Source organism: Paraburkholderia sp. Ac-20336, from assembly GCF_017105025.1.
In the GTDB taxonomy this organism is placed as follows: Bacteria; Pseudomonadota; Gammaproteobacteria; order Burkholderiales; family Burkholderiaceae; genus Paraburkholderia.
Genome location: NZ_JAAGPS010000006.1, coordinates 56555 through 114225, shown reverse-complemented (window position 1 = coordinate 114225; position 57671 = coordinate 56555). Strand labels below are relative to the sequence as shown.

Annotated in this window: 50 protein-coding genes (2 of these 50 running past the window's edge); 30 read left to right on the top strand and 20 right to left on the bottom strand. The window is 62.3% G+C overall.

What is annotated here, in order from left to right:
- On the bottom strand, positions 1-760 hold the 5' portion of the coding sequence (locus GXB81_RS04715) for a LysR family transcriptional regulator (RefSeq protein ID WP_167046928.1). The gene continues 158 nt to the left of window position 1, outside the view; only the first 760 of its 918 coding nucleotides appear in the window; its start codon is at positions 758-760; the stop codon falls past the left edge of the window.
- Between the two features lie 249 nt (positions 761-1009).
- Between GXB81_RS04715 and GXB81_RS04710 the strand changes: the two genes are divergently transcribed.
- Positions 1010-1567 carry an Rrf2 family transcriptional regulator gene (locus GXB81_RS04710; protein WP_167046930.1) on the top strand — a complete coding sequence of 186 codons (558 nt, stop codon included), beginning with the start codon at positions 1010-1012 and terminating at the stop codon, positions 1565-1567.
- A 165-nt stretch (positions 1568-1732) separates the two neighbouring features.
- Here the strand turns inward: GXB81_RS04710 and GXB81_RS04705 are convergent, their stop codons facing one another.
- Positions 1733-2206, bottom strand: a complete 474-nt coding sequence (locus tag GXB81_RS04705; RefSeq protein WP_167046933.1) for an Rrf2 family transcriptional regulator — start codon at positions 2204-2206, stop codon at positions 1733-1735.
- 256 nt (positions 2207-2462) lie between these two features.
- Here GXB81_RS04705 and GXB81_RS04700 point away from each other — a divergent pair, with 256 nt between their 5' ends.
- Together GXB81_RS04700 and GXB81_RS04695 are read left to right on the top strand one after the other, a co-directional pair.
- The gene (locus GXB81_RS04700; protein WP_167046936.1) at positions 2463-3674 is read left to right on the top strand and encodes a globin domain-containing protein; all 1212 of its coding nucleotides are present in this window, start codon (positions 2463-2465) and stop codon (positions 3672-3674) included.
- A gap of 256 nt (positions 3675-3930) precedes the next feature.
- Positions 3931-4491: an Rrf2 family transcriptional regulator gene (locus GXB81_RS04695; RefSeq protein WP_167046939.1), complete on the top strand. Its 561-nt coding sequence runs from the start codon at positions 3931-3933 to the stop codon at positions 4489-4491.
- A 76-nt stretch (positions 4492-4567) separates the two neighbouring features.
- Here the strand turns inward: GXB81_RS04695 and GXB81_RS04690 are convergent, their stop codons facing one another.
- A complete protein-coding gene (locus GXB81_RS04690) occupies positions 4568-5002 on the bottom strand; it encodes a carboxymuconolactone decarboxylase family protein (RefSeq protein WP_205988507.1) in 435 nt (144 codons plus the stop codon).
- Between the two features lie 73 nt (positions 5003-5075).
- The gene (locus GXB81_RS04685; RefSeq protein WP_167046945.1) at positions 5076-5507 is read right to left on the bottom strand and encodes a GNAT family N-acetyltransferase; all 432 of its coding nucleotides are present in this window, start codon (positions 5505-5507) and stop codon (positions 5076-5078) included.
- Positions 5508-5603: 96 nt separating this feature from the next.
- On the opposite strand from GXB81_RS04685, the gene GXB81_RS04680 reads away from it, so the two are divergent.
- From GXB81_RS04680 to GXB81_RS04665, 4 genes are all read left to right on the top strand, one after another.
- Positions 5604-7019 carry a PLP-dependent aminotransferase family protein gene (locus tag GXB81_RS04680; RefSeq protein ID WP_205988506.1) on the top strand — a complete coding sequence of 472 codons (1416 nt, stop codon included), beginning with the start codon at positions 5604-5606 and terminating at the stop codon, positions 7017-7019.
- Between the two features lie 89 nt (positions 7020-7108).
- Positions 7109-8065 carry a helix-turn-helix domain-containing protein gene (locus GXB81_RS04675; protein WP_205988505.1) on the top strand — a complete coding sequence of 319 codons (957 nt, stop codon included), beginning with the start codon at positions 7109-7111 and terminating at the stop codon, positions 8063-8065.
- 108 nt (positions 8066-8173) lie between these two features.
- The gene (locus GXB81_RS04670; RefSeq protein WP_205988504.1) at positions 8174-8902 is read left to right on the top strand and encodes an alpha/beta hydrolase; all 729 of its coding nucleotides are present in this window, start codon (positions 8174-8176) and stop codon (positions 8900-8902) included.
- A 188-nt stretch (positions 8903-9090) separates the two neighbouring features.
- On the top strand, positions 9091-10305 hold the full coding sequence (locus GXB81_RS04665; protein WP_167046954.1) for an NAD(P)/FAD-dependent oxidoreductase: 1215 nt from the start codon (positions 9091-9093) through the stop codon (positions 10303-10305).
- On the opposite strand, the gene GXB81_RS04660 is transcribed toward GXB81_RS04665, so the two are convergent.
- The 4 genes from GXB81_RS04660 to GXB81_RS04645 all read right to left on the bottom strand — a co-directional run bounded on the left by GXB81_RS04660 (position 10306) and on the right by GXB81_RS04645 (position 15175).
- Complete coding sequence (locus GXB81_RS04660) at positions 10306-10863, bottom strand: Rrf2 family transcriptional regulator (protein ID WP_167046957.1); 558 nt, start codon at positions 10861-10863, stop codon at positions 10306-10308.
- A 151-nt stretch (positions 10864-11014) separates the two neighbouring features.
- Positions 11015-12115, bottom strand: a complete 1101-nt coding sequence (locus GXB81_RS04655) for a porin (protein WP_167047209.1) — start codon at positions 12113-12115, stop codon at positions 11015-11017.
- A 148-nt stretch (positions 12116-12263) separates the two neighbouring features.
- On the bottom strand, positions 12264-13523 hold the full coding sequence (locus GXB81_RS04650; RefSeq protein ID WP_205988503.1) for an FAD-dependent oxidoreductase: 1260 nt from the start codon (positions 13521-13523) through the stop codon (positions 12264-12266).
- A gap of 38 nt (positions 13524-13561) precedes the next feature.
- Positions 13562-15175: an MFS transporter gene (locus GXB81_RS04645; protein WP_205988502.1), complete on the bottom strand. Its 1614-nt coding sequence runs from the start codon at positions 15173-15175 to the stop codon at positions 13562-13564.
- A 591-nt stretch (positions 15176-15766) separates the two neighbouring features.
- On the opposite strand from GXB81_RS04645, the gene GXB81_RS04640 reads away from it, so the two are divergent.
- Complete coding sequence (locus GXB81_RS04640; protein ID WP_167046966.1) at positions 15767-16708, top strand: LysR family transcriptional regulator; 942 nt, start codon at positions 15767-15769, stop codon at positions 16706-16708.
- Between the two features lie 150 nt (positions 16709-16858).
- Here GXB81_RS04640 and GXB81_RS04635 read toward each other — a convergent pair whose 3' ends face one another.
- Complete coding sequence (locus tag GXB81_RS04635; RefSeq protein WP_345889850.1) at positions 16859-17524, bottom strand: hypothetical protein; 666 nt, start codon at positions 17522-17524, stop codon at positions 16859-16861.
- 263 nt (positions 17525-17787) lie between these two features.
- Here GXB81_RS04635 and GXB81_RS04630 point away from each other — a divergent pair, with 263 nt between their 5' ends.
- Positions 17788-18771: a helix-turn-helix domain-containing protein gene (locus GXB81_RS04630; RefSeq protein WP_167046968.1), complete on the top strand. Its 984-nt coding sequence runs from the start codon at positions 17788-17790 to the stop codon at positions 18769-18771.
- On the opposite strand, the gene GXB81_RS04625 is transcribed toward GXB81_RS04630, so the two are convergent.
- On the bottom strand, positions 18750-19535 hold the full coding sequence (locus GXB81_RS04625; RefSeq protein WP_205988501.1) for a coniferyl-alcohol dehydrogenase: 786 nt from the start codon (positions 19533-19535) through the stop codon (positions 18750-18752). The genes GXB81_RS04630 and GXB81_RS04625 overlap by 22 nt on opposite strands.
- A gap of 217 nt (positions 19536-19752) precedes the next feature.
- Here GXB81_RS04625 and GXB81_RS04620 point away from each other — a divergent pair, with 217 nt between their 5' ends.
- From GXB81_RS04620 to GXB81_RS04595, 6 genes are all read left to right on the top strand, one after another.
- Positions 19753-21201, top strand: a complete 1449-nt coding sequence (locus tag GXB81_RS04620) for an aldehyde dehydrogenase (RefSeq protein ID WP_205988500.1) — start codon at positions 19753-19755, stop codon at positions 21199-21201.
- A 65-nt stretch (positions 21202-21266) separates the two neighbouring features.
- Entirely contained in the window at positions 21267-22196 is a 930-nt protein-coding gene (locus tag GXB81_RS04615; protein ID WP_205988499.1) for an MBL fold metallo-hydrolase, read from the top strand.
- A 33-nt stretch (positions 22197-22229) separates the two neighbouring features.
- Positions 22230-23219 carry an amidohydrolase family protein gene (locus GXB81_RS04610; RefSeq protein WP_205988498.1) on the top strand — a complete coding sequence of 330 codons (990 nt, stop codon included), beginning with the start codon at positions 22230-22232 and terminating at the stop codon, positions 23217-23219.
- 53 nt (positions 23220-23272) lie between these two features.
- Positions 23273-24616: an MFS transporter gene (locus tag GXB81_RS04605; protein WP_205988497.1), complete on the top strand. Its 1344-nt coding sequence runs from the start codon at positions 23273-23275 to the stop codon at positions 24614-24616.
- 68 nt (positions 24617-24684) lie between these two features.
- A complete protein-coding gene (locus tag GXB81_RS04600; protein WP_167282961.1) occupies positions 24685-25773 on the top strand; it encodes a porin in 1089 nt (362 codons plus the stop codon).
- 187 nt (positions 25774-25960) lie between these two features.
- A complete protein-coding gene (locus GXB81_RS04595; RefSeq protein ID WP_205988496.1) occupies positions 25961-27247 on the top strand; it encodes an Nramp family divalent metal transporter in 1287 nt (428 codons plus the stop codon).
- 79 nt (positions 27248-27326) lie between these two features.
- Here the strand turns inward: GXB81_RS04595 and GXB81_RS04590 are convergent, their stop codons facing one another.
- From GXB81_RS04590 to GXB81_RS04570, 5 genes are all read right to left on the bottom strand, one after another.
- Entirely contained in the window at positions 27327-28088 is a 762-nt protein-coding gene (locus tag GXB81_RS04590; protein WP_205988495.1) for an IclR family transcriptional regulator C-terminal domain-containing protein, read from the bottom strand.
- A 229-nt stretch (positions 28089-28317) separates the two neighbouring features.
- Positions 28318-29160 (bottom strand): VOC family protein, encoded by an 843-nt coding sequence (locus GXB81_RS04585; RefSeq protein ID WP_205988494.1) that lies wholly within the window; start codon positions 29158-29160, stop codon positions 28318-28320.
- Positions 29161-29171: 11 nt separating this feature from the next.
- Entirely contained in the window at positions 29172-30833 is a 1662-nt protein-coding gene (locus GXB81_RS04580; protein WP_205988493.1) for a bifunctional 3-(3-hydroxy-phenyl)propionate/3-hydroxycinnamic acid hydroxylase, read from the bottom strand.
- A gap of 86 nt (positions 30834-30919) precedes the next feature.
- Positions 30920-31777: a fumarylacetoacetate hydrolase family protein gene (locus tag GXB81_RS04575; RefSeq protein WP_167282971.1), complete on the bottom strand. Its 858-nt coding sequence runs from the start codon at positions 31775-31777 to the stop codon at positions 30920-30922.
- Between the two features lie 313 nt (positions 31778-32090).
- Entirely contained in the window at positions 32091-34184 is a 2094-nt protein-coding gene (locus tag GXB81_RS04570) for a TonB-dependent receptor (protein WP_346777776.1), read from the bottom strand.
- Positions 34185-35412: 1228 nt separating this feature from the next.
- Here GXB81_RS04570 and GXB81_RS04565 point away from each other — a divergent pair.
- Positions 35413-37074: a hypothetical protein gene (locus GXB81_RS04565; protein WP_205988491.1), complete on the top strand. Its 1662-nt coding sequence runs from the start codon at positions 35413-35415 to the stop codon at positions 37072-37074.
- Positions 37075-38066: 992 nt separating this feature from the next.
- Here the strand turns inward: GXB81_RS04565 and GXB81_RS04560 are convergent.
- On the bottom strand, positions 38067-38852 hold the full coding sequence (locus GXB81_RS04560) for an IclR family transcriptional regulator (protein WP_205988490.1): 786 nt from the start codon (positions 38850-38852) through the stop codon (positions 38067-38069).
- Positions 38853-39039: 187 nt separating this feature from the next.
- Between GXB81_RS04560 and GXB81_RS04555 the strand changes: the two genes are divergently transcribed.
- Both GXB81_RS04555 and GXB81_RS04550 read left to right on the top strand, forming a co-directional pair.
- Positions 39040-40323 carry an MFS transporter gene (locus tag GXB81_RS04555; protein ID WP_167047215.1) on the top strand — a complete coding sequence of 428 codons (1284 nt, stop codon included), beginning with the start codon at positions 39040-39042 and terminating at the stop codon, positions 40321-40323.
- 4 nt (positions 40324-40327) lie between these two features.
- Positions 40328-40774 carry a type II 3-dehydroquinate dehydratase gene (locus GXB81_RS04550; RefSeq protein WP_167046999.1) on the top strand — a complete coding sequence of 149 codons (447 nt, stop codon included), beginning with the start codon at positions 40328-40330 and terminating at the stop codon, positions 40772-40774.
- Between the two features lie 5 nt (positions 40775-40779).
- On the opposite strand, the gene GXB81_RS04545 is transcribed toward GXB81_RS04550, so the two are convergent.
- Both GXB81_RS04545 and GXB81_RS04540 read right to left on the bottom strand, forming a co-directional pair.
- A complete protein-coding gene (locus tag GXB81_RS04545) occupies positions 40780-41472 on the bottom strand; it encodes an NnrU family protein (RefSeq protein ID WP_205988489.1) in 693 nt (230 codons plus the stop codon).
- Positions 41473-41838: 366 nt separating this feature from the next.
- The gene (locus GXB81_RS04540) at positions 41839-42789 is read right to left on the bottom strand and encodes a ring-cleaving dioxygenase (RefSeq protein ID WP_167047218.1); all 951 of its coding nucleotides are present in this window, start codon (positions 42787-42789) and stop codon (positions 41839-41841) included.
- Positions 42790-43059: 270 nt separating this feature from the next.
- Here GXB81_RS04540 and GXB81_RS04535 point away from each other — a divergent pair, with 270 nt between their 5' ends.
- The 8 genes from GXB81_RS04535 to GXB81_RS04500 all read left to right on the top strand — a co-directional run bounded on the left by GXB81_RS04535 (position 43060) and on the right by GXB81_RS04500 (position 51783).
- On the top strand, positions 43060-43980 hold the full coding sequence (locus GXB81_RS04535) for a LysR substrate-binding domain-containing protein (protein ID WP_167047004.1): 921 nt from the start codon (positions 43060-43062) through the stop codon (positions 43978-43980).
- A gap of 174 nt (positions 43981-44154) precedes the next feature.
- Complete coding sequence (locus tag GXB81_RS04530) at positions 44155-45273, top strand: iron-containing alcohol dehydrogenase (protein ID WP_205988488.1); 1119 nt, start codon at positions 44155-44157, stop codon at positions 45271-45273.
- On the top strand, positions 45267-46643 hold the full coding sequence (locus GXB81_RS04525) for an amidase (RefSeq protein ID WP_241016235.1): 1377 nt from the start codon (positions 45267-45269) through the stop codon (positions 46641-46643). Before GXB81_RS04530 ends, GXB81_RS04525 begins: the two co-directional genes overlap by 7 nt.
- 787 nt (positions 46644-47430) lie before the next feature.
- Positions 47431-48837, top strand: coding sequence for a class I SAM-dependent methyltransferase (locus tag GXB81_RS04520; protein ID WP_205988487.1), 1407 nt, complete (start codon positions 47431-47433; stop codon positions 48835-48837).
- A 1-nt stretch (position 48838) separates the two neighbouring features.
- Positions 48839-50176 (top strand): ATP-binding protein, encoded by a 1338-nt coding sequence (locus GXB81_RS04515; protein ID WP_167047024.1) that lies wholly within the window; start codon positions 48839-48841, stop codon positions 50174-50176.
- Positions 50177-50183: 7 nt separating this feature from the next.
- Positions 50184-50588 (top strand): response regulator, encoded by a 405-nt coding sequence (locus GXB81_RS04510; protein WP_167047026.1) that lies wholly within the window; start codon positions 50184-50186, stop codon positions 50586-50588.
- The gene (locus GXB81_RS04505; RefSeq protein WP_205988486.1) at positions 50588-50776 is read left to right on the top strand and encodes an ATP-binding protein; all 189 of its coding nucleotides are present in this window, start codon (positions 50588-50590) and stop codon (positions 50774-50776) included. Before GXB81_RS04510 ends, GXB81_RS04505 begins: the two co-directional genes overlap by 1 nt.
- Entirely contained in the window at positions 50773-51783 is a 1011-nt protein-coding gene (locus GXB81_RS04500) for a response regulator (protein ID WP_205988485.1), read from the top strand. Before GXB81_RS04505 ends, GXB81_RS04500 begins: the two co-directional genes overlap by 4 nt.
- 180 nt (positions 51784-51963) lie before the next feature.
- Here the strand turns inward: GXB81_RS04500 and GXB81_RS04495 are convergent, their stop codons facing one another.
- Positions 51964-52887 carry a LysR family transcriptional regulator gene (locus GXB81_RS04495; RefSeq protein WP_167047030.1) on the bottom strand — a complete coding sequence of 308 codons (924 nt, stop codon included), beginning with the start codon at positions 52885-52887 and terminating at the stop codon, positions 51964-51966.
- Between the two features lie 81 nt (positions 52888-52968).
- Between GXB81_RS04495 and GXB81_RS04490 the strand changes: the two genes are divergently transcribed.
- Positions 52969-53895 (top strand): carbon-nitrogen hydrolase family protein, encoded by a 927-nt coding sequence (locus GXB81_RS04490; RefSeq protein WP_205988484.1) that lies wholly within the window; start codon positions 52969-52971, stop codon positions 53893-53895.
- A gap of 2 nt (positions 53896-53897) precedes the next feature.
- On the opposite strand, the gene GXB81_RS04485 is transcribed toward GXB81_RS04490, so the two are convergent.
- Positions 53898-54656, bottom strand: coding sequence for an IclR family transcriptional regulator (locus GXB81_RS04485; protein ID WP_167047034.1), 759 nt, complete (start codon positions 54654-54656; stop codon positions 53898-53900).
- A 333-nt stretch (positions 54657-54989) separates the two neighbouring features.
- Between GXB81_RS04485 and GXB81_RS04480 the strand changes: the two genes are divergently transcribed.
- The 3 genes in view from GXB81_RS04480 to GXB81_RS04470 are tightly spaced (at most 21 nt apart) and all read left to right on the top strand, a layout consistent with a single transcriptional unit that may run on beyond the window.
- The gene (locus GXB81_RS04480; protein WP_205299251.1) at positions 54990-56255 is read left to right on the top strand and encodes an MFS transporter; all 1266 of its coding nucleotides are present in this window, start codon (positions 54990-54992) and stop codon (positions 56253-56255) included.
- 21 nt (positions 56256-56276) lie between these two features.
- The gene (locus GXB81_RS04475; RefSeq protein ID WP_205988483.1) at positions 56277-57293 is read left to right on the top strand and encodes a ketopantoate reductase family protein; all 1017 of its coding nucleotides are present in this window, start codon (positions 56277-56279) and stop codon (positions 57291-57293) included.
- On the top strand, positions 57290-57671 hold the 5' portion of the coding sequence (locus tag GXB81_RS04470; RefSeq protein WP_205988482.1) for an SDR family NAD(P)-dependent oxidoreductase. The gene runs 368 nt beyond the window's last position; only the first 382 of its 750 coding nucleotides appear in the window; its start codon is at positions 57290-57292; its stop codon lies off the right edge, out of view. The genes GXB81_RS04475 and GXB81_RS04470 overlap by 4 nt, the downstream gene beginning before the upstream one ends.

The window sequence follows — 57671 nt, the reverse complement described above, 5'->3', positions numbered from 1 at the left end:
TCGTCAGCAACGGCACGGCGGACGGCATCGGCAGCGGTCCGATGCCCGCGCCGTACGCAAGCGCGCTCGCCAGCGCTTCGGGAGAGTTCAGGCGCAATCGCCCCGGCGGCAGATCGATTTCCGTCGCGCCGTCGGGACCGACGAAGTGCCAGCGGCTGACCGGCAAATACGGCGTAACCAGTTGCAGACAGGCATGAGCGGCCAGATCGTCCACCTTCTCGGGCGTACCCTCGCGCTCGACATAGGCCGGCGAAGCACACAGCACGCTCGGCATCGTACAGATGCGCGTGGAGACGAGCGCCGAATCGGGCAATTGCGTGCTGGTGATCCGCAAGGTCACGTCGAAGCCCTCGTCGATCAGATCCGGCGTCTCCTGAGAAAGCGTCAGATCGGCGCGTACATCGGGATAAGCCTCCAGGTAGCGAACCAACGCCGGGACCACATAAGTCTGACCAAAGCTCAACGGCGCATGAATGCGCAGCACGCCCGCCGGCAACGACTGCGTGGAACGTACCTCGTCCTCCGAAAGATCGATCAGCGAGCAGATCTCGTCGCAGCGCTGTAAATACTGGTTGCCGGCCTCCGTCATCGCAACGCGACGCGTCGTGCGGTGTAACAGCCGTGTGCGCAGGTGTACCTCCAGCTCCGAAATGGCGCGCGATGCCTGGGCGGTGGTGATCTCCAGTTGCCGTGCGGCGGCGGTGAAGCTCGAGGCTTCCGCCACCCGCTTGAAAATTTTTATGTTGCGCAGCAGATCCATGACTCTTCCTGGTTATCGCTTTGCGGCGCATACGGCAAGGATTAAGCCGGTCTGCGAAATCGCAAATGCACTTCGTCATCCTGTTTAACTGGACATCGACGAGAGGAGCTACGCGGGAAGTATATCCCATAACTGCGATCATGTAAGTCGTAGTTATAAAATCGTCAGGATACGATGATGATGTAGTGGTTGCGGGCAAAGCCAAAGTTGTGTACCCTCATAACTACGATCAAAATTATCTTAGTTATCATGTCTCACATCAGCACGGGCGTCGAGTACGGTTTGCACTGCCTGCTGTACCTGACCCGCCCTCACGGCGCCGCGGAAGAAGCCAGCGTGCGCGATCTGGCCGAGCTTCAGGGCCTGCCTGGCGAGTTTGTGGCGAAGCTGTTCACCAGGCTCGCCAAGGCCGGGCTGGTCGTGGCCACGGAAGGCGTCAAAGGCGGGTTCAAGCTGGCGCGGTCGGCCAATCGTATCACCGTGCTCGACGTGCTCGATGCCATCGATGGCGGCAAGTCGTTGTTCGAATGCCGCGAAATCCGCAGCCGCTGCGCAATCTTCGACCATGCGGCTCCCGGTTGGGCAACGCGAGGCGTTTGCTCGGTCCACGCGGTCATGCAGGCGGCGGAAAAAGCCATGCGCAGCGAATTGAAGCAGCACACACTGGATGACCTCGCTCGACGCGTCGCCGACAAGTCTCCCCCGGCCTACGGGGTTCAGGTCGTCAAATGGCTGTCGGATCGCACGGCTAATCGGCTTGATGACAAGCCGGCGTCTGCGCGCGCAAGAGCACGCAAGCAGGCTTGAATCAGTGTGGCAGCGTTGCCCGCCGGCGTTGCCAGCGTTAACGCTACCTGGCGCCGCTTAACACCACTTAACATCGCCTCGCTCGAAGTGTCACGCAGGGCTATCGCCTGCGCGACGACCGGTAGACTGCGGCAAAACGACGCTCCAGATGAGCCGCCGCGAGACTTATCGAGGCTTGCGGCTGGCCAGCCGAATGTCCTCGACCGGTATCCCCAAAGACAGCGTGCGATTGATCGCCGTGGGCTTCTCTACGAGGTCCTGCAGCGAATATCCGTCGAGCACGTCCAGATAGGCCTGCAGGGCTCGATGCAGAACACCACGCAGCCCGCAAACTCGCGTGATGACGCAGCGATTGCCGTCGCGGAAGCACTCCACCATGCCGAAATCCGGCTCAGTGGCGCACACCACCTCCTTCAGATTGATGTCCACGGCGGGACGGCCAAGTCGAATGCCGCCGGAGCGCCCCCGCATGGTCAGCAAATATCCCTTCTGCCCCAGGTTCTGGACGATCTTCACCAGGTGGTTCTTGGGAATGCTGAAAGCATCTGAGATCTGCTGGATCGTGACCGGTTCATCGGGATGAACGGCCACGTAGATCAAGACGCGAAGACTGTAGTCGGTATAGTCGGTGAGCTTCATGGGATCCACTCGAAGAACGCGCTTGCACTCGCGCTACAAGGGGAGACGTCTCGCCCCTGTTAGAAAGCCGGCATCTTAACATGTACCAAGAATGCGTCTTTTTTATGGGACAAGATTCCGGATGTACAAACAATAAGTTGCATCTCTGATGCATGTTTTATAGAATTTTACCGGTATCAAGTAGCCAGCAGATCAGGGACGCGGTTCTTCTCTGCCTTATTTGATGCATTTTCAATATGTCTTTCTGGAGATTCGCATGCTGTCCGAGAATTCAAGGCCCTATATCGATGCAAGCGTTCCTGTGCTCAGAGAGCATGGCGTAGCGATTACCCAGCTCTTCTATCGAACCATGTTCGAGGAACATCCGTCGCTCACCAACCTGTTCAACATGGGCAACCAGGCCAATGGCTCCCAGCAGCAGTCCCTGGCATCCGCGGTATTCGCCTATGCCGCAAACTACAACAATAGCGATGCGCTCGCCCCTGTCCTCGGACGAATTGCACATAAGCACGCCTCCGTGGGCTTGACCTCCGCGCACTATCCGATCGTAGGAAAACACCTGCTCGGTGCCATTGCCACGACGCTGGGCGATGCCGCAACGCCCGAGTTGCTGGGAGCCTGGGACGAAGCCTACTGGCTGATCGCTGGAGAACTCATCGCGGCGGAAAGCCGGCTCTACGAGCGCTCCGGCGTTGCTCCCGGCCACCGCAACATCATGCGAGTGACCGGGCGCGTCATGCAGGCCGAAGACATCGTCAGCCTGACGCTCGTGCCGGAATCCGGCGAGCAGCCGGCGAGTTTTCACCCGGGGCAGTATGTAACGGTCGTGGTGGAATTGCGGCCCGGCGTCTACCAGCAGCGTCAATACAGCCTCTCGGATGCGCCCAATGGCATGGCATGGCGAATCTCGGTACGGCGCGAGAGGGGGGTGAACGCCAATCCCGTTGGCGCGGTATCGAACTGGATTCACGACAACATCCAGGCGGGCGACACGCTCGCGGTCAGCCAGCCCTTCGGCGATTTCGCCCCTGCGCTCAACGGCGAAGGCCCCATTGCCCTGCTCTCGGCCGGTGTCGGCATTACGCCGATGGTGTCGGTACTCAACGCGCTGGCGAACCAGGGAACCCATCGCAAGGTAGTATTTGCCCATGCGGCAAGAAGCCGCGCCTACCTGGCACACCTCGATGACATCGAGGCGGCCGGACGCACGCTTGCGCACCTGAAGCTTCATTTTTACGTGGAGTCCGGTGAGGCGACCGGGCTCGCGAACGCGCCGACAAGATCGGGACGCATGGAAGCAGGCGAGCTGGTTGCCGAAGATCCCGATCTCGCCAATGCGACCTTCTACCTGTGTGGACCGTTGCCTTTCATGCAGGCTCAAAGGGCTTCACTATTGGCGCAAGGCGTGCCGGCCGACAAAATCCATCGCGAAGTGTTTGGACCGGATCTTCTGGACCATCTTCTCTAATCGCGATCGAATCCAGGCCGATCGCCGCGTCAGACCGGCAGGCCTGGATATGGGTCGAATCGAGCGAGGCGACGCCAGATGCGTGTCTTTTCCGCGATCGAATCTGGCAGGTTTCGGCCCATTGACGTCCACTTCCGTGCGGGGCGCGAGCGCGTAAAGAGGCCCGCTCCACGCGTGGCCCCGCACCGCGCTCGCTTGCAATCCATAATACGACCCGATATAGTCTGCGTTATAGACTGTTGAGGCACTTCGTGCTATGGCATACATCGGAACCGGCGTCGAATACGCCTTGCACTGCCTTCTCTGGCTCGTCGCTCCTCTCGAACATCGGCCCAGCAGCCGCGACCTGGCGGAAATTCAAGGCGTTCCAACCGCGTTCGTCGCGAAGATATTCCCGAAGCTGGAAAAGGCCGGCATCGTCGAAGCAAGCGGCGGCATTCGCGGCGGATACCGCCTCGCCCGCGCGCCCGAGGAAATCAGCGTCCTTGACGTGGTGGATGCGGTCGAGGGGCGCAAAGCGCTGTTCGATTGTCAGGAAGTCAGAGGGCGCTGCGCCCTGTTTGACAACAAGCCACCCAGATGGGCAACTCAGGGCGTGTGCGGCATTCATGCGGTCATGCTCAATGCCGAGAAGGTACTGCGCGACGAACTGGCGAAAACCAGTCTCGCCCGGCTCTCAGCCGGGGTTCTCGGTAAAGGCATCCCGGCGGGTTTTGCGAGCCAGGTGCACACATGGTTTGCCGGCCGGCATGAAGCGCGCGAGGATGCGCGCATTACCGGAATGCGATCCCGCTCGACCACGCGCGAAGATACCTGACAGGTTCGATCACCCGGTGGCGTCGCGCGGCACGACTCTGCGCGAGGCCGCTATTGCCCGAATCGCGCGGCACGCGTTATTGCCGCATCCCGATTGCCAGCCGGTTGAATGCGCTCATCAATGCAATGGCAAAGCACAGGTCCGAAATCTCGACGTCGCTGAAATGCGCCTTGAGCGGCTCGTAATCCTCGTCGGGAGCGTGTGTGCGGTCCACGTGCGTCAGCGACTCGGTCCAGGCCAGCGCGGCACGCTCACGTTCGCTGAAATGCTCGCTCACCCGCCAGCCCGCGAGACTATCCAGCTTGCTATCGGGCACGCCGCCGGCGCGCAGCGCCTTGGCATGCATTTCCAGGCAATAGGCGCAGCCGTTGATCTGCGACATCCGCAACCAGACTAGCTCGATCAGCTCCTTGCCAAGACTGCTTTTATTCAGCGCGACTTTGGTGGCGCCGAGCCCACGGTAGGCTTCGGGGGAGAGGGTGTGATAAGGCAAACGTTTCGGGCTACTCATAAGAAATCTCCTACAACAAGGCAATCTGCTAGAACGAAGTCGGGTTCGCTACGTGCGCGGTTACGTGCGCGACCTAGAGCGGCTGACGGAAGTGCATCCCCACGGCCAGAAGACCCTGACGGAAATAGAAGCGTTGTCCAAGCGAATTGGCGAGACCCGTGTCAAGCACGAAGTTCGTGCACCTCTGCTTGCACGCCTCTTCGCGCAAGGCATCGATCAACCTGGCGCCCAAGCCGTGGCCGCGAGCGTCGGCAGCCGTCACCAGGTCGTCGACATAGAGGAAGCGCCCGTACAACAGGTTTTCCTGAAGGCGATAGCCCGCCAGGGCCTTGACCTGATCGCCCTGCCATACGGCCAGCAAGCGATATCCCTGCCCGGCCTGACGACGCGCTTGCGCGGTGAAGGTGGCGGCGTCGGTCAGATGCGGGCGTAATTCGCGCATGACCGCAAAGCTGGCCTGATAGTCCTGATCGCTATCGATAGGACTCAATCGAAAGGTGCTCATGTGTATTCGTGTCCGTTGTTATACGGACACTAATTTAGGACAATCATGGCCTATTCGATAGGTCCAAAAACTGAATTAATTAATAGGGCATTTGTCATGGATTTGCAGCACCTGAAGCCGAGCCGGGAGCAAGACGCGCCGATCTATCTGCAGTTGTACCGGCGCTACCGGGAAGCGATCGCTGCCGGCAAGCTGCAACCGGGGGATCGCGTGCCGTCGGTGCGCAGCCTCGCGAGCGAACTGAACCTCGCACGCGGCACGGTGGAAATGGCCTACCAGATGCTGTCGAGCGAAGGATATTTCGTCGCGCGAGGCGCTGCGGGAACCGTTGTCTCTCCCCGGCTGGCGAACCTGGCCGAGCCGGGCAAGGCGAGAGCCGCGGTCCATTCCGCTCACGAATCCCACCGCCCGCAGGCCGCCGCGAGCGAGGTGCGGCCCTTCCAGCTCGGCCTGCCCGCGCTGGACGAGTTTCCGCGCAAGGCGTGGGCGCGCCTTGCCGGACGCAACCTGCGCAGCCTGGAAACCGTAGCCATGACCTACCCCGATCCCGCGGGATACGCCCCTCTACGGCATGCCATCGCGACCTATCTCGGCATCTCGCGCGGCATCGCGTGCTCGCACGAGCAGGTCTTCGTGACGGCGGGCTACCGGGGAGCACTCGAACTCGTGCGCCATACGTTGCTACAGCAGGGCGACCTCGGCTGGTATGAAGAGCCGGGGTACATTTTCGCCCGGCAGCATCTGGCACGCGCCGGGATGCGCCTCGCGCCGATCGCCGTCGACGATGAAGGCCTCGACGTGGCGCTCGGCCAGCGAAGCGCCGCCGAAGCGCGCTTCGCGGTCGTCACGCCCACGCATCAAAGCCCCACGGGGGTGGCCTTGTCATTGCCGCGACGACTCGAACTGCTGGAGTGGGCGAGGCATCGCCGCGCATGGATCATCGAGGACGACTACGACAGCGAGTTCCGCTACCACGGTCGCCCCCTGCCCCCGCTCAAGAGCCTCGATCGCAATGGACGCGTGCTCTACACCGGCACGTTCAGCAAGGTACTGTTCCCCGGCCTGCGGCTGGCCTATCTGGTCGTTCCCGAGGCGCACGTCGGCAAGTTCAGGGACAGGGCAGACCACCTTCCCGGCCCGGGTTCCATCTTGCCGCAAGCGATCGTCGCCGATTTCATGGCGCAGGGGCACTTCGCCCGGCACTTGCGCAAGATGCGCGCGCTCTATGCCGAGCGGCGAGGCTATCTGTTCGAGGCCCTGACCCGGACGATGGGAAGCGCCCTGCAGATCCAGCCCCAGGCAGGCGGCCTCCACTTGCTCGCTCACCTGCCCCCACGGCAAAACGACAAACTCGTGACAGCGGCGGCTCAGGCCGCGGGGCTCGCCGTCGACGCACTGAGTCACTGGCGGCTGCGCAAATCGCCGCAAGGCGGTCTGCTGATGGGCTTTGCCAACTTCGCAACCGCCGCAGAAGCGGCCGCGGCGGTTCGGCGTTTACGCGACGTATTGTGAGCGTGTGAGCGAGGCGGTTCGCGTTGACAGTTTCAGCCAACGCTCTAGACTTGGCCATCCGACCGGATCGGCAAGCAACGAGGATTCGAATGAACAGGGCGACAATGCCGGCAACCCGCCGCTGGAGCACCGATGCCGTATCGCCGCGCGAGCGGCTCGATTACTGGCGCGAGGCCGTCTGTGAAGGCTTTCTGGAAATGACCGTCGACGCGTCGGCAAGCTCGTTTCACGGCACGCTGGAATCGGCGCCGCTCGAAGGCATCGGCATCAACCGCGTACGGAGCAGCACGCAGCATGTGTATCGCACTGCGCGTGCGATTTCCCGCGCGCGGGAAAACTATTTTTATCTGCTTTGCAAAACTGACTTCGCGTGGTTCGCCGAGCAGGACAGCCACCGCGCGGCGTTGCAGCCAGGCGACCTGCTGCTGGTCGATTCGCGCCGCAGCTACGCGTTTCATCTGATGTCGTCGGCCGACACGCTCTCGCTGGAATTGCCGACCGCCTGGGTGGAGCGCTGGCTCCCTCGTCCTGGCGACCACGTCGCGCGGCGCATCGACGGCCATCGCGGCTGGGGTTCGGTATTGAGCCGCTTCGCCTGCGAGCTCACCCCCGAGATGGCGATGCGCCCGCCGCTGCCCGCCCGGCTGCTGGCCGACCAGTTGGGCGCACTCCTCGCTCTCGCCTGCGATAGTCACGGCCCTGCGGTGGCACCGGCCGCCACCGAACTGCGTGCGCGCGTACTCGACGCGATTCGCGAACGTCATACCGAGCCCCGCGTGACGGCACAGGAACTGGCCGAAGGCCTCGGCATTTCCGAGCGCAGCCTGCATCGGTGTCTCGCCGGCACCGGCACGACCTTCGCCAGCGCCCTACTCGAAAACCGCCTCGCGACCGCCAAAGCACTGCTCGAACAAGCGCGCTTCGACCGGCTGACGATCGCGGAAGTCGGCTACCGCGCCGGCTTTGCCGACCCGTCCCATTTCGCGCGCGTGTGCCGCCGGCATCTCGGTGCGACTCCGCAGGCCTTGCGTCGACAGTTTCGCTGAGCGAGCTTCGACTGGCAGCGTGGGACGATCCCGTTGGCGGAACAAAACGATCCAACAGCCGCGCCGCGAATTAGACTAAGCCTCCCGAAAACCATCGAGAGGCAAACAATGGCCGATACCTATCTGCTCGTGCATGGCGCATGGCATACCGGTGCGGAGTTCGAAGCCGTGGCCGACGCGATCCGCGCGGCCGGCTGCACCGTGCACTGCCCGACCCTCGCGGGCAACCGCCCCGGCGACGACCGCGCCACGACCGGACTCGCCGACGCAATCGATTCGCTGGTTCACTTTATCGAGGATAACGAATTATTCGATATCACACTGGTCGGTCACAGCTACGCGGGCATGGTGATCTCCGGCGTGGCCGATCGCCTGACCGAGCGGCTCAGGCGCATCGTGTATGTGAACGCGTTCGTGCCGCTGGACGGCGAGTGCCTGAAGGATCTGGTCCCGCCGCATCACGCGGCGCTGTTCGACGCGATGGCCGCGGCCAACGGCAATGCGCTGATGCTGCCGTTCGAGGTCTGGAGAGAAAGCTTCATCAACGATGCAGACCTCGCGCTCGCGCGCTCCAGTTACGCGCAGCTCAATCCTCAGCCGTACCGGACCTTTACCGAGGCGATCTCCCTGAGCCGCCCGCTTGCGGCGCTGCCGCTCGGCAAATCCTATCTGAACTGCCAGCAGGACACCGCGATGCCGCATAGCCTGCCGTGGCATCCGCGCCTGTCCGAGCGGCTGGGACTGTTCCGGCTCGTCGAATGTCCCGGCAGCCACGAGACGCTGTTTTCGGCGCCGCAGCGGCTCGCGCAGGCGATCATCGAAGCCGGACGGGATTGATTCACGCCACCCTGGCGGATCGCCGATCGCGCCATCCGATCCGCGTACATCCGCCGATCTCTCCCTTTTGACCGAGTGGCCCTTCAGAAAAAAAGCTTGCGCATCCAAACTACGACAAATAGAATCGTAGTTATCGGCAGCAGTGATGCCTTCCTCAACTTCGATCATCAGATCAGGAGCGATAAAACATGAAACAACGGATTCTTGTCATCGGCGCCGGCTTTGCCGGTACGTGGAGCGCACTGGCTTCGGCCCGTCTGCTCGATATGGTCGGTCGCACCGACGTGGAAATCGTCCTCGTCGCACCGGAGCCGACCCTGCACGTCCGCCCTCGCCTCTACGAGCAAAACCCCGGCGGCATGAAGGCTCCGCTGCTGGACCTCTTCAAGACCGTCGGCGTCGAGTTCGTGCAGGGCAAGGTGGACCACATCGACGTCGAAAAGAAGAAGGTGACGGTCGAGGGTATCGGTGCCGACAGCTCGCGTCAGGAATTGAGCTATGACCGCCTGGTGCTGGCGGCAGGCAGCCGTCTGTTCAGCCCGCCGATTCCCGGCCTCAAGGAACATGCGTTCAACGTCGACCAGATCGCCGACGCAACGCGGCTCGAAACCCATCTCCATGGCCTGGCAAACCGCCCCGCAAGCGCCGGGCGCAATACGGTGGTGGTCGCCGGCGCGGGTTTCACCGGCATCGAAACCGCGGCGGAAATGCCCGCCCGCCTGCGCGAGGTTCTCGGCCAGGATGCGGACGTGAACGTCATCATGGTCGAGCGCAACGATGCGATCGGTCCGGACCTCGGTCCCGGCCCGCGGCCGATCATCACGCAGGCACTGACCGAACTGGGCGTGAAATGGAAGCTCGGCTCGGGCGTGGCGTCGATCGACGCGCAAGGCGTGACGCTGGAAAGCGGCGAACGCATCGAAGCCGACACGGTCGTCTGGACCGCCGGCGCGCGCGCCAACACGCTGACGGCACAGATTCCCGCCGAGCGCGATAACTTCGGACGTCTACATGTCGACAGCAACCTGAAGGTCAAGGGCCTCGATGCCGTCTATGCGACCGGCGACTGCGCCCGCGCCGCCACCGACGATGAAGGCAACCACACGATGATGGCTTGCCAGCACGCGATCGCCCTGGGCCGCTCGGCGGGCCACAACGTCACGGCAGACCTGCTGGGCGAAGAGCCGATTCCGTACAGCCAGCCCAAGTACGTGACGTGCCTCGACCTCGGGCCGTGGGGCGCCGTCTATACGGAAGGCTGGGACCGTCAGGTCAAGCTGACCGGTGCCGAAGCGAAGAAGCTGAAGACGGAAATCAACAGCGTGTGGATCTATCCGCCGAGCGGCGCCGACCGTGCCGCGGCACTGGCAAGCGCGGACCCGCGCCTCGTCGTGGTGGCCTGATCAGGCACGCTTGCGGCTGCGGCCGCTAACCGGTTCGGCCCTGTCGCCGCGCCGGTTGGCAGCCCGATCCGAGAGCCATTGCACCACCTGCGTACCGAAGGCGGCCGGCGCCTTGCTTTCGGTACGCTGAGCGAGATCGGCCAGTGTGTGGCGCTTGAGTTCCGAGCGCATCACTTTTTCCGCCGCCTGCATGACCGCGTGGATCGAACAGACGCCGCGCGTCGCCCAGCCCGGCGCTTCGTCGCCGAATATTGCGCAGCGCGCGCGGATTTCGCGGCAATCGAACAGGGCTTTCTCGCCGTCGATCGCGACGACCACGTCATGAACGGTGATGCGAGCAGCGGGCCGGGCCAGCCTGAAGCCTCCCTTGATGCCCTCCGTGGCGACCACGATTTCGGCCTTCGCGAGTTTCGTGAAGAGCTTCGCCAGAAAGTCGGCGGGAACACCCTGCAACTCGGCGAGATCGCGCACGCTCGCCCCGCCGGTGGACACATCGGAGTCGGCCAGATACAGCAGGCAATGCAAGCCGTATTCGACTCCGGAACTGATGTGGGACATAAACAACCAGGATTTATTGGATCGTAGTTCAAAGCCTATACGAGTCCTCATCCTGACGCAAGTTACGCCCACGGGTCCGCGGAGTCCGCGGGGTCCGTGCAACACAGGAAGTCGCCCGGATGCCCCGCTCCGTGGATGGACGATCTCCGCTTCAGAAGCTCGTCCTGATACCCGCCATCACGCCAAGCTGGCTGGTTCCCGCAGGCGGAGTGGTTCCGCCGCCGCCCAGGCTCACCGTATAGCTCGCCTTGGCGCTATTGCTCAGATAACCGCTCTGGAGATAGACGGAGGTTCGTTTCGAAAGAAAATAGGTTCCCCTAACGATTGCCATCGTGGCTCGGGTATCCTGCTGCGCATTGACGATCCTGACAATCTGCCCGTCGATCAGACAGGCAGGGGTGACCTGATAGGAGGCGTTGGCAAAGAACATGTCATAGCGTCCCTCGGGCGCGGGCCCTTCCGTCGTCACGTACCGGCCGATCCATCCGCCGCCGAACTTCAACGAACCCCAGATGCCATAGCCGTTGATCGTGGTGTGGACGTCCTTGTCCATATTGCCGGTCAACGGTGTGGGCGGCATGCCGTCGAAGAAGCTGACGGCGGCGCCCGGTCCGCCATGCTGTACGTCGTATGCCGCTGCAACGCCGTAGCTCGCACTGTCGTATTTGAGCATCGCGGTCCATTGACTGCACTGGGACATATGGCCGGCCGCCGAACCCACACACGTACCCTGGCCCGGCGTGTTTCCCGTGCCGGCGGAATCGCGGCCGAATGAGTAGGTCGCCCCGACGGTCACACCGTGAAAGGTGCCTTTATAGGCAACGGCATTGTCGCTACGTGCAACGGCAAGATACGGATCGACGGAACTGATGCTATAGATGTTCGGGCCGAGGACATTCGCATCCGCCAATGCCCATGTCGTCATGTTGTATTGGCGGCCAAACGATAGCAATCCGTAGGGCGTATCGAGGCCGACAAAGGCCTGGCGGCCGAACAGCCGGCCGCCTTGTCCCAGGCTGCCGTTGTTCGAATTGAAGCCGCTCTCCAGCGTGAAGACCGTACTGATCCCTCCGCCCAGGCTCTCGCTTCCGCGAATTCCCCATCTGGACGGTACTTCGCCCGTCAGACTCGGCATGCGGACCAGCCCGCTATTGCCCGACGCATGCGAAACGTATTCGATGCCTGTATCGATGATTCCGTAAAGGCTCACAGAGTCGGCTGCATGCGCATAACCGGACAATAGCAGAGCCATTCCGAGCGTATTTCGGAAAATATAAAGTCGCATTTCTGTCTCCAAACCAGGGGTCTCGTTTTTTTCTTTGTCGGTGACGGAAGTCAGGGAATCTCTCGCGGACCCGCTGCTTCCGTCATCTTTGCCATCTCAGACTGAGATTTTCTGCTTATCCTTCCGCGCTCGACTCCACTCCCTTTTGCTGGCTAATAGGCGGGGGCGCCTGGACTGTCGGGGCCGCCGCGTCGAATAAGGCCGCGCGATCCCTCGTGAGCGGGGGATAAATGCGTTGGCGATTGATCGTCTCCTTGACTTTCTTCGCCCGCGCTCCTTGCGCCGCCAACTTGCGGTCCCAGCCTTCGGTGTAGACGGCCCCCCAAGGACCGAGGTCGAGAATGGTCGTATACCAGTCGATGTCGAGCGACAACATCGGCAGACCCAACAGATCGCAGACGACGTTGTGCCCGGCAAATCGCCCCATCGGACGACCGTGCTGGCAAGACATGACCGACGCGTGCTCGCCGTCGAAAAGCGCGCGCGCCACGTCGCCTGCCGCAAATACGTCGCGAACGCCTTCGACCTGCATGTATGCGTTCACGGGAACGCGGCCGAGTGCGTCGTGCTCGACAGGAAGACATTTCGTCAAGGCATTGGCCCGCATCCCGCCGCACCACACGATTGTCGATGCGTCGATTCGCTTTCCGTCGGCCAGTGTCAGCCCTTTGCCGTCCACCGCCTGAAGCTCCATGCCCGGCATCAACTCGACGCCCAGTTCGGTGAGCGCATGCTCGATGACGGGTTGCGCACCGCCCATAGCCGTTGCGATCTCCGGCGTGCGATCCGCGAGAATCACGCGAATGTCCGAACCGTCGCTCCGGGAATCTCCACGAGATGCAGCGAGGCTGCGCAGTCTGCTCGGCAATTCGGCCGCGATTTCGATTCCAGTCAGGCCGGCGCCGATGACGACGGCGGTCAGACTCCCTGCCTCGGTGGACGTCACGACGTTTTCAAGGTGCTGTTCCAGTCGCTTCGCACCCGCGTAGGTATCGACGTCGAACGCATGTTCGGCGAGGCCGGCAACCGGCGCGTAGGCGAGCTGGCTTCCCGAGGCCAGTACGAGCCTGTCGTAGGAGATCGATCTGGCATCGCCGTCGACCTTCACGGTGACACGCTTCGCCGAGGAATCGATGTCCGTCGCTTCCCCTTTGAGCCATAAGACGCCCGCCGGATCGAGCACATCGTCCAGAGGGACCAGCGTCTCCTCGAGATTCTCTTCGTAGTTCCGAACCCGAATGCTGTGATTGGCCGTCGGATTCACCAGCACCACTTCGACTTCCGAGTTCATGTTCTGTTCGTCGATCTTGCGTGCGGCCCCGAGGGCGCTCCACAATCCGGCAAACCCACCACCAATTATCAATATTCTCTTCATGACGATTTTCCGAATAAACAATATTGAAGTTAAACCGATTAATTGATGTCGTTATTTTTTGTTTCGGTCATAAACAGCGCGCCAACGACGAACGCCAACGCGGCGACACCAATCGGATACCAAAGTCCGGCGTAAATGTTGCCGACTGAAAGATTGAGTGCCGAAACGACGAACGGCAGCATGCCTCCAAACCAGCCGGCTCCTATGTGATAGGGCAGCGAAAGCGACGTATACCGAACGTTCGCGGGAAACAGTTCGACCATGAAGGCAACAATCGGACCGTAAATCATGGTCAACAGTATGATGAGATACCAGAGCAGCAGAAATACCATCGGCTTATTGACCTGGGTCTCGTCGGCATGTTCCCGCCAACCCGCACTTTCGAGCGCGGCTTTCAGCTTTGCGGCGTCGAACCCTTCAATCCGCTGCGAGCCGATCGTCGTGACCATCCCGGTGCCGTCCGCGGGCTGCGTTCTGTACGAGACACCGGCAAGGCTCAGGTAGTCGCGAGTCTTATCGCACGCGGTAACCGCTGGGGAGAACAGGCGGAATGTGCAGTCGTTAGCCGATACGTCAATGGCGGTGTCCGCCAGAAACTTCTCCAGCTGCGGATTGGCGTAGTGCGTGAGCGCCTTGAATGCCGGCTGAATCGTGAGCGCGGCGGCAAGACAGGCCAGTACCATGATCCACTTTCGACCGAAATGATCCGACAACCACCCCGACACAAAATAGAACGGAGCCGCTGCGATCAATGACGTGACCATCAGGACGTTGGTCGTTTCGGGATCGACCCTCAGGACGGTACTCACGAAGTAGAACGAATAGAAGTGCCCGGTGCCGTAAAGCACGCCGACTCCCGCTGCCGCGCTAAACAACAGAACGAGTACTTTCTTCAGGTTCTGCCGGTCGAGAAAACTGGCGGCAATCGGGTTGCGAGCGAGCTTTCCCTGAGCCTTGCATTGCTCGAAGACCGGCGATTCGTTCAGCCCCGCACGCAACTTGATGGCCGTGTAGAGAAGAATCAACGACACGAGAAACGGAATTCGCCATCCCCACTTATCGAACATCGCGGTGCTCATCCAGGCACGCGACATCGTCACGACGACGATCGACAGCACCAGACCGCCCGTCGCCGTCATTTGCAGGCAACTGCTGACCAGCCCCCGGCGGCGCTTATCCGCATGCTCGGTCAGGTACGTGGCGGCACCGCCCACCTCGCCGCCGAGTGCCAGTCCCTGCAAGAGGCGCAATACGACCAGCAGAACAGGCGCGAGAACGCCGATCTGCGAATACGTCGGCAGTAAGCCGATGCCCATCGTTGCACCACCAATGAGTACGATGGTCATGCCAAACGTTCGCTTTCTCCCGATCCGGTCGCCGATATAGCCGAAAATGATCGCGCCGATCGGTCTGAGTACAAACGCTGCGCCGAAAACCGCCAGACTCGACAACATCGCCGCCGTCGGATTACCGGGTGGAAAAAACAGATGGGCGAACGTACCGGCGAGCGCCGCGTAGATGTACAGGTCGTACCACTCCAGGAGCGCACCGAACGATGAGGCAATAACGATTCTCGATCCCCGTACGATCCGATGCCGTCTTGGCAAATGCTGTCCATCCCTGCTGCCGACTGCTGTATTGTCCACTTCCATGTCTCCTACCTTTCTTTAAATATGGCGAATATAGAAGGCGGCTATAGTCTTCGATCGATGCAACATCACGATCAGCCCCTTTTATTCGGGCGCCGCTCTATCGCCAAGCCGAATGCGCTTGTCCGATTCCAGCACGGTAGACCCGGTCACCGGGCAGGTCTATAAATCGAAATCAATATGCATTATTATGATTTTCTATAAACCCGCCCCCAAGAGGCTGACGCCGTTTTCGGGAGTTGAAAGATGTGACCGGGCTTGCCGGCCATACACCGGGTAGCGCGACAAATCATCGGATTGATAAGCCGCATAACTGCCAGTGCCTTCCCGGCGCGATCCTCGTTTACCCGCTTATCGACGGCCAATCGATGGGGATGCATGATGCGGAATCGCATCGAGCGCGCATCGGGAATCGCGAATAGAGGACGACCTTGCCGTTATACGCATCGGGGCTGCAAGCGGAGCATGGTACCCGTCGGCAGACGCAGCCCCGCCGCGTCCTCCACGCCCCCGATATTGCATACCTCAGGAGCGAATGGGCGTGAGCGCGCCTCTAACGCTACCGCGCGAGTACACGATTGAAGGATGTTGGCAATGAATGACATTGACCTGAAGCTGCTGCAAATCTTCGACGAAATCTATACCGGCGGGAGCGTATCTCGCGCAGCCGAAAAGCTTGCCCTGAGTCAACCCACGTTGAGCGTCGGTCTCTCCAAGCTAAGACGCCGTTTCAATGATCCGCTCTTCGTTCGGGGAGCGGGGGGGATGCGCCCGACACCTCATGCGGAAGCGCTCATCGAGCCAATCCGCGAAGTTCTTCGACTCTTGCAATACACGCTCTCGCTTCAAGCCGTATTCGATCCGATGTCATCGGCGCGCGTTTTCCGGATCGCAATGACAGACATTAGCCAGGTGGTATTGCTACCGCAAATTCTGGCTCAAGTCCGCGTGACGGCACCGAACGTACGCATCGAGACGTCGCATATTTCGGCGGACACGCCGACGCAACTCGAAACCGGCGAAATCGACCTGACGATCGGCTACATGCCGCATATCGAGGCTGGCTTCTATCAACAAAAGTTATTCGACGATCACGTCGTCTGTCTATTGCGAACCGGTCATCCACGGATCGGCCCGCGTCTGACGCTCAAGAGCTACCTGAGCGAAGCGCACCTGGAAGTACAGGTGACCGGCAGCGGATTCGTGGCGGTAACGAAAATGCTCGAGACGGAAGCACCTCAGCGACGGGTGCATCTGCGCATTCCGAGTTATCTGGGGATTGGAGAGATATTGGCCGGCAGCGATCTGCTCGCCACCGTTCCGCACCTGCTCGCCGACGTATTGCAAAGGCGCAACGCGCTACGGGCGCTACCGGTTCCCATCGGTTTGCCCTGCTTCACCATTCGGCAGTACTGGCATGCGCGGTTTCATCACAATCCGGCATGCCGCTGGATCAGGCAAACCGTTGGCGATTTATTTAACGGCCTGGGTTCTTCCGTCACGCCGGAGCATCCTGTGGGAGAAGAGCAATCCTGAGTCTTCAGATCAAGCGCGTGAAGCCCCCTTCCCTTGCCTACGCCCGGCGCGATCCGTTTCAGGTAACCGCCGCTCTGACCGATCGGTCAGCCGTTTGACGCATCGCGGCGATACACGCCACGACACGCGCCGCGATACCCTTCCGGCTATTCAACGCGCCCCATTCTTGCCTGCATTGAAAATCGATCTGTAATACGCATCCCCACTATCAAGGTGAGTACGGAATCCGAATCCCTGATCGAGCATGGCCTGCATGTCGTGACGCTCGATACGCATCACATAGCTATGCTCATTGGTCACCAGTGCGCAGGCACCGCCCGGCACATCGACCGAGCGAAACCACTTGCCGGGATCGGCGTGGCCACTGGGGAACGTCTGTCCCTTGAACTCAACCTGCCATCCGCCATCGAGCAGAATCCAGTACGGTGCTTCCGGGTCCGCGGTGCCGTCGCATTTCGCAATCACCGCACCGGGGTCCGCTTCCCACTCGTGCGAGTGGTCGATCACCCATTGCAGTTGAGCCGTCGTCAGCGCGGTAAAAAATGGCGTGTGCCGCAAGAGATGCAAATAGGTAATGGAAGGTTTCATTGTCATATTCCTGACGGCGTCCGGCTCGCGTTTACCGCTGCAGGACGCGATACCGAGCGCCGAAATCAGCGCCAGCAGCGGGATCGAAAAGCGCCTGCACCAACGGGCCAAACGTCCGCGTTCCCGCTCATGTGAAGTGTCGCGGCTTACCATGTGATGACTGCCGGGCTCACGCGATACCGCACAAAGCATTGGCCATGATCGCAGCGCGAGATAAATTTTCTGCACCCATCGAACATCTCCTGTTCAGCGTGAATTACAGGCAGCATGATGGCCGATATTGACGCCCAGATAATTAGCTGCGTTTCCTCATCAGAATTCCATTTGCCTCAACTATCGAGCCGGACCTCGCCCAGACGGGGGAAACACCGTCTCCCGACGTTTGCACCCAGCCCATCCAATAGGGTGAATACTTATACAAAAAAATCTTATTTTGATAAAAATTTCAGTATTATTATATTGATATTCTCAATTTTTCAGAGACACCGGGAATGAAGAACTTCGTTACCGTCTCCACGGCAGCGATCCCGCCCGCGGGACAGGCGACCGAATGGGCGCGAGCGATCGGCGAACGCTTCAGCGAGCGTTTCGGCGGCCGGCTTTTCGACCCAGCGACCGGCGAGTCCTTCTCGGGCCAGATCGGTTATGCCGATGTCGGGCAAATCCAGCTTTGCCGGCTGGCGGCCCAAGGGCATCGCGTGGAAAACACGCCGGGAAGCGAGGCCAGTTCCAGCCGGTACAAGCTGACGATCCAGCTCGAAGGTACGTCCGAATTCGAGCAGGATGGTTTAAAGGCGAAGCTTTCGCCGGGGCACTGGGCCATCTACGACACCGCGCGCCCCTATCTGATGAATGCGCCCGATGCCATTCACGTGGCGATTGCGACTATTCCAAAGGACATGATGCGTCTCTCGCTCACCGAGCGTTGCGCACTGGTCCATCCGCTGACCTCCCATAGCGGTGCGGGCCTCGCGCTGTCCCGCTACATCATCGATCGCCTGCAGGCATTCGAACTCTCACCGGAACTCGATGCCGATGCATCGGCCGACCCGATCGAGCAGGACCTGACTACCCAGATCAGAATCGCACTGCAGGATCAGGTGTCGGAAACCAGAAAGCATCTGCACCCGAGGATGCTGCGCACACGCATCATCGAATACATCGAGCAGAATCTCGCCGATCCCGAACTCACCGTCGAGCGGATCGCGCTCGACCTGAACTGCTCGAAGCGTTACCTGCACACGGTATTCGATAGCGGCACCCACACTCTCTCCCGGTACATCCTGCAGCTGCGGCTCATGCATGTCTGTCGCGATCTGGGCAACCTGGCGTTGCAGCAATGCTCGATTACCCAGCTGGCGATGAAATGGGGCTTTGTGAGCCCCGGTCATTTCAGCCGCACCTTCAAGGAAATGTTCGGCGTGTCGCCCCGCGACTACCGGCGAGGCACGACTCAGCCGAGCCCGCTCGACTGACACAGGATATTGGCCGCCATCCCGCCATCGCACGGGATGTTGACGCCTCGTACCCACCGGCTACCGTCGTCGCACAGAAACGCCACGAGCGGAGCAATGTCGTCGGGCCGCCCCGCGCGCTCGACGAGCCGCATGTCTTCCTCAGCCCGCTTGCCTAGCGTCTTCAGAAAGTCCTGATGAATGGGCGTCTCCACCGGCCCGGGGCTGATCGCATTCATGCGGATGCCGCGGCTACGCCACGCCCAGCGCATCTGCAGTGTCCATGCAATTAGCGCCTCCTTCGACAAAAAGTACGCGCGCGCGTCGTCGACGCCATTCGCTTCGCAGAACGCATCGACGTCCTCCAGGTTGCTCACGCCGAGCAGCGCCCGAACCTGACCGATCTGATCGGCCCAGCCGAATCCCGCCAGCGACGCCAGATTGACGATCGAGGCACCGTCATTCATCAGCGGCAGCAAAGCCAGCGTCAATTGGCGTAACCCGACGAAGTTGACCTGCAGCACGGGTGTGCGCCCTTTCGTCGGCGGCAGTCCGGCGATATTGCACAGCGCGTCCAATCGGCCGTGAACCTGCTTTGCAACCGAATCGATCGAATCGGCTTGCGCAAGATCGGCCCGAATGAACTGATCGCACAGCCCCGCCGCGGGCTCGTTCCGGTCCACCGCAATAACGCGCGCGCCCTGCGCCCGGACCGTTGCCGCACACGCGGCGCCGATACCCGAGGCGGCCCCGGTGATCAAAATGGTCTTGCCTTGCAACGACATATTCGACGTCTCCTTGAGGTTGTCTCCATGGCGCCGGAGATCCGGTGCCGACCGTGCCGACTCTAGTCGCCCCCCGGCTACACGTCTTGCCTGACAGTGCAGTGTCGGCGCGATTCCGTGCTGCACGTGCGCAGCGAAATTGCACTATCAGGCAAGTCGGTCAAGGTTGGTTCTCCTACATTCGCATCCACACAGTCCTGTCACATGGAGACACCTCTTGAGAACCGTCCAGTTGCTCATCGCGGGACGCCCGCAGCCGGCCGTTGCCGGCGCGACGTTTGATCGTGCCAATCCGCAATCGAATCAGGTCGTCACGCGCGCCGCCTCGGCCGGCATCGAGGACGCCCGGCTCGCGGCCGATGCCGCGCAAGCCGCCTTCGCGGTCTGGTCCCGAACCGGCCCTTCGATCAGGCGCGAGATTCTGCTGCGCGCCGCCGACCTGATGGAGCAGAAGAAAAATCTCTTCGTCGAAACCATGCAGAGCGAAACCGGTGCGACGCGCGTCTGGGCCGAGCACAACGTGTTCGCCGCGGCCGCGATTCTCCGCGAAGCCGCCAGCATGACAACCCAGATCGCAGGCGAAGTCGTTCCGTCGGACGAAGGCCGTCTGTCGTTTGCGGTACGGCAGCCGGCCGGCGTCGTGCTCGGCATCGCCCCCTGGAATGCGCCGATCGTGCTCGGCACGCGTGCGATTGCGATGCCGCTCGCCTGCGGCAACACGGTCATCCTGAAGGCATCGGAAATGTGTCCCGCGACCCATTCGCTGATTGCGGACGTGCTCGTCGAAGCCGGACTCGGCAACGGCGAAGTCAACGTCATCACACATGCGCCGGCGGCGGCCGGCGAAGTGGCCGATACGTTGATCGCGCACCCCGCCGTTCGGCGCATCAATTTCACCGGCTCGACCCGGGTCGGCCAGTTGATCGCCGAACGGGCAGCACGTGTACTCAAGCCGGTGCTGCTCGAACTGGGCGGCAAGTCTCCGCTGATCGTACTCGACGACGCCGATGTCGAACGCGCCGTCGCCGCCGCTGCATTCGGCGCGTTTTTCAACCAGGGGCAAATCTGCATGTCGACCGAGCGCATCGTCGTCACGCCCGCGATTGCCGAGTCTTTCGTCGCGCGTCTCGCCGACAAGGCCGCGCGCCTGAGCGTGGGCGATCCGCGCACCACTGACGCGCCGCTTGGTGCGCTCGCCAGCGCCGGCGCCAGTGCGCGTATCAACGAACTCATCGACGACGCGCTGGCGCGAGGCGCCACGCTGCTGGCCGGCGGCAAGGCCGAAGGCGTATTCATGCCGGCCACGGTGCTAGACGGCGTCACGCGCGAGATGTCGATTTACCACGAGGAAACATTCGGCCCGGTCGTCTGCATCATGCGGGCGAAAAACGACGAACACGCCGTCGAGATCGCCAACGACTCGGAATTCGGTTTGTCCGCGGCGGTATTCAGCAACGACATCGAACGCGCCTTCGCGGTCACGAAGCAGATTCGCTCAGGCATCTGCCACATCAACGGCGCGACGGTCAGCGACGAACCGCAGATGCCGTTCGGCGGCACCGGCCGTAGCGGCTACGGACGCTTCGGCGGCAAAGCCGGTATCGCCGAATTCACGGAGCTGCGATGGATCACCGTGGCCTCCACGGCTCCCGCTTTTCCGATCTGAGCGAACCCGACAGCGACCCCGACACGCCCCGCGTGCCGGCAATCAACCCACCGAGGAAATAACACATGGCTCTACATCCGACGAACGATCGCGCACATGCGCTGCAGGCGGGCTGGACCCGCTTCGATCTCGGCGGCTTTCAGTGCACGGTCGTGACCGACGGCCTGCTGCACCTCGGCCCGCCGCGCAACACGTTTCCGAAAGCCGATGTCGAGGAAATCGACGACCTGCTGCTTCAGGCCTTCCTGCCGACCGAAACGATCGCGCTCGATCAGAACGTACTCCTTGTCAATACCGGCGAGCATCTGGTGCTGTTCGACACGGGCGTCGGCATCAACGCCGAACTGGGCGTCAAGACGTTCGGCCCGAATACCGGCCGCGCCATCATCAATATGCGGGCGGCCGGTATCGAGCCGGAAGACATCGATATCGTGGCCCTGACCCATACCCACCCGGACCACTGCTGGGGTCTCGTCGACGACAACGACCGCAAGCTGTTCCCGAATGCGCGCATCGCCGTGAGCCGGGCCGACGTCGACTACTGGACGAACCTCGAGAACATTCGCGATTCGATGTCCGACCATATGAAAGACCACTTCTACGGCGCTCACAAGAATCTCGCGCCGTATCGCGACGTCATCACATTCATTGAGGATGGCCAGGAGATCGTGGCGGGCATCCGCGCTCATGCCACGCCCGGCCATAGCCCCGGCCATACGATCTACGCAATCTCCAGCGAGGGGCACACGCTCGTGTGCTGGGGCGACCTCTGCCATCACCAGGTGCTGCTGCTTAGGCGGCCGGAATGGGCGTTCCTGTTCGACTACGACAGTTCCATTGCGGCGGCCACGCGCATGAGAGTGCTGGAGTGGATCGAGAAGCAGGAGCATCAGGTCCTCTCGTATCACTTTCCGTTTCCGGGGCGCGGGCATCTGCGCCGCAACGGCGACGGCTACGACTGGCTCCCCTCGCCGATCCAGCTCGAACGAGCCTGATCGCCCCCACTCCATCAGGATACCTATTTCATCATGAACACCGCTTACCGCTGCACGTGTGGTCTCATCGACGTCCACGCACACTGCCTGCCGCCGGCCTACCGCAAGGCGCTCGACGACGCCGGCCTCGCCACGCTCGACGGCGGCTACCCCGTTCCCGAATGGAGCCCGGAAAAAGCCACCGCCGTCATGGAAGAAAACGGCATCGACACGATGATGCTCTCCGTGTCCTCGCCGAGCGTCAGTTTCCTCTCCGGACGCGAAGCGCGCGTGCGGCTTGCCCGCACCATCAACGAAGACATCGCGCAACTCCGGCGCGACTACCCAGGCCGCTTCGGCGGCTTCATGACGCTGCCGTTGCCGCACGTGGCCGACTCCCTCGCCGAAATCGACTATGCCTTCGACGAGCTAGGTCTCGACGGCCTGATCGTCGAAACGAACAGCGACGGCAAGTACCTCGGCGACCCCGCGTTCGCACCGATATTCGACCGGCTCAACGAACGGCACGCCACGATCTTCCTGCATCCGACCGCCCCGGCCTGCTTTTCGGCCGTCGGACTCGGACGCCCGGCGCCGCTGTTCGAGTTCCCATGCGACACCGCGCGCACGGTTATCGACCTCGTGTTCTCGGACACGCTCAAGCGCTGCGCCAATCTGAAGCTCATCGTGCCGCACGCGGGCGGCGTGCTTGCCGCGATCGCGCACCGGATCGCGCTGCTCTCGCCGATGCCGGTCATGAAGCCGGGCCCCAAGCCATCCGCCGAGGTCATCGCGGAATTGCAGGGGCTCTATTACGACCTCGCCATGTCGGCCAACCAGCCCACCTTCGACGTGCTGCGCACACTCGCCCCGCTCTCGCAGATCATGGTCGGCACCGACTTTCCGTTCCAGCCGGCGCACAACGTCGCGCGCAATATCGCGGATTTCCGCACGCTCGACGGCCTCACTGCGGAACAGCATCGGGCCATTGCGCGCGAAAACGCGCTGCGGCTCTTTCCGCGCTTCGCCAGCGCGAATGCTTAGTCTGACTGACTAATCCACCCTGAAATACAACACATCACACCAAGGAGACAATCATGAAAACCGTGCTCGTAGACGATCTCATCGATGAGCGTCCATTCGGCCTCTTCCAGGCGTCGATCTTCGCCATCTGCTTCCTGATCGCCTTGATGGATGGCGCCAACGTGCAGGTCATGGGTCTGAGCGCACCGCTGCTCGCCAATGACCTGAAGCTGACACCAGCCCAGCTCGGCCCCATCTTCGCCGGCTCCGAGCTCGGTTTCATGATCGGCGCGCTGCTGCTCGGTCCGGTTGCCGACCGCATCGGCCGCAAGACCGTGCTGATCGCCTGCGCGTGCCTGTTCGGACTGGCGTCGCTCTGCACGGTGACGGCGCCCGGATTCGTCACGCTGCTCGTGCTGCGTATCGTGACGGGTATCGGACTCGGCGGCGCGGCACCGTGTCTCGTCAGCCTGACGACCGAATACGTCTCCCGGCGCCATCGCGGCCGCATCGCCTCGCTGCTGTGGGCCGCCATGCCGGCCGGCGGCGTCATCGCCGGCTTTGCGGCGAGCATCGTGATTCCGCAGTATGGCTGGAGGGCCATGTTCTATCTGAGCGGCATCGTGCCGATCGCCGCCGCGGTGCTGGTGTGGCTCTTCGCGCCCGAATCGGTGCGGCTGCTGATCCTGTCCGGCGCGCGGGACGATCGCATCGCGCGGATCGTCAGGCGTCTCGCGCCTTCTTCCCTCGCCGGCGAGCCGGTGCGCTACGCGACCCATGAGCATCAGGAAAAAGGCTTGCCGGTCAAGCATCTGTTCGTCGACGGCCGCGCGCCGCTCACGGCCCTGCTGTGGCTCGCGTTCTTCCTCAACTTCCTCGCCTTGATCGCGACACTGGCCTGGGCCAGCACGCTGCTGCGTAGCGCGGCCATGTCGGTGGCCGCCGCGTCCACGGTCCTCGCCTGGAACAACGTGGGCGGCACGATCGGCGTCGCCATCGCCGGCGCGGTGATGGAGCGCCTCGGCACCTGTCGCTTCCTCGCCGCTATCTATGCGCTCGGGGCCATCGTTCTTGCGCTTACAGGGCTCAGTACACCTAACACCGCGCTGGTTTCGCTGTGCTCGGGTCTCACGGGTCTGTTCGTCGGCGGTGCCACTTCGGGCCTGATCGCCATCGCCTCGATGACCTATCCGACCGCCATCCGTTCGACCGGCGTGGGCTGGGCGCTTGCCGCCGGGCGCCTCGGCGGCGCCGTCGGCCCCGTTGCGGTCGGCGCGCTGGTCGCCACGGGCCTGCCCGTTGCGCACATCTTCGTCGCCACGGCAGCCCCGGTGCTCGGCGCGTCGCTCGTGATGCTCGCGATGAGCCGCCTCGGCGCCGCCCGCACCGTCGATCGCGCCGAATTCGCCACGCATTGAACGACGGGTGCCCGATCTGCGGCAGCCCTTCTACAACAAGAAACAACAAGAATCCGGAGACAACCCTCATGTTCAGACACACCATTCTCGCATCGGCCGCCCTGCTCGCCTGCGGCAGCGCCGCCGCTCAAAGCTCCGTCACCATCTTCGGCATGATGGACGCCGGCATAACCTACGTGAACAATTCGGGCGGCAAGAGCAAGACCTTTTTCGACGACGGCATCTATTACCCCAACATGCTTGGCTTTCTCGGCCAGGAAGACCTGGGGGGCGGCACGAAGGCCATTTTCGAACTGGTCAACCAGTTTTCTCTCGCGAACGGCTCGACCATTCCGACCGCCAATGCGCTGTTCAACCGCACCGCCTATGTGGGCCTGTCGAATACACAGTTGGGACGACTGACGTTCGGTACGCAATACGACTTCATGAAAGATCAGCTGCTGTCCTACGACGCATCGCTGTACACCGGTGGTTTCTATAACTTTCGCGAAGGCCCCTTCCAGACCCTCGGCATTCCGGGCAATCCGACCGGCTCATGGGACTTCGACCGCATCGGCGGATCGTCGCGCATGCAGAACTCCGTCAAATACCAGTCCGTCGATTACAGCGGATTCTCGTTCGGGATGATGTACGGCTTCGGCAATGTCGCCGGTTCCGTATCGGCCGACAATGCCGTCAGCGCGGCGCTCGAATACCGGCACGGCGGATTCGGCATCGCCGCCGCCTATACCGAGATCAAGTATCCGGAGATGAGCAACGGCCACGATGGCATCCGCAATTGGGGAGTCGGCACCCAATACGATACCGGCAAGGTTCTCGCCAATCTGCTCTATACGAACACCCGCAACACGCTGACAGGCGGCCAGATCGATATGGTCCAGATCGGCGCGAACTGGCACGTCACGCCGTTCTGGTCGCTCGGCGCCGATTACCAGTACATGCAGGGCAACGCCGTGCTCCTGGACAACAAAGCCCATGAAGTTGCTGCGTCGGTCATGTACTCGTTGTCCAAACGCACGAGCGTCTACGTGGAAGGTATCTATCAGCGGGCGACGGGCAGCAACGGCAGCGCGACCGCCTGGATCAACGGCTTGAGCGCACCGTCGAGCACAGGCTCGCAGTTGCTGACCAGAATCGGGATGACCACCACGTTCTGAACTCGCGTCTGAGTTCGTGTCTGAACTCGCGGCGATCCTGCGCGGCATGGCGGCACGGTACTGCTGCAAAGCATTGCCGCGCTGCCCGATACGAATCCGGGGCCACCGACATTCCCGCACCTTCATCGGGTCGCCATAAGACAGCGGCCCGTCTCTTTTGAGTCCTCTCCCTTCTACGCGTGGCGTCATGAACCCAACAACACGCGGCGGCGCCGTTCTCGGCACCCCGGCCCTGCCGCTTCGGCAACCCGCCACCGGTTACCGAAGCGGCCTGCGCGCGCTTCTCGGTGCATCCGGCCCTGCCCTCGTCGCCTCTGTCGCCTATCTGGACCCGGGCAACATCATCACCAACCTTCAGGCCGGGGCAAGATACGGCGACGAACTGCTCTGGGTGGTTCTGCTCGCCAGCGTGGTGGCAATGCTGTTCCAGTCGCTGTCGGCAAAGCTCGGCATCGTGACGGGCCGCAATCTTGCCGATATCTGCCGCGACAGCTTGCCTCGCCGCTACGTCATCGCGCTCTGGCTTCTCTGCGAAGCGGCCGCCATCGCAACCGACCTTGCAGAGGTGATCGGCAGTTCGATCGGCATCTCCCTGCTTTTCAATCTCTCGCTGCTCAACGCCATGCTGCTGACCGTCGCCGCCACCTACTCGCTTCTGCAACTCGAAACGCGCGGTTACAGGCCGCTCGAACTCGTGATCGGCGCATTCGTGAGCGTGATCGGGATGGCGTATCTCGTCGAGGTATCGCGGATGCCGGTGAACTGGTCATCGGTCTGGGCGCACAGCATCCCGTCGCGTTTCACCGATCACGGCGCACTCGGTCTCGCGGTCGCCATAGTCGGCGCGACGATCATGCCGCACGCGCTGTTCCTTCATTCAGGCCTGACCCAGAACCGCGTATCGGCCGGTGCCGTACGCGAGCCACGCGCGCGGATCAGACTATCGAACATCGAGGTAATCGTCGCGCTGGGCGCGGCAGGGTTGATCAACATGGTCATGGTCGTCATCGCGTCGGTTGCGTTTCACAACGGACACGCCGAGACGGCCGATATTGCCTCGGCAACGCGGCTTTTGACGCCGCTGTTCGGTGCGTTCGCCGGCACTCTCTTCCTGATCGCGCTGGTCGCGTCGGGCATATCGAGTTCCGTGGTCGGCACGCTGGCCGGGCAGATCATCGTTCGGGGATTCGTCGGATACCGGATTCCGTTGTGGCTCAGAAGGGGCCTCACCGTGGTTCCGGCCATCGTCGTGATTGCATCGGGTCTCGACGTCACCACCGTGCTCATCGCCAGCCAGATCGTTCTGAGCCTCGCGTTGCCGGTGCCGATGATCGCGCTCGTCTGGTTCACCTCGCGCCGCAGCGTCATGGGTGAGCACCACAACCACAGGTCCGTCACCGTGCTCGCCATTGCAGCGACTGTGCTGGTGCTGGTTCTCAACGGCGTCCTGTTGTGGCAAGCGGTAAGCGGCTAGTCGGGCGAACAGTTAGCGGGTAGCGGGTAAGCAGCTAAGCGCGTGAGCCGATGAGCGCCCCGCGTGACCCGCCCGCCGGTTAAACCGCTTCGGCCTCGGCACGCAAAGCCGTTTCGACTTCGCGTGCGCCGGTCGACACCAACGCGGCCAGGCGGGCGATCATTTTTTCGTCTGTCTCATCCGACACCACGTAGCTGATACTGCCGATTCCCACCCGGTCCAACGACAGCACGGCCGCGGCGATCCCGACGAGTCCCGCATCCACTTCCCCGCGCGTCACGAGACTGCCGTGTCTGCGCCATTCCGTCAGCACGGAGCGGAATGCCGGCAGCGTGCGGCCCAACCCGGCCTTCGCAATCGCTTTGGTATTGTTTTCGAAGAGCGCCTTGATCCGCCGGGGCGGCATGTACGCGAGCAGCATCTTCGAAGTCGCGCCGTAGAAAAGCGGCATCGGCCGCCCGCGCTCGTAGCTGATCGCCGTCGGGCTACCCTTCGCATTGACGCGATGAATGCACAGCACGTCGTCGCCGACCGCGCGGCATAGCAGCACGACCGACCCGGGCGGAGCGTAAGTGGAGAGATCGTCCATGACGGGACGTGCCGCGATCAGCAAGGGATCGGTCAACTGCAACTGACGGTCCAGCTGGGTGATGGTCGGCCCCAGTCCGTACCGGCCAGGCCGCGTGGTCGCAACCAGTCCCGCCTCGTCGAGCGCGGCGAGATAGCGGTAGGCGGTGGCGATCCCCACCTCGAGTTCCGAGGCCACCTCTTCGGCAGTCCATTCCGGATGTTCGACCGTGAACAGTTTCAGAACGGAGAGGGAACGGTCAGATGCGGACATGGCGGGAAATCGGTAGCTGACGGGAAACTGATTTTCTCATCATGAGATAATTTCCGCCAGATAGGTACTCGCGTTTACACGGCGCTCGATGACGGCACAAGACCGTTGTCGGGGAGCGCCGCGCCCCGGCTTCCGGGGTTCGTGTTCGCATTGCATCGAACGTGGCCGGGAGACTGCCGGGGAATCATGCCGCTTCACACGGACCATACGAACCATGCAGGGGCAGGCATCAGGTCCGAACCCAGGCACGTCCCCACGAATTCAGCGTACGTTCGTTGTGCGGCCAAACTCCGGGCGTGTCGCCAACGCCGACGCGAACCAGTTCCGCGGAGAACTCCAGCCGGTTGCCGTCCGGATCGGTCACCATGAAAAACAGGTTGTCGCCGGGACCATGCCGCCCCGGACCGAAGAAGATCGGCACTTCGGCCCTGGCGAAGCGGTCGCCCCAGTCGCGGATATCGTTCCACTCGTTCGTCTCGTAGCAGTGGTGATCCCAGACATTCTGGCTGCCCTGAAAGAACGCCAGCGAGTGATGCTCGTCGTCCGACCGCAGGAAGACGACCATCGTCTTGCCGTCGTCGCTGACTACTTCGTCGGAAATCGCATAGCCCACGGTCTCCGTGTAGAACACCACGACGCGTTCGAGCTCCGTCGTCTGGAACACGGTGTGCTGAAGACGCGCGGGCAAGCCATCTCGCGAAGGCGACCCCGCCGTGAGACCGAAGGACACGCACCGCCCCTGCGGGTCGCGAATCATGAACGCACCGGGCCGATACAGCACGCTATCTGCCGGCTCGCACGTGACGTTGCGCGCAACCAGACGTTGACGCAACGCCGCGAGGTCTGCCTCGGTATCGACCACGAAGCACGAACACGGCTGGCGTCCGCTCAGGGAATCGCTGATTTCCACCGCGCGCCCCGGTCCGGTCAGGACGATCCTGCCGTCGGGCGACGGGACGTCCACCAGATCGAGCTGCTTGCGATAGAAATCGGCGAGCTGGCGCGGCTCGGCCGATACGATATGGAGGTGATGCAGTCTTGCAGGCGTTGCCTGCTGAAGCGTAGTAGACATGATTATTTCCCTCATACATGGGGCGACGTGGCAACCTCGGTCACCTTCCGGCTTTCCGGCGCGCACTCGCCAGGCTGATTGATACCGAGCTGGACCGCATAGGCGGTGGCAAACGGCGACTGCTCTTCCGCGCGGAATGCCCCGGCCACATAGCGGTCGGGACGAAGCAGCAGGATTTGCCCCACGCAGCCGCCGAGCGGCACCTTGAACACATCGTTCTCGTCGACGACGAACTGCAATGAGCCGCGATTCTGTCCAACGGGCATGGACGAGCCGGCAGGCAGCACGTGCACGCGCGTGCAGCGCAGGCTATTCCATAGAGGATGGCCCAGATCGGCGAGGCGGCTGCCGCCCACCGGGCCATACTGCACGAGCGAGAATCCTTGCCCCGTCAGATCGTCGAGCAGGACTTTCATTCCATCCGGGGTCCGAACCATCGGCTGCGGCAACATGCGGCCGCGGAAGCTCCACTTGCCGAGTCCGTCGTCCGGACCGAGCAGCCCTTCCCTGAAGCGCGGCTTCGGCTTGAATTTCATCTGCAGGAAATAGTCCCGTAACGGCGGCACATAAGCCGCAAACGTGAAAAACGCTTGCCACAGGAACGCGCTCAACCGCGACGACGGCGCCATCACGATGCCCAGATTGAGCGCGAGCCGAATCAGCGCCCACGCATGGCCGCGGCGCTCCGTCTCGTACGAATCGAGCACCCGTTCTGGCAAACGGCCATCCAGTACGGCCGCGAGTTTCCAGCCGAGATTGAAGGCGTCGCGCACGCCGCTATTCATGCCCTGCCCGGCGTACGGCGGCGTCAGATGCGCGGCGTCGCCGGCGAGAAACACGCGCCCTTCCTGCCAACGCTCGGCCACGCGCGCGTGAAACGTATAGACCGTCTTGCGGATGATGTTCGTCTCCCGGTCTCCCCTGAACGGCATGAGCAGCTTGCGAACCGTCGCCGGTTCCATGATCGCCTCGGCGGATTCGTCGGGATGAACGAGGATTTCGAAGCGCCGGGTCCGATGCGGACCGGGCACGTCGACCACCGCCCGCCCCGCGTCGCAGTACACACGCATCTGCGAGAACGTATCGTCGTCGTCCTCGGTATCGATCACGAGCCAACGCGACTTGAATGTCGAGCCGACCATCCTGATGCCGAGCAGCTCGCGTATCGGGCTGCGGCCGCCATCGCACGCGACCAGATACTTCGCGCGGATCTCGATCTCTTCCCCGGCGGCACTGACCCTGGCCGTAACACCCCGTTCGCCCTGCTCGAACGACTCCAGCGTGTGGCCAAACAGCACCTGCCCCGATGCGAACCGGTTCAGGCCGTCGCGCACGGTCGCCTCGAAAAGCGGTTGCCGGAACGCATTGCGACGCGGAAAGCCATACTCGCTTGCGGTCGGAATCACCTTGCCGAAACACCGGCCACCGTGGCGGGTAAAGTAGTGCACGCCGTAACCGGGCACGACGTCCTTCATCACGGCTTCCGACAGACCGACCGCCTGCATGGTCCGCAGCGATTCGTCGTCGATCGACACGGCACGCGGCTCGCCAATGGTAGACGGCTTGCGATCCACGAGTACGAACCGTGCGCCGGCACGTCCGAGCACGTTCGAAAGCGTCAGCCCCGTCGGGCCACCGCCGACGACCAGCACGTCAGTATCAATGATCTTCAATTCTCGACTCCATCAACAATCCACCGCACTACTAACTATCATGCGAAGGATCGCCCGCCTCGCGGCGGTTGTCTCCTACCTTCTGGTTAGTACCGGGTCTCGTCGACCACGATATTGCGCAGCGTGCCGATACGGGAAATCTCCACCTCGACCACATCGCCCGCCTTCATCCACAGTGGCGGCGTACGGAATGCACCCACGCCGCCCGTCGTCCCGGTGATGATCACATCGCCGGCGTGCAGCTCGGTAAACGTCGAGCAGTATTCGATCAGTCGGCCTACGTCGAAAATCAGGTCGTCGGTGTTCGCTTCCTGCACGACCGCGCCATTGAGGCGCGTGGTCAACGTGAGTGCCGACGGGTCGCCCACCTCGTCGGCCGTCACCAGCCACGGACCGAAGCCGCCGGTCGACGGGAAATTCTTGCCGGGAATGAACTGGATCGTGTGTTTCTGCCAGTCGCGCACGCTGCCATCGTTGTAACAGGAATAGCCCGCGATATAGCTTGCCGCGTCCTCACGGCGCACGTGACGCGCTGTCTTGCCGATCACGACCGCGAGTTCGCCTTCGAAGTCGAGCTTTTCGGATGCGAGCGGACGCACGATCGGACCGCCATGCGCAACCTGCGAATCGGCCCAGCGGGTGAAGATCATCGGATGAACGGGAATCTCGCGCCCGGTCTCCTTGACGTGCGAAAGATAGTTGATGCCGACGCACAAGATCTTCTCCGGGTCCGGCACGACAGGCAGCAGCTTCACGTCGCTCAGTGCGATACGCGCAGCCTGCCCCGCCGCCCATTTCCCGATAGCCGGCAGGCTACCGTTGGCCAGCGCGGCCTTGAGCGACCCACCGACTTCGCCCGCGATGGGCGCCAGATCCACCACATGTTCGCCTTCCACCACGCCGAACGATGCGGTGCCACGATATTCGAAACTCGCCAGCTTCATTCCATTTCCTCCCGGATCAATGAAGGCGATCATAGCTCAACCAGATTTTATGTCAACATTTTTATCGTATTTCGATAATTTCGTTTTTATCGTAAATTCTCAAATATCACGAAAGGAAAAGACATGCTCCGCCATGCGAAGCAGCAGGCCGATCGGCCGGAGCGCTCGGCAGGTGCTCGCGAAACCGTAACTCGGAATGGGAGTGCCCCGGCTGCGCGACAAGGCGCGCAACCGAAGTCTGCTATGAAGAATAGGGAGATCGCCCGGACAAACGCCGGCACCGCAAGCCGGCGCCGGACGGTTCACGCACGGCTCAAAAGTCCGCGTGCAGGCTGACGTAGGCGGCCAACGGCGCGCCGAGGTAAGCGCCGACCACGTTGGTGGCGATGTAGTAGCGCTGGTTGGTGACGTTGTCGATGTTCAGATCGATGCCCCAGTGATGCTCCGAGTAACCGAACTGCAGATTCTCGATCAGGGACGCGGGCGCCCAGTCGTAGCCGTTGGCATAACCGTTCGACATCCGGCTCATGTAATTGACGCCGGCACCCGCATGAAAGCCGGTTCTGCCGAAGAGGCTGAAGCGATACGTCGTCCACAGGTTCGCCATATAGGCGGGCACGCCCTGCGGGGCCGTGCCGACCGCACCCGGCGTATCGGGGCTATAGGTGATGCGCGCGTGCTCCGCGGTGAAATTCGCGTACACGTGCCAGTTGTCCGTGAGATCCGCGTCGAACGAGGCCTCGGCGCCGCGCGTGCGCTGCGAATCGAACGCGAGCTGGTCATTGCCGTACGGCGTCGCCACGTTGTCCCGCTTCACGTCGAACAACGCCGTGTTGAGCACGTAGCGCCCATCGTCGAACGACCACTTCACGCCCAGCTCGTATTGCAGCGCCGATTCCGGCGCGCCGATGGAAAACGCCGTGTTTTCCGAGTTGAAATTCGCGAGGTAGCTGCGCGATACGCCGAAATACGGCGTCATCCAGGGCGTGAGCTTGTACAGGATGCCGGCGTTCCAGCTGGTCGGCGCATCGTTGCGTGTATACGTATTACCCTGAACCAGCGTGATGCCGTCGTTGGCGGTGCGGTTCGGCTCGCCGGGGAGCGGATTCAGGCCTAGCGACGTATTAAACCAGTCCTTGCGCACACCCGCGCGAATCTTCAACTGGTCCGTCACGTCCACCTGATCGGTCGCGTAAAGGCTGTAGAAGTTCGCGGTCACATGGTCGTTCTGGCACGAGTGAGACGGCGCGCACAGGAACTTCAGGCTGGAGATAGACGTTTCCAGCGGCACCGGTGCGAAGATGTCGCCGATGTCGGGCAGGTCCGCCGTCGCCTTGGCGCTGTTGAGGTCCTGGTACAGGTATTCGAAGCCCGTCAGCAGCGTATGGTGGATGCTGCCCGTCGAGAACTTCCAGACCGGCTCCAACTGATAGTCGAGCGTGTTGAGCGAATCGTCCTCATCGCGCAACTGGCGGCCGGTGAACGTGTTGCCCTTGACCTTCGCGTGCGTGCTGTCGCCGTTGCTGTAGAAGTCCAGCGTATGGTGCATATACGACAGACGGTTGTTGATCGTCAGGTAGTCGCTGATGCGCCACTCGTCCGAGAGCGTGGCACGCAGATAGTTGCCGTGCGCATTCGCAAACGGCGTCGAGTATTTCGCGTCGAACGGCACATTGCGGATCGGCGCCCCCTTGTAGTAGATCATCCCGTATGAGTCGGGCGTTGCCATGTAGTCCTGTGCATCGAGCGAGAATTCGATCTTGTGGTCGCCGATTTTCCATTGCAGATCGGGACGGATTTCCTTGTTCCACGATGCCAGCGAACGGTAGCCGTCGGAGCGGCCGGCGGTAGCATCCAGGCGATAGTTCAGTCCGTCAATGCCGGTTGGGCCGGTAACGTAGCCACTGGCGTTGACCGTGCCGAACGAGCCGGCCTGAATGTCCCCACCCCAGTGGAACTGTGCCGAAGGCGTGTAGTGGATCAGGTTGATCGAGCCGCCTGGCGGCCCGCTGCCGAGCAGCGCGGACCCCGGTCCCTTGAGCACTTCGATGCGCTCGACGCCCAGCAGGGAATGCGTCGGGCCGTTGACCTGATCGCCGTCCGAGAAGCCGTCGTCATAGGTCTGCGCCTGCAGACCGCGAATCATGAAGTGGTCGGTAAAGCCCTTCGAATCGGTGCCGCCATAGTTCACGCCGGACACGTTGCCCTTGCGGATCGCGTCCTGCAACGACGTGACGCCCTGCTCGTCGAGAATCGCACGCGGAATGACCTCGACACTCATCGGCAGATCGCCGAGCGGGGTGCCGGTCTTGCTGACATTGACGGTCTGGTCGGGATCGTTGACGTTGTCGGAAGCATCCTCTGCTCGCGTTCCCGTAACGACGACGATCCCCAATGTGGCGGGCACCTGAGTCTGTTGAGCGGCCGGAGGCGGACTCTCCTCGGCTTTCGCCGCCTTGGCGAGCCACAAAGCCGCACAGGCAACGGATACGGCTATGGCGATTCTGGAGGGCAAAGTTCTCATCAATTTCATGGCATTGCAAGGGTTTATAGATTTTATGCAGTGCAAATCAACGACTTGTGTCTTGCCCGGATGCGTTCACGCAGCGCTATCCGGGACACGTTGGCCGACGTCGACGATAGCCCGATAGAAACCGTGCGCGCCGACACCCGGCCCATGATGCATCGGCGGGGCTTTGCCGCGGTTCGATCGCCTGCTTGATCGACGCCGAGGCAATTAGAAATATGAAGATCATGCGCGGAGCCGTTGCAGGAAGCTCGCCTCGTAACGGGCTCATGCTTCGGCTCGGTAACGGACCGACCACCTGGATCGGTTTGACTGAAAGTTGCGGGTTCAACAGAGAACTGTTCGGTTAGCTCTGATCGTGAAACTGCTTATGCTGTATGTGCCTGCCACGCAGAAAGGCCAATTTATCTTTCAAGCGTGTCAGAGACATGAACAAGGACACGGGGGCCAAGCGCCAAAAAGGGTTGGACCCGTAAAGCAAGGCGGGCCCGCCGGATGATCGGCGTGCTACCGCATGGAAGATTTATGCAACATGGATTACGAAAAAACAGTGGGTCTTCGACATCACGCGTTTCCCGCAATACATTGCAAAATACTTTCAACCACCTTTTGCAGATTCCAGTGACACGCGTGCCGGACGAAGAACGGCTTCGCCAGTTCGTTCTTCGCGAAGATGGCGGCTGTTTCATTGCCACTGTGCTGCCAATGCCCTGGGACCATCACACGGATTCTGCTTCGATACCTCGGACTTATCCTGCGCAAACAGATGGCGTTACTTCACGTTCATGCGAGGATCAACCTGCACCTCGCCTTTCAAAAAATCATGCAAGTTTATAAACAGGTAGTTCACCCAATAAACCATCCGATCATGAATGACGATCAATGGCCCCGATCTCCGCCACCTGAACCCATGACACACCCTGCCCCAGCAGCTATTTTCTATTCATATAAATAGACATCCGAAGTAATTTAAAAACGAAAGAAATCGTTCTGTATTTGTCATTCCCCATCTCGCAACAAATCGTTCATGAAATGCCGCTACGTTAGTTGTGACTGAGCGCGAGCTCGTCCAACAAGAGGTTTTCAACTCATTACGGAGGTGTTTCAGATGGCCATCGCAACTCCTCGCTCTGCTTTTCGTCCTACCATTCTCGCCCTTGCACTCGCCTGCGCCAGCGCGGGCGCCAGTGCCGATCCGTCTTTCGGCGGACCGGGCCTGCTGGTCGTCAGCCGCAGCGTCTACGACAATATGTCGAGCAACGTGCAAACCGGCACGATCCTGCCGCCCGGTTGCAAGAACACCCAGGTGGGCTGCCCGAGCGGCAACGGCGCCACGAACGACGGCACCTATCCCTATGTCTTCAACAACGCGCTCTACGATGGGAGCTTCGGCATCACGGCACGCATCTTTCTGGATGCCACCACGCCGGACGGCAAAGTCGTGAACTCGCTCGAAGTGCCGAACAGCCTGCATCCCGGCGACGGCCACGACCAGCTCGTGACGAGCTTCAGCTCCAAGTCCGAGCTTGGCCTGAACCTCTCCACGGACGGCCAGTATCTGACGTTCATGGGCTATGTCGCGCCCGTCGACGCCATCGACGTGTCGAACTCGAACACGCCGGGCGCAAACGATCCGACGAATCCGGTTGGCGAGGCGTTCTATCGCGCCGTTGCGCGCGTCGACCAGCAAGGGCATTTCACCTTCACCGAGACCAACGCGTATAGCGGCAACAACGGCCGCAACGCGATTCTCAACAACAACAATGCCAACGGCAATGGCGACGGCTTCTACTACACCGTCGGCAACGCGGGCAACGGTGCGAATCCGCAGCCCGTGAACGTGATCCTTGGCGCGGGCTCGCAGTTTATCGAGGCGACGCATCAGCACGAGGCACAGCAAACGCCGGGCACGCCCACGCCGCTCGGCAGCTTTTCCGTCACGCAGCTGGGCGCCCCGGCCGACAAGGTCGGCAAGGACGACAACTTCCGCGGCCTGACCGTGTTCAACAACGTCGTGTACTTCACGAAGGGCAGCGGCGGCAACGGCGTGAATACGGTCTACTTCGTCGATACGACGGGCAACGCCTGCCCCTCGGGCGTGGGCGTGCCCGCACCGGGCGCGAAGCTGCCGGCGCAGCCGCTCGCCTACAATCCGGCGACGGTCCAGACGAGCGGCCTGCCAGACAATGTGTGCGTGCTCGCGGGTTTCCCCAAGACTCCTAACAAAACGGCGACCACGACGGCCTACCCGTTCGGCATCTGGTTCGCCAATGCCAACACGCTCTATGTCTCCGACGAAGGCGACGGTTACGCGGGCGGCACCGATCTCTACACGCACGCTGCGGCTCAGACCACCGCGGGCCTGCAAAAGTGGGTGTATAACGCCGGCACGAAGTCGTGGAAGCTCGCCTACACGCTGCAAAACGGCCTCGGTCTCGGCACGGCCGACACGGTGCCGGGCTACCCGAGCGGCTCGAACAGCGCGACCGGCCTGCCTTGGGCTCCGGCCACCGATGGCCTGCGTAATCTCACGGGCCATATCGACGGCGACGGCACGGTCACCCTCTGGGCCATTACCTCGACCGTGAGCGGCAGCGGCGATCAGGGCGCAGACCCGAACCATCTCGTCGCGATTCGCGACGTGCTGGGCAACACGACAGTGAGCGGCGCGGCGCAGGAGAGCTTCGTCACGCTGCGTAAGGCAAACTTCGGCGAAGTGCTGCGTGGCGTCTCGCTCGCGCCGGGCGCGCTCAACGGCCAGTGGTTCTAAGCGCGAAGCAGTCTGAAGCAGCCTGAAGAAGTCGCTATGTAAGAGCGGTCGGGTGGCACGCCCCCCGACCGCTCTCATACATGATGAATGCGCCGCGAAAGATAACGACGGCTCGCTGCCACAATCGCCCTATCGGTCGCGGGCTGCAGCTTCGTACGTCCCGACTATGCCGCGAGCATCGCGACGGACACCACGGCTCAACGACATCGGCTCCGAAACTTTCGTGAGCGTTTCGTGAGCGGGCAACAGCCCGCAAAGATTTTCGAGGACACAGCCGCGGCACGTCCAGGATGAGACTGGATCGCACCACTCATCGATCATCGTGATACCGCCGAAGCAATGGATCATTGTGCAGTTCGGGCAACGCCCAGACTCCGCACTTCGATATCGACGAAGCCAACACGCTTGTCAAGGAAGTCGTCCAGGCTATTTCCGCCACACCGTCATGACACGAAGCGAGCTATGTGCCGATCGCCGCTAATTGAATCGGTGCACCAGTTGCTCCGCATGCTCGACGGCAGCCTGGCCCTTCCCGGGGTCCTGATGAGAGCCGGGCATCGGCCGATCAGGCTCCAGGTCCATCGACGGGTCAAGGATGCTGGTGTTGGAATACAGGCAGGTCCAGTCGGGCACCTCGGGATTACCCGGATCATGCTCGCACATCCAGTTGATGCCACATAGGCGGCAACTGTACCGTTGGACCAGTACGGGGCGGCGCTGTAATGGACGCAGTTTCCTCGGACTGTTCAATGCACGCAGTCCGTGGTGAGGCTGGGCCATTTCACTCGCTAGCATTCGCTGACACGCTTCGCAAGCCATCTTGGGTCGTGAAAACCGGTCGATTGAATGTTCAGGGAACGCAGATTAACACAGGAAAAAATTGTCGCCCAGCACCCATCTCGTAGCTGTGAAAATCCATTCTCACGAACTGCGAAGTATCGGCGGAAACGGTGTGCCCGATCGCGCCACGCACGACACGCTCCCGTTGCCGTTCATCCCTTGCCGAGCGGCGGCCGCGTGGGGAATCCGGCCATATTGCTCAGTTGCGCCAGTTCAGTGGCCGCCTCGCGCAGCGGCACCGAGTACTCGTGAATCTTCTCGGCCGTCAGCCGCACTCTCGGCCCAGCCAGGCTGATGACGCCGACGCAGCGCGAGCCGCTCACCACCGGCGTCGCCACCGCCGACATGCGCGGCGCAAACACCTCGTCGATCATCGCATAGCCACGCACGCGCGCGGCGTGCAGGAAGCCGAGCAGCGCTTTTAGCGTCGTCGGCGCATGGGGGCCGAACTCGTTCGGTTGTCCGAAGCCCTGCTTGAGGACCAGCGCGACCGCCTGTTCGTCGGTCATCGTCATGAGCCATGCATGTCCGGTCGACGTGCACGAAAGCCGCGCGGCCTGGCCCATGTCGGGATCGTAGCGAAAACCCGTGCGCTGTCCGTCCGCTTTCCCGACCCAGATGATCGCCTCGCCGTCCACCAGCGAGAGCCGCGCGAGCTCGCCGGTCTGCGCGGCGACGCGCTCGATGATCGGCTGGGCGATATCCGCGATACCGGTAAGGCTCAGGAATTCGAGGCCATTCGAGGTCATGCGCATCGTCAGGATGTAGCGGCTGTGATCGACCAGTTGCCTGACATACCCGCCGTCGACGAGCTCCGCGAGCACGCGGTGGCACGTGCTGCGCGGCAAGGCCAGTGCATCGGCAATGGCCAGCAGACCCGCGCCTTCGCCTTGCGAAGCGAGGAAATCGAGAATTCTCAGGCCGTTTTTAAGCGACATCTCGCGCACTCTTCATGATGTGAAATGTAATTCCGGTGCGGAACGCCCCGCCTTTGCAGCGCAAACAATAGCACCAGTTCGTCGCCACATACGAACGCCCGACCATATCGAACATTGGGGAGACACCATGTCAGTTCTCGCTGACCCAGACATCGCCGCGCGCGAACGATCCGCGCACTCTCACTTGATGGCGCGTCGCGCCGTGGCGGGGGCCACCGTCGGCACCGCGCTGGAATGGTTCGACTTCGCGTTGTACGGCGCTGTCGCGGCCACGCTTTTTCCGCGGCTGTTTTTCCCGTCGCTCGACCCGACCGCCTCGCTGCTCGCGTCGCTGGCGAGCTTCTGGGCCGGGCTCGCCGCCCGCCCGCTCGGCGCGGTGATCTGCGGCATGCTCGGCGACCGCTGGGGCCGCCGCAACCTGATGCTAGTCACGGTCTCGGTGATGGGCGCGTCGTCGTTCCTGATGGGGCTGCTGCCCACTTACCAGCAGGTCGGCATCCTCGCGCCGACGCTGCTCGTCACGCTGCGCATCATCCAGGGTTTCGCGCTCGGCGGGGAATCGACGGGTGCGCAACTGATGGCGGTCGAGCATGCGTCTCCGACACGGCGCGGGCTGTATTCAGGTCTGCTTGGCATCTGCTCGCCGCTTAGCCAGATCCTCGCCAATCTCGCGCTGTTCATGCTGGCAAGCCTGCTGTCGACCGAAGACTTCGAATCCTGGGGATGGAGAGTCCCGTTCCTCGCGAGCTTCGTGCTTCTGCTGCTCGGCATCTATATCCGTATGAAGGTCAGCGAAACGCCGGCCTTCGAAGCGCTCAGAAAGAACGGCGGGCAGGCACGCGCCGCCAATCCGCTCGGCCTCGTCTGCCGCTTCCACTGGCGTACCGCGCTGCGCTTGACCTTGTTCTTCTGCGGTCCGGCAGCGCTGTTCTATCTGATCGTGGTCTTCTCGCTGAGCTATCTGACGAAGAACCTCGGCGTGCCGAAACAGACGGGCTTCATGCTTCTGATGGTCGCCAACGTCTGCGCGATCGTGGGCGCACTGGCGGGCGGCTATCTGAGCGACCGGATCGGACGCAAACGCGCGCTGCTGATCGGTTCGTTCTGCACACTGGTCTGCTGCCTAATCTACTTTCCGATCCTCAACCACGGATCGATCGGCATGACGATGGCCGTGATGGGCGCCTTCCTCGGCTTCACGCAATTCCAGAGCGGCATCCAGCCGGTATGGTTCGCCGAGTCCTTTCCCACCGAGGCGCGCTACACCGGTTCCGCGCTATCGTACTCGGGAGCCAACCTGCTCACCGGCGGGCCGATGCCGATCGTTGCCGTGGCGCTGCTCAATGCGTTTCACGGTTCGCCGTGGGCCATCGTCGCGGTCTGCGGCTCGCTGAACCTGCTCTCCTTCCTCATGATCGCGGTATCGCGCGAAACCCGCGACACGGCCCTCGAACGCTCCACTACACATTGAAACCATGACTCGCAAGCTCTACATCCTGAACGGCTCCAACCTCAACATGCTCGGCATGAGGGAGCCTCAGCTTTACGGCAGCACCACGCTGAAGGACATCGAACGGAACTGCGCCGCGCTGGCCGACACGCTCGGGTTCGACTGCGTATTCCGTCAGACCAACAGCGAAAGCACGCTGATCGACTGGACCCAGGAAGCGTTCCTGCAGGATGCCGCGCTCATCATCAATCCGGCCGGCTTTTCATTCGGACGGATTCCGGTGCTCGACGCGGTCAAGCTGATTCGCCGGCCGGTGGTGGAAGTGCATATCACCAATATCCACCGCCGCTCCGAGGAATACCGCCACTCGACGATCTCGGTGGCGGCCACGGCCGTGATCTGCGGGGCGGGCGCCAACGGTTACCTGCTGGCGATCCGCGCCGTTGACGACCTGTGGGGCGAGCGGAGTTGATTCCGCTACAGCCAGCGCCAGATGCCCGCCGCCATACCGGCGAGCGGGATATGCGCCCAGGTCGCCACGAGCCAGACGACGAGGCCGCCCAGCAGAGCGTGCAACCCGAATCCACCGAACCGCGCGCGGCCGGCGACGATAGCCGCGAACGGCAGATAGCTCGTTCTGGACTCCCAGGCGGGCCACTGATTGGGCTGCAAGCGCTCCTTCTTGCGGTCTTGCAGTGCGGCGCCGACAAGCGCGAGAACGACGATGGCCGCCGCGACGATGATGCTTTTGGTCACGGGGAACACCGCGATGTGGCACAGCCCCCACAGCGCGAACGACCACATCATCGGGTGACGCGTCACCGCGTAAACGCCGAGTGCCGCTTCCGGGAACGAGCCGGGCCGGCCACCCGTGGGCAGCGCCGGGTTTCGGATCAGGGAGCCCATCAGAAGAATCGAAGCGATCAGCATGACCACGGTCACGATCGCCCAGAGCGTGCTGCCTGCTGGCCAGAGTGGCGCCGTCAGCGGTGCCTTTCGATAAGCGAGAATCAGCCAGCCGAACGTCAGGAGTGCAATCAGCGAATAGACGCCCTGGAAGCCCGCTTCGCCAATTGCGCCGACCAGGCGGCTGCGCAACGGATGGGACAATAGGAAATGGCTGCCGACGAAAACGACGGCAGCCGCCAGCACTGCATTGATGCTTCCCATGGGCTCGGCTCCTCAAGTGTCATGAGTTCGACTTCCAGTATGTCGATTGCCGTCTGAGTTGCCACGGATTGGTTGGAAATAGGTGGGCCGCTACAACTTCCCGGCAATTCGCGAAAAGCTGCTTGCCATATTACATGTCCTCGTACGGTTCGTTCTACCAATGCGCGGTTTGAGGAGATTGGCCACAAACCGCCGGCGGCGCTTTTCTGTCGGGTATTCGCGGGTGGCGGACGAGCGTCGGCTGGGAACAGGAGATCGTCCGCACCTCATGCCCATGGCGCTGACAAATCGCCTGCACACTGCCTCGCGAACACGCCTTCCGTTCCGACCCGCCCACATCGTTACCCGCGCGCGCCGACCACAACATCACACGGCAATCGGCTCCAGCCGCCCGAGCAGTTCATCTTTGCGCTCCCTGAGCCAGGGCGGCAACTGGAACTCCTCGCCGAAATGTCCGGGTTCTTCGTCGATGGCAAAGCCGATATCGGTTGTCGCCGCTTCGAAAATAACGCCGCCGGGCATCTTGAAGTACATCGAACGAAAGTAGTTCCGGTCGACCGATTCCGATGTGTCGATATAGCCGAGCCCCATCAGCTTCGTCTTGAGTGCATCCTGATCGTGCTTGCTGTCCACCGCAAACGCGACGTGATGAACCGTGCCTTCGCCATAGATCGTCGAACCCTGGTGACGATCCGGCTCGTGAAGAAATTCGACGACCATCCCGGGCCCGCCCGTATGCGTCTCGAAGCGATGGTAAGGCCCGGACTCTCCGACATAGCGAAAATCGAGAACCTCGCTCATGAACGGGATCGACTCCGACACCTCGCGCAGCGAGAGCGTAACGCTATGCACGCCGCGCACGGCAACGTCTTCCGGAATATCGTCGGTCGTGCAAGGCTGCCTTGTATCGGCGTCCGTCTCCACGAGATCGAACTCGATGCCGCACGGATGCTGGAACCGTTGACGTTTTTCGCCGAAGCGCTCGGTCACCGCATCGTCGTGCGCCACCCCCATGGCACTGAATCGTGCCCGCCAGAACCCGAGCGAATCGCGCGGCACCGAATAGTTGATGACCCGCACCTGTCCCGATCCGGCCCGTGCCTTGACGCCCTTCTGCCTGAACGGAAACGAGGTCACCAGGGTTCCCGGCTCGCCATCCGGATTGCCGTAGTACAGGTGATAGATCGGATCTTTCCCGTCGAACAATACCGTCTTCTTGACAAGCTTCTGCCCGAGAAGCTTCACATAGAAACTGACGTCCTCCTGCGCGCCGCCCACCCCCGCCGTCAAGTGATGAAATCCTTTGATCGCTACCATGATTGCCTCCTGCCTGAAATGGTTTCTCACATCCAATCGCGAAGATCGTGACTGATCCTGATTGGTCACCGAAAGCTTAGTCGGTACGTTTCGATTGAGAAAACATTGCCGGTTGAACGATAAGTTCGACGATGGCGAACGATCATGAAATAGCGCGCCGCGCACTGCCCGCGAGACCCGCCCTCTCGCGCCGCACGCAGTACACTGTGCCCCACCCGGCTCCGTGTGGAGCCGCAAGCGCGGCCGCAAACCATCAACAAGGCGAAAACAATGCTTGACCTGAAGGACGTCTACTTCTTTGTACAGGTTGCCGACCGTGGCGGATTCACCTCCGCCGGCGACATGCTCGGGGTCCAGAAGTCCACGCTGAGCCACCGCATCAAGGAACTCGAAGCTTTCCTGGGCGTTCGCCTGATCAACCGTACGTCAAGGCAGTTTTCTATGACCGAGGTCGGCGCGGAGTTCTATCAATATGCGGTTGCGCTGCTGCGTAGCGCGGAAGTCGCCGAAGAAGCCATGCGCCAGCGGCTCGCCGAGCCTAGCGGGGTCATCCGCATTACCGCCCCGATCGAAATTGCGCAATACATCCTGCGCGATGTGCTGCCGGCCTTCCTGCGCGCGCATCCGAAAGTGTCCATCCACGAAAACGCGACGGATCGCCTGGTCGACATCGTGGGCGAAGGCTACGATCTTGCGATTCGCGGACACGCTACGAGGCTTCAGGATTCCAATCTGATTCAACGGCCGCTGACGAGCGCGCCATGGTATCTGTTTGCCAGCCCCGAATACCTCGAACAGAACCCGCCACTCGAACGTCCCGAACAGCTCGAAGCGCACACGACGCTCTCGATCGCCCGCAAAGGTCCGTCGCAATGGCAACTCCAGGGGCCGAGCGGCGAACTCGTCACGGTCCCGATCGCGCCGCGCTACCAGAGCAACAACCTGATTTCGCTCAAAGAGGCCGCGAGCACCAATCTCGGCATCGCGGCGCTGCCCGGCTATATCTGCCGCGCCGAACTGCAAGCCGGCACGCTCCGTCAGCTATTGCCCGGATGGATCGCCGCCGAAGCGCATATTTCCGCGCTGATCCCTTACCGCAAGGGACTGCTTCCGGCCGTACGATCACTCGTCGATTTCCTCGCGGCGGAACTGCCCAGAGTGATGGCTTTCGGCCAGGCATCGACTTCCTGAGCCCACACCGCCGCGCGCTTTCCGCATGACAGCGGCGCGACGTGCGCCGTTCACGCCACGTTCGATTTTTCTGGACGCTGCGTTCACGCAGCGCGTATTCCAGAACACGGCGCGATCCCCTATCCTGGTCTCCATCGGAACATGACAGACAACGTTCTCCCTGGAGCAGAATCGATGCAACGTCTCAACTGGCTTCCCCACGGTGCGATCTACTGGGGACGTGACATCCTCGCGGAATCGGCGGCGGCACTCGGACAGCACGGCATCGGACGGCCGCTGGTTTTTACGGTCGAGCGTCTGCGGCCATTCTACGAACAGCATCTGTCCGCCCATCTCGAACAAGCCGTGGGCATCTTCAGCCAACTGCCGGCCCACGCCCCGGACACGGCCGTTCGACATGGCCTCGACGAAGCCGTGCGGCTCGGTGCCGATTCGATCGTCGCGCTCGGCGGCGGCTCCGTTCTCGACGCGGCCAAGGCCGCCTCGCACTTTCACCACGAGCGCACGGGGCGCTTTCTGCCGATTGCCGCTTTTCCCACCACCTTGTCGGGAGCAGAGTTTTCGCACTATTTCGGCGTCACGGAAACTCATGGTGCGGAGCCGTTCAAGCGAAGCTACGCGGTCCGCGATACGGTGCCCAAAGTCGTGGCGCTCGATCCGAGGCTTCTATTGAATACGCCTCGCGAGCTCCTGCTGACTTCGGCGATCAAGGGAATCGACCATGCCGTCGAAGGCATGCGGGAAGTCGATGTGGCGCATCCGCATGCGGTGCTGGCGTCAGCCGGCGTCGAGCGATTTTTCTCGGTGCTCGAAAAGTGGCCGCACGGGCTCGAGACCCGCGACGCCCTGGAGCAGGGCCTCATTACGCTCGACGATCTGCTGCAACTCCAGCTCGCTGCGTGGCAATGTTATTTCTTCCCCGCATCGGTCCTCTATGGTCTGAGCCACCGCATCGGGCACATCCTCGGGGGTACGTTCGGCCTGCCGCATAGCGCGACTTCGTGCATCACGCTGGCGCCGGTATTGCGCGCCAGCACGGACCGCTACGGCGACAAACTGCGGATCTTTTGCGCCGGTGCCCTGCACAAAGAAGCCGCGTTTCTGCTGGCCGACAGGATATCGGCATGCGTCGAACGGCTCGGTTTGCCATCGAGGCTGAGAGACCTCCGTTTCGATCAAGCTCATCTCGTCAAGGTTGCCGAACTGCTCCAGAAGAACTATCCGACCGAAGTCGGCGACCTGAACGATCACAGCCCGGCCGCACTCGAAACGTTTCTGGAGCATCTATGGTAACGAGTCACAATGCGATGGTCTCCGACGAGACGACCCGCGCGCCGGGTTTGCGTGACGCGCTCACCGCGCTACGCAGTGCACGCGCGACCTCCCGCGAGCTGACGGAGTCGGCGCTCGAACGTGCGGAGTACAGCAGGAAGCAGTTCAATGCGTTCTCGGTGATCGATTGGGATCACGCCTTGCGCGCGGCTTCCGAGAGCGATCGACGCTATGCTGCGGGCCAGCCGAGGCCGCTCGAAGGCGTGCCGATCGCGGTCAAGGATCTGATCGACACTCGCGGTATCGAAACACGTTATGGTTCGCCGGCTTATCTGGGCCATATTCCCGACGCCGACGCCGATATCGTCAGGACACTCGTGGAAAAAGGCGCGATCGTCATCGGCAAAACGACCACCCACGAGTTTGCCTGGGGCGTCACGACATCGAGCACGGCATTCGGCGATACCCTGAATCCGCTGGACACGCATCGCATACCCGGCGGATCGAGCGGCGGCGCGGCAGCGGCGATCGCGGCCGGCGCCGTGGCGGCAGGACTGGGCACCGACACGGGCGGCTCGGTCCGGATACCCGCGGCACTCTGCGGAGTCGCAGGCTTCAAACCGACTTTGGGCAAGCTGTCGACGCGCGGCATTTTTCCGCTTGCTCCGAGCGTCGATCATCCGGGCTTCCTTGGCCGCAATGTCGACGACATTCTGATCCTGGCCGGCGCCAGCAACATCGACATCTGCGAAAGCGATGCATGGCTCTCCGCGCGGCTCGGCGTCATCCATTCCATTCCGCCGGTGCCGCTCAGCGCGGAAGTCGCCACGGCATTCGAGCATGCGGTGGGCAAACTCAGCGGCGTATTCGCGATGGAGCACGTCGAGACGAAGACACTCTTCGACGGCGTGTACGATTCGTTCGCCACCATCGTGCTGACCGAAGGCAGTATCGAACACCTGCGACGAAACCCGTTATCCCGCATTGCTGCCGGCTATGGCGCGGAGACCCAGGAGCGGCTCGCGATGGCGCAGGACAGGACGATTCGCGGCTACGCGGACGCGCAGCAGACGAGGCATGCATTCATTCAACGGCTACACGCGGCTCTCGCGACAGTCGATTATCTGCTCCTGCCGACCTGTCCGTGCGTGGCACCGTTGACGGGCATGCAGACCCTGTCCATAGGCGCCTGGTCGGGGACCGTGCGGCAAGCGCTCATGAATTACACGGCGCCGTTCAACGTGTCGGGCTTTCCCGCGATCTCCATTCCGCTTGCATCGCCCACGGATTCGCTGCCCGTTGCCATGCAGATCGTGGCAAGGCCAGGCGACGATGGCGCGCTTCTGAAAGTCGCGAGCGAGGTCGAGTGCATTTTGGGCGGTGTTCGATAGGTGGCTTGACAGCCTGTCATGCTGTCGACACGAGGTCCGCAAACCGCGTCGTCTTTGCCTCGCATGCACGCACCAATTACAGAGGTAGCGAATGGCACCGAGTACGAGATATACGAGAAACACGACCACAGATTCATGCGCGGCCTATAGCAAAACAACTCCAGCTTCTCGCCGAGATTCACCCCAAGAAAAACACACTATTGAAACGAAGATAGTGTTACCCCGCCGCAATATCCGGAGAGCTATGCGCCATGCACAATTCGCAATGCGCGACTCTCGCACTCACGCCCCTTAATCATCCGAATATAGCGCCCTGGCAAGCTGCTCCGCAGCTTGCCTTCGTTTTCCATACGCCGCCTGTCGAGTGCCGCCGGAAAGCCTCGCCGACGAAATCCTCGCTGCACGACAGCATTCTTTTTTATCAGTAGAATGCTGCAATCGCACAGGCCCATTTCGTTCCGCAATCCGTTCCGAAACCGGCCTTCAGCGCCTTGGCTAACGAGTCCCGTTAAAACCGTGGTGCCGTTAGCGCATGTGCTGTCGCGAGGCGACGCGTGCAGGACAGAGGCATAACCTGTCTCGCCGATGCAGTTCGGGAAGAAGTGGTGCCCACCCAGAAAAAACCGGTTGCCGTGGCGGCAACTGAAATACCGATGGCGACGCTTCAGCGTCTGAACGAGGGAAACCATCGGTGCCAGGCTGGCCGACCTGCCAGCCTGGCTGCTCTGGGGTATGGCGCACCAAATTTCAAACCAGCTTCTCGTAGTACTTACCTGGCCGCAATATTGTGTATTACAAAACGCAAATCGATCCGGTAGTGAGCTTCCTCAACTCGCAAGGCGAGCAGGTACGGGGCACGATCATCAATCTCCAGCGCAAGTCCCTGGTGATGGAAGTCTATAACCCCTACTCGATCGTCCAGGTCAGCGAGGTGCTGAGCGACCTGTCGGTCAAGATGGGCGTGGAACACGTCTATTCGGGCAAGGCCGTCGTCATCAGCATGGTCAATACGGGCCTGACGGCCATTGTCTCCGTCACGCTGATCGCCGAGTGGCGGGAACTGAGCGGCGGCACGCTCGAAGCGCGCGCGGTGGGGGAAGAAGCCAGCCGCTTCGTGCAGGACTGGACCGAGCGTTTCCAGATCCGCCGTGACTACCAGATCGCGGTCAACCAGATCCGGGCGTTTCTCTCGGACATGTCGCGCTGGGTCGAGCAGGCGGACCTGGGCGACACCATGCCGAAGGAAGGCAAAAGCCTGCGCGAGGACTTTTTCCTCGAACTGGCATCGCCGCTGATGGAAAAGACCAAGCTCTACTTCGACGAATTCGAAGGCGAAGCGCGCCTCGTCGACGAAGAACTGGCGCCGGCGCACCGTGCCTTTGCCCAGGCCGCGCTCCATCCGCTGCTGCTGCGCTCGCCCTTCGTCTTCCGCACCTTCACGAAGCCGCTCGGCTATGCCGGCGACTACCAGATGGTCAACCAGATGCTCGACGATCCTCGCCAGGGCCCAAGCACGTACTTCCAGATCGTCAACGCGGCCTTCCTGCAGACGGCCGTGGCACGCGCGCACCGCAATCGCATCGATCTGCTGATGGACTACCTGACCCGGCTGGCCAACGAAGCGCGCGCTGCACAGCGGCCGTTCCGGGTGCTGAACGTGGGTTGCGGCCCCGCTCAGGAAATCCAGCGCTTCATGCATGAATACGACGAACCGGAGTGGCTGTCGTTCGAGCTGCTCGACTTCAGCCAGGAGACCCTGGACTGGACGCGCGAGCGCCTCGGATCCATCGCGCAGAAACAGGCCGCGCGCATGAGCATCAGCTACACGCACGATTCGGTCCATCACCTGCTCAAGCGCCGCATGGATGCGGATGCGGCGGACGTCCGCGAGTTCGACGCGGTCTATTGCGCGGGCCTGTTCGACTACCTGTCGGACAAGGTCTGTGCGCGGCTGAACCAGTATTTCGCCAGCCGTATCCGCCGCGGCGGCCGCCTGCTGGTCACCAACGTCCACGCCGACAACCCGGAGCGCTTCAGCATGGAACACGTGCTGGAGTGGTACCTGATCTATCGCAACGAGGCGCAGATGGCCGACATCATGCCGGAGAACTGCGGCGAGCCGCGTCTGTACACGGACCCGACCGGCGTTAACGTGTTCGCCGAGGCGGTGATCGGCCCGCAACAAGTAGCCTGAGATGACGACATCCCTGGTTGGGTTGCAATCGAACTATCGTGAAGAGCTGCGCGACTACCGGTTGCTGTGCAGCAAGGCCGGCGGCCTGACCGTGATCGTGCTGGTGCTGATGGGCGTGGCGATGGACTATGTCGTGTATCCGGCCGAGCAGAAGCGCTTTGCCATCGTCCGGGTGCTGACCAGCGCGGCCATCGGCCTGGCCTTGCTCTCGCTTTACACGAAAGCGGGTAAACGCCACGTGCAGGTCATCACCTTCTTCTGGCTGCTGCTGCCGCAGGTCATGATCTCGTGGATGATTTACGCCACCCAGGGCGAGGCGTCGCTGTTCTATGCCGGGCTCATGCTGACGATCTTCGCGGTCGGCATCCTGTTTCCCGCCGGCTACTGGCAGACGCTGGCATTCGGCCTCGCCACGGTCCTGCTCTACTACATCGCCTGCCAGGCCCATCCGGGTGGCATCCTGGACCCGAGCAAATTCCAGTTCCAGCTCATCCTGATCTTCTTCTGCGCGGTGGCCAGTTCCATTTACACCTACTTCAACGAGAAGGGCCGTTTCCAGCTTTTCCGGCTCAAGGACGAAGTGGCGCACAAGAACGACGAGCTGGCCCGCACCAATGAAAGCCTGTCGCAGATCAAGGGCCAGTTGCTGCAGCAGGAGAAGATGGCGGCCATCGGTACGTTGTCCGCGGGGCTGCTGCACGAGGTCAACAACCCGGTCAACTTCTGCCTGATGGCGATCGAAGTGGCCATGGAAGAATCGCAGGTCAAGGAAAGCCCGTCGCTGCAGGAATGCCTGACGGACGCGCGGCAAGGCATGCACCGCATCCAGCACATCGTGTCGGACCTGAAGACTTTTGCCTATCGCAAGCCCGGCGCGACCGCGGAGGGCGTGCCGTTCCTGTTCGAGAAGGCGCTCGACGCGTCGATCCGGCTGAGCGCCCATGAGCTGCGCGGCGTGACGCTCACGCGCGAGCTGCCTGGCGACACCCTGGTGCTCGGCGACGAAGCCGCCATCATCGGCGTGCTCATCAACCTGTTCTCGAATGCCGCGCTGGCCATGCACAAGGCCGGCACCGCGGCACCGCAGCTTCATGTCATGGCGCAATGGCGCGACGAGCGGCTGCACGTGAATGTGCGCGACAACGGCCCGGGAATTGCCGCGGAAAATCTGGCGCGCGTGTTCGAACCCTTCTTCACGACCCGCGAAGTCGGCCAGGGCCTCGGCCTTGGCCTGTCCATCAGCTATGCGGTGGTGGAGCGGCACGGCGGCACCCTGTTCGCAGAAAGCCAGTTGGGCGAATGGACCGCGTTCAACTTCGACCTGCCACGCGTCGAGTGATGCCGAGATGAGCGAGACACAACAAGCCCGGCAGACCGTCGTCTATGTCGACGACGAGGAGTTGGCCCGCAAGTACTTCGCGCGTTCGGCCGGCGGCGACTACGAGGTGCTGCTCGCCGACGGCGCGGACGAAGCCATGTCGATCCTGCGCCGCGAAGGTGCGCGGGTGGCGGTCCTCGTGACCGACTTCCGCATGCCGGGCCCGAACGGCGACGAGCTGCTGCGGCAGGTCGCCCGGGAGTATCCGCATATCGTGCGAATCCTCGTGACCGCCTACGCGGACTACGGCGCGCTGCTGGAAGTGGTCAATTCCGGCGAGGTGTTTCGAATCCTGGAGAAGCCGCTAGGCGTGAGCGCGGTCCGCGAGGTGCTGGCCGCGGCGACGGCAGTCCCGATATCGCGCCCGAAGTGATGCCGCGCGCGTTGCTCGAAGCAGTTATCGCTCGCGCCGGCGTGAGCGGCTTCAAGATGATTTTCCGCAAGCGCGTCATGCCGTTCCCGGGCGGCCGTATCGGGATCGCATCCGCGTCCGGCTCCGGCACGAGCGTGGCGCTGGATTGCCCCAATTTGAAGATTCGAATGCACAGGAGTGACCAATGAGCAATACGATTGCCGACCAGACACCGCCCCCGGCGATTCTGTTCGTTGACGACGAAGCCACCGCGGTCAAATACTTCGAGCGCGCCATCGGCGCGATCGCGCCGGTGGTGACGGGCGCCTCCGTGGAAGACGGCAAGGCGATGCTGGACGCCCACGCCGCCAGCCTGGCCGTGCTGGTGTCCGACCAGCGCATGCCGGGCGAATACGGCAACGAACTGCTGCGCTATGCGCGCGAGCGCTATCCCCACATCGTGCGGATTCTGACGACGGCCTATTCGGAACTGGACCAGACCGTCGAGGCCGTCAACCAGGGCCAGATACATCGCTATATCAAGAAGCCGTGGGACATCTCGGCGCTGCGCATGGAAATGAAGCAGGCGCTGGAACTGGCGGGACTGCGCAAGGAACGCGACCAGCTCGTGCGCGAGAAGCTCGGCGTGCTGCAGACGCAGACCGTGGCCACCCGCGTCGGCATCGTGCACACGCTGTGTGCGAGCCTGATCGGCCCGGACCGCTTCCAGCCGGTGGAAACCTACCTGGCCGGCACCGAACTGGCGGGTACGCGCAAGGTGGAGCCGGACTGGCAGCGCATGGACTACGCCGACCTCGTGCGTGCCGAGAGCGAATGCAGCGGGCGCTTCGGCCACGCGGTCGGCACGCGCCTCGCGGAGCTGCGCACGCAGAATGCGGGGCGCGGCGCGGCCGATGCGGTGCGCGTCGTGACCGAAGTTCTGGGCGCCGCGGGGCGCGGCGACGGCGATGCGCTGATCTGGACTTCGCCGGCCACGCTGAGCGAGTTCCTCACCCGCCCGGTCGGTCAAGCCGTATCGAGCGAACACGCGGCCTGGCTGGCCTGCCTGCTCTGGCTGGAAGAAGCCGGCGGCGCCCTGCAGTTCGTGCGCGACGGCGACGCCATCGTCTGCCGCGCCGGCACGCGGGCGGCCAGTTTTGCGGCCGACCGCCTGGCGGCCTGGATCGAGCGGTTCTCGGAGCCGGCGTTCGGCTAGGTGAAAGGGACCATCCGCGCTTAAACGCGACAACGGGCGGTGATCGCCTCGTCAGGGCGCGGGGCAAATGACCGCTGTCATTCAGCCGCGTGTTGCGCGCCCGGGAACGAGCGGCGTGGGCCGATCGTATCCGGCAGAATCAGGCGGAGATCGTTGAGAGCCATTCGATCGATCCTCCTATCAGCGCGAAGCAAAATTGGCAAAGCACTCCACAATCGCAGCCTGAACCGTAACGACCGCCGCATCGCGCAGCGAACTGTTACGCCAACCAAGCTCGATGGCATAGTGTGGCAGGACCAGCGGACAGGCCAGCAACCGCAAACCCGTCATGCGCGCGATCGCATCGGCCGCGTGCCGCGGAATCGTCGCCACGGCGCGGCTCCCCTTCAATAAAAAGGGCAAGCCGGCGAAATGCGTGGTCGATCCGATGACCTTGCGTTTCAGGCCGAGTGCGGCCAGCCCTTCGTCGACAATCCCCACCACGCCGCCGGCAGACACGAGGATATGCCCACGCGCGACATATTCCTCGATCGTCAATTCGCTTGCCGCGCCCTTGAGACTGGCACGGTCGGCCAGACAGGCATAGTCCCCCTCGGCCAGCACCTGATGGCCGAGTCCTCGCAACGCGAGTCCGCCCGCCGTGATAGCCAGATCCATTTCCTGGTTTGCCAGCGAATCGCTGACGATCTGGCTGTACGTCTGTCGAAAAATGATCCGCAAGCCAGGGGCGCGCCGGTCAACCGCATCCATGATCTTGCGTCCCACGGCGATCTCGATGTCGTCGGAGAGGCCGATCGATACGGCGCGGCCATAAAAAGACCTGGCGTCCGGCGTCGAGATCGTGAGACTGAGACGAAATCGGTCGAGCGCCTCGCTGATGATGGGTTTCAGTTCCCGGGCTCTCGAAGTCGGCGCAAGTCCGCGCCCCGTGCGGACAAACAGCGTGTCCGAATAGACGTCCCGAAGCCGCCTCAATGCGGCACTGACTGCGGACTGCGTCATGTCCAGGCGGATTGCGGCCCGGCTTGCCCCGCCTTCCTCAAACAGCGCCTCGAAGATTTTCAGAAGATTCAGGTCGACCGTCGAGATATCAATATGGCTCATATCGGAAAGTTGAGATATGCGTTTTCTCCATTCTATGGCTGCGCGATGATGAGCGCATCAACGGTTCCCCTGGAGAACACCATGCCTAAATCGACAGTTGCCGCATTGCAGATCGGCGCATCACCGCAGGGCAAAGCGGCAACGCTTCAACATATCCTGTCGTTCGAGGATCAGATTCGCGCATCCGGCGCGAGTCTCGTCGTCATGCCCGAAGCCTTGCTCGGCGGCTACCCGAAAGGCGAGACATTCGGCACGCGGCTCGGCTACCGGCTGCCCGAAGGGCGTGAAGTCTTCGCCAGGTATTTCGAGAACGCGATCGACGTGCCCGGCCCGGAAACCGACGCGCTCGCCGAACTCTCCTCGCGATGCAATGCGTCGATCGTCATGGGCGTCATCGAACGCTCGGGAAGCACGCTGTATTGCACCGCGCTGTTCTTCACCCCCGATGACGGACTCGTGGCCAAACATCGCAAGCTGATGCCGACGGGAACGGAACGCCTGATCTGGGGACAAGGCGACGGCTCGACGCTACCGGCGGTGGAAACAAAGACCGGCGTCGTCGGCGCGGCGATCTGCTGGGAGAACCATATGCCGTTGCTGCGCACGGCGATGTATGCGAAAGGCGTGCAGATATGGTGCGCGCCCACGGTCGACGAACGCGACATCTGGCAATGCTCCATGCGGCACATTGCTCACGAAGGCCGGGTCTTCGTCATCAGTGCGTGCCAGGTGCAGCCGTCGCCGGCCGCGCTGGGCATCGAGGTGCCCGGCTGGGACAAAGACCGTCCTCTGATCAACGGCGGAAGCCTGATCGTCGGGCCGCTGGGCGAAGTGCTCGCCGGCCCGCTGCACGGCGAGACGGGACTGGTCGTGGCCGAGATCGATACCGATGAAATCATTCGGGCTCGCTACGATTTCGACGTGACCGGCCACTATTCGCGACCGGACGTTTTCTCGCTCTCGGTCGACGAGCGGCCGAAGCGTACCGTCGCGTTCACCTCGTCGTAAAACTAGCGGCCCGTCAGTTCGCGCAGCTTTTCCGCCTCGCGCATGAGCGCGGCGATGACGCGCTCCCGTTTCTCCGGGAAGCGGGCCGATATGCAGGCGACGTTCAAGGCAAGCGTCGGGCGGCCTGGGCCGCCGGATATGCACGTCGCCACGCCGGTCCCGCCCAGGTCGGACTCGTCGGCCACCACGCAGTAGCCGTCGATCCGCGCTTGCGCGACGATCTGCTCGATGCGCTTCAGGTCGGTGATCGTGACCGGCGTGACCGCAACGATCTCGTGCTGCCGCAGCAGGCGATGGCCGATGTCTTCCGGCAGCACCGACAGGATGACCCGCCCCATCGCCGTGCAATGAACCGGCAGCAGCCTGTTCGAAAACCCTTCATAGCGAACCGGCTGACTGGAAAGCGTTTGTTTGACGATCTTGATGTGCCCGTCGTTGGTGAGGGAGCCGAGGGTGACCGTCTCGCCCAGCTCTTCGCCCAAAGCGGACATGACCGGTTCGACGAGCGCGAGCACGCGCGCCATCTGGTCGCCGCCCCAGCCGAAACCATGCTCGCGGAAATACGTGTTCAGCTCGTACATGCCCCGGTCGTCGCGAACCAGGTAGCCGCGCGCGCACAACGTCTTCAGCAGGCCAAAGGCACTGCTCTTCGGCAGGCCGAACGTGGCGGTGACCGTGGCCAGGTTTGCAGCCCCCTCGAGGCCGGCAAAAAATTCCAGAAGGTCCAGGACTCGCGCCGCGGAGCGCACAACCTCACTCATGGTGATCTCTTCGATTAGCAGTGACTTCCCGTCTCGCGGGCCGTTCATCAGTCATTTTTACGATAGCCCGGAATCATACGCTAGTCGGTTCGCGTCAGCCCCGGCAACGGATACGCGGCCGCGGATACGCCACGACAGGCCGGCCGTTGCGGCACGTGACGGGTTAACCCCAGTAGGCACGGACTTTTGCTCGTGAAAATATGTTTTCAAATACGAACGACGTTCGTATATACGAACGTCGCTGCATAAGCATCACCGACGTGCATTCAAGACAACCGACAGGCGAATCGCATGAGAAGCTCAAACACCCTTCTGGCTAGTGAGGAAATGAAGATGGCCCACGAAGAGGTCAAACCGCGCAAGCAACTGGCGGCGGCCATGATCGGCAACGTGCTGGAGTACTACGACCTGATCGTCTACGCCTTTCTCGCCCCGACGCTCGGCCACAAGTTCTTCCAGGGCGACGCGGTCGTGGCCCTGCTGGCGAGTTTCGCGACCTTCGGCGTCGGCTTTCTCGCCCGCCCGCTCGGCGGCGTCATCATCGGACGCATCGCCGACACGCTCGGCCGCAAGATCGCGCTGCAGATCACGATCTTCGGCATGGCGCTCGGCACGGTCGGGATCGGCCTGCTTCCGACCTACCAGAACATCGGCGTCATCGCCCCCGCTCTGCTCGTGGTTCTGCGCATCGCCCAGGGGCTCGCGGCCGGCGGAGAATGGGGCAGTTCCACTTCGCTGATCGTGGAGTCGGCGCCCGATGGCAAGCGCGGCATTTTCGGCGGCTTCGGTCAGGCATCGATTGCGAGCGGCACCCTCGTTTCGAGTCTGGTCGTCACCGTCGTCACCTCGATGTTCACGGCGCAGCAGATGGACGCATGGGCTTGGCGCGTGCCGTTCCTGCTCGGCGGGATCCTCGTGGTCGTGGGCGTCTACATGCGCCGCACGCTGCGCGAAACGCCCGCTTTCGAAGAGTCGCAGGCCAAGGGCGAGACGGTCGCCAAGCCGACCAAAGGCGCAGCCTTCGCGATGATGAGCCGGGCGTTCGGCTTCACGATCATCTGGACCGTTTCGTACTACGTGATGCTGTCTTACCTGCCGACCTTCATGGTGCAGCATGTCGGCCTCACGCAGATGCAGGCGCTCACCTCGAATGCCATCGCGCTCGTCATCCTGGTGGCCGCGACGCCGTTTTTCGGCTGGCTGTCCGACCGTTGGGGCCGCAAGCCCTTGCTCCTCTCCTGCTGCATCGTCTTCACGATCTTTGCCTACCCGTTGTTCTCGCTGCTGCTGAAGCACCCGAGCCTCGGCAACGCGCTCGCGATCCAGATCTTCTTCAACATCTTTATCGCCGCCTTCTCGGGAGCCGGGCCGGCCGCGTTGTGCGAGATGTTCCCGACGAAGTCGCGCACGACGCTGCTGTCCATCGGCTACAGCCTCGCAACCGCGATCTTCGGCGGATTCGCACCGTTCATCGCCACCACGCTGATCCAGCAGACCGGCTCGCCCATCTCTCCGGCGTACTACCTGATTGCATCGGCGATCGTCTCGGGCGTGGTCATTCTTGGCCTCAAGGAGACGGCTCATGGATCACTTGATTGACCACACGGGCTGATAGAAAGCATGGAACATGACATCCTGATCTGGGGCGCCGGCGCGATTGGCGGCACGGTCGGCGCTCATCTGCGGCAAACCGGATACGACGTGACGTTCGTGGACGTCGTCGCGGAGCACGTCGACGCGATCCGCACACCCGGCAAAGGCCTCGCCATCACGGGGCCGGTCAGCAATCCGCACGTTACCGCGCCGGCTTTCACGCCTCAGGAACTCACGGGAAAATGGCGACGCATTTTCCTGTGCGTCAAGGCACAGCACACCGAAGAGGCAGCGCGGCGTCTCGCGCCGTTCCTCGACGATCACGGCTACGTGCTCTCGCTGCAAAACGGCCTGTGCGAAAACTACATCGCGCAGATCGTCGGCAAGGAGCGCGTGATCGGCGCCTTCGTCAATTTCGGGGCCGACTGGATCGGCCCTGGCGAAGTCCACTTCGGCAATCGCGCAGCGGTCGTGCTCGGCGAACTCGACGGCTCGCCGAGCGCGCGCCTCGAACAACTGCTCGCGGACATGCGGCATTTCGAGCCCGAGGCCATCGCCACCGACGACATCAACGCGTACCTCTGGGGCAAGCTCGCCTACGGAGCGATGCTTCATGCGCAAGCCGTGGGCGATCTCGGCATTGCGGACTGCCTCGCCCGTCCCGAGCTGCTGCCGCTCTGGCAGCGGCTCGGCTGCGAAGTCATGAGCGTGGCCGCCGCGCAAGGCATCGCGCCCAAGGGCTTCAACGGCTTTCGCCCCGAGGCATTCCGTGCCAACGCGCCGGTTGCCGAAGTCGAAGCCACGGTCGCCGCGATGGTCGAATTCAACCGGCCCAATGCCAAGACCCACTCCGGCATATGGCGCGACCTCGCCATCCGCAAGCGCAAAACCGAAGTCGACATGCAAGTGGGCGAAGTGGTCCGCGCCGGCCTGCGCCTCGGCATCGCGACGCCTACCCTCGCGGCCCTGCAAAACATGATTCACGAAATCGAAGACGGCCGACGCGCCCTCGCGGACGCCAACCTTCTGGAGCTGATCGCATGAAACTGGATTTTTCGGAGCAGGTCGTCGCCGTCACCGGCGCCGGCAGCACCTTCGGGGCCGCCATCGCCACGCAATTTGCCGAGCTGGGTGCAACGGTCTACGCGACCGACGTGAGCGAAGCCGCCCTGCGCCCGCTCGAGGAAAAAGGCGTACGGACCGCGGTCGTCGACCTGCTCGACCGGCGCGCGGCGGCCGACTGGATCACATCCGTCGCTCATTCGGCCGGCAAGGTGGACGTCCTCGTGAACAACGCCGGCGGGGTCATGGGACACGCCCACAAGCCCATCGAGTCGGTCACCGACGCCGAATGGGACGGCATCATGGACATCAATCTCGGCAGCGCGTTCGCGCTGGCTCGCGCCGTTGCCCCCGTGATGA

Excerpts from the sequence above, each read along its gene's own strand:
- GXB81_RS04710 (WP_167046930.1), top strand. The coding sequence starts at position 1,010 with ATGTCTCACATCAGCACGGGCGTCGAGTACGGTTTGCACTGCCTGCTG.
- GXB81_RS04705 (WP_167046933.1), bottom strand. The coding sequence starts at position 2,206 with ATGAAGCTCACCGACTATACCGACTACAGTCTTCGCGTCTTGATCTAC.
- GXB81_RS04700 (WP_167046936.1), top strand. The coding sequence starts at position 2,463 with ATGCTGTCCGAGAATTCAAGGCCCTATATCGATGCAAGCGTTCCTGTG.
- GXB81_RS04695 (WP_167046939.1), top strand. The coding sequence starts at position 3,931 with ATGGCATACATCGGAACCGGCGTCGAATACGCCTTGCACTGCCTTCTC.
- GXB81_RS04690 (WP_205988507.1), bottom strand. The coding sequence starts at position 5,002 with ATGAGTAGCCCGAAACGTTTGCCTTATCACACCCTCTCCCCCGAAGCC.
- GXB81_RS04685 (WP_167046945.1), bottom strand. The coding sequence starts at position 5,507 with ATGAGCACCTTTCGATTGAGTCCTATCGATAGCGATCAGGACTATCAG.
- GXB81_RS04680 (WP_205988506.1), top strand. The coding sequence starts at position 5,604 with ATGGATTTGCAGCACCTGAAGCCGAGCCGGGAGCAAGACGCGCCGATC.
- GXB81_RS04675 (WP_205988505.1), top strand. The coding sequence starts at position 7,109 with ATGAACAGGGCGACAATGCCGGCAACCCGCCGCTGGAGCACCGATGCC.
- GXB81_RS04670 (WP_205988504.1), top strand. The coding sequence starts at position 8,174 with ATGGCCGATACCTATCTGCTCGTGCATGGCGCATGGCATACCGGTGCG.
- GXB81_RS04665 (WP_167046954.1), top strand. The coding sequence starts at position 9,091 with ATGAAACAACGGATTCTTGTCATCGGCGCCGGCTTTGCCGGTACGTGG.
- GXB81_RS04660 (WP_167046957.1), bottom strand. The coding sequence starts at position 10,863 with ATGTCCCACATCAGTTCCGGAGTCGAATACGGCTTGCATTGCCTGCTG.
- GXB81_RS04655 (WP_167047209.1), bottom strand. The coding sequence starts at position 12,115 with ATGGCTCTGCTATTGTCCGGTTATGCGCATGCAGCCGACTCTGTGAGC.
- GXB81_RS04650 (WP_205988503.1), bottom strand. The coding sequence starts at position 13,523 with ATGAAGAGAATATTGATAATTGGTGGTGGGTTTGCCGGATTGTGGAGC.
- GXB81_RS04645 (WP_205988502.1), bottom strand. The coding sequence starts at position 15,175 with ATGGAAGTGGACAATACAGCAGTCGGCAGCAGGGATGGACAGCATTTG.
- GXB81_RS04640 (WP_167046966.1), top strand. The coding sequence starts at position 15,767 with ATGAATGACATTGACCTGAAGCTGCTGCAAATCTTCGACGAAATCTAT.
- GXB81_RS04630 (WP_167046968.1), top strand. The coding sequence starts at position 17,788 with ATGAAGAACTTCGTTACCGTCTCCACGGCAGCGATCCCGCCCGCGGGA.
- GXB81_RS04625 (WP_205988501.1), bottom strand. The coding sequence starts at position 19,535 with ATGTCGTTGCAAGGCAAGACCATTTTGATCACCGGGGCCGCCTCGGGT.
- GXB81_RS04615 (WP_205988499.1), top strand. The coding sequence starts at position 21,267 with ATGGCTCTACATCCGACGAACGATCGCGCACATGCGCTGCAGGCGGGC.
- GXB81_RS04610 (WP_205988498.1), top strand. The coding sequence starts at position 22,230 with ATGAACACCGCTTACCGCTGCACGTGTGGTCTCATCGACGTCCACGCA.
- GXB81_RS04605 (WP_205988497.1), top strand. The coding sequence starts at position 23,273 with ATGAAAACCGTGCTCGTAGACGATCTCATCGATGAGCGTCCATTCGGC.
- GXB81_RS04600 (WP_167282961.1), top strand. The coding sequence starts at position 24,685 with ATGTTCAGACACACCATTCTCGCATCGGCCGCCCTGCTCGCCTGCGGC.
- GXB81_RS04595 (WP_205988496.1), top strand. The coding sequence starts at position 25,961 with ATGAACCCAACAACACGCGGCGGCGCCGTTCTCGGCACCCCGGCCCTG.
- GXB81_RS04590 (WP_205988495.1), bottom strand. The coding sequence starts at position 28,088 with ATGTCCGCATCTGACCGTTCCCTCTCCGTTCTGAAACTGTTCACGGTC.
- GXB81_RS04585 (WP_205988494.1), bottom strand. The coding sequence starts at position 29,160 with ATGTCTACTACGCTTCAGCAGGCAACGCCTGCAAGACTGCATCACCTC.
- GXB81_RS04575 (WP_167282971.1), bottom strand. The coding sequence starts at position 31,777 with ATGAAGCTGGCGAGTTTCGAATATCGTGGCACCGCATCGTTCGGCGTG.
- GXB81_RS04565 (WP_205988491.1), top strand. The coding sequence starts at position 35,413 with ATGGCCATCGCAACTCCTCGCTCTGCTTTTCGTCCTACCATTCTCGCC.
- GXB81_RS04560 (WP_205988490.1), bottom strand. The coding sequence starts at position 38,852 with ATGTCGCTTAAAAACGGCCTGAGAATTCTCGATTTCCTCGCTTCGCAA.
- GXB81_RS04555 (WP_167047215.1), top strand. The coding sequence starts at position 39,040 with ATGGCGCGTCGCGCCGTGGCGGGGGCCACCGTCGGCACCGCGCTGGAA.
- GXB81_RS04550 (WP_167046999.1), top strand. The coding sequence starts at position 40,328 with ATGACTCGCAAGCTCTACATCCTGAACGGCTCCAACCTCAACATGCTC.
- GXB81_RS04545 (WP_205988489.1), bottom strand. The coding sequence starts at position 41,472 with ATGGGAAGCATCAATGCAGTGCTGGCGGCTGCCGTCGTTTTCGTCGGC.
- GXB81_RS04540 (WP_167047218.1), bottom strand. The coding sequence starts at position 42,789 with ATGGTAGCGATCAAAGGATTTCATCACTTGACGGCGGGGGTGGGCGGC.
- GXB81_RS04535 (WP_167047004.1), top strand. The coding sequence starts at position 43,060 with ATGCTTGACCTGAAGGACGTCTACTTCTTTGTACAGGTTGCCGACCGT.
- GXB81_RS04530 (WP_205988488.1), top strand. The coding sequence starts at position 44,155 with ATGCAACGTCTCAACTGGCTTCCCCACGGTGCGATCTACTGGGGACGT.
- GXB81_RS04525 (WP_241016235.1), top strand. The coding sequence starts at position 45,267 with ATGGTAACGAGTCACAATGCGATGGTCTCCGACGAGACGACCCGCGCG.
- GXB81_RS04515 (WP_167047024.1), top strand. The coding sequence starts at position 48,839 with ATGACGACATCCCTGGTTGGGTTGCAATCGAACTATCGTGAAGAGCTG.
- GXB81_RS04510 (WP_167047026.1), top strand. The coding sequence starts at position 50,184 with ATGAGCGAGACACAACAAGCCCGGCAGACCGTCGTCTATGTCGACGAC.
- GXB81_RS04505 (WP_205988486.1), top strand. The coding sequence starts at position 50,588 with ATGCCGCGCGCGTTGCTCGAAGCAGTTATCGCTCGCGCCGGCGTGAGC.
- GXB81_RS04500 (WP_205988485.1), top strand. The coding sequence starts at position 50,773 with ATGAGCAATACGATTGCCGACCAGACACCGCCCCCGGCGATTCTGTTC.
- GXB81_RS04495 (WP_167047030.1), bottom strand. The coding sequence starts at position 52,887 with ATGAGCCATATTGATATCTCGACGGTCGACCTGAATCTTCTGAAAATC.
- GXB81_RS04490 (WP_205988484.1), top strand. The coding sequence starts at position 52,969 with ATGCCTAAATCGACAGTTGCCGCATTGCAGATCGGCGCATCACCGCAG.
- GXB81_RS04485 (WP_167047034.1), bottom strand. The coding sequence starts at position 54,656 with ATGAGTGAGGTTGTGCGCTCCGCGGCGCGAGTCCTGGACCTTCTGGAA.
- GXB81_RS04480 (WP_205299251.1), top strand. The coding sequence starts at position 54,990 with ATGGCCCACGAAGAGGTCAAACCGCGCAAGCAACTGGCGGCGGCCATG.
- GXB81_RS04475 (WP_205988483.1), top strand. The coding sequence starts at position 56,277 with ATGGAACATGACATCCTGATCTGGGGCGCCGGCGCGATTGGCGGCACG.